Genomic DNA, 57,671 nt, shown 5'->3' with positions numbered 1-57,671 from the left:
GCCCTGCAGGGCCCGCGGGAGAACCCGCCGATCCCCAAGAACAGCGACATGAAGCTGTCCGACATGAAGGGCAAGCTGAAGCTGACGGCGCCGGGAGAGGTGACGCTGACGCCGGACGCGTACAACATCAACGTCAACAAGCCGATCTCCACGGACACCAAGTGCGCGCCCAAGGAGGCCGTGAAGCAGGCGGCGACGATCAAGGTGACGGACGGGGGCGGGAACTCGGGCGGTACGACGGGAGGTCTGCCGACGGTGATCCCGACGCTGCCGACGAGCGTGCCGACCGGCCTGCCCACCGGGTCCTCCAGCCCGTCGCCGACTGAGAGCGAGACGGGCGGAGACGACGGCGGCACCGGCACCGGGGGCGGTGGCGGCCAGACCGACTTCACGGGCAAGGAGGTCCAGGTCCCCTACGAGTGCAAGACGCCGATCGGCGACAAGAACGCGACCTCGCCGGTGCAGATCGACGCCAGGAAGAGTGGCGAGAACTTCGACCTGACGGTGCAGTTCAAGAAGTCGGTGATGGACAGCCCCGCCGACATCCCCAAGGACTCCGTCAAGCCGTCGATGGAGGTCGCGCTGGGCGGCGCCGACAAGGGCACGGTCCATGTCGAGGGCCCGACCAACTCCGAGGCCATCAAGTCGGGCGAGCCGATCGAGATCCCCGACCTGACCGGCACCTACAAGCCCGGCGCGAGCGGTGAGTCGACCCTCTCCCCGGGCGTCCTGACGATCGAGGCCCTGGGCACGACGACGACCTGCACACCCGCCAGGTCGGAGGTCTCCCTGACCCTGGACACGACCGAGCAGGCGAGCGGCGCGTCCGGCGGCGGCTCGGCGGGCGGTTCGGGCGGAGGCTCCGCCGGCGGCTCGTCGACGAGCGGCGGCCTCGCGGCGACGGGCGCGGAGGACCACGACGCCTTGAAGGCGCTGGGCCTGGTGGCGGGGACGGCACTGCTGCTGGGCGGGGCGGTGTTCACGTTCATGCCGAGGCGCAGGACGCGCTGATTCCCTCAGGGGCGCGGGGAACCGCGCACAGTGCCAAAACCGACGGGGCCGTCACACCTACGTAGGTGCAACGGCCCCGTCCGGCTCAAGCAGCGCGCTAGCGCACGTCGCCCATCAGCGCCTTGACCTTCTTGCGGTACATCCACACCGCCACACCGGCGACGACGGCGAGCGTCGCCTCCAGGGCCACGATGTTGGTCTTGTTCAGGTCGACACCGGCGATGGAGAGCAGACCGGTCGTGGCGTCACCGGCGGTGACGGCCAGGAACCAGACGCCCATCATCTGCGAGGCGTACTTCGCGGGCGCCATCTTCGTCGTCACCGACAGACCCACCGGGGACAGCAGCAGCTCACCGACGGTCTGGACGAAGTAGATCGCCACCAGCCACATCGCGGCCGCCTTGTGACCGCCCTCGGCGATCGACAGCGGAGCGAGGAACAGGAAGAACGACGCACCGACCAGGACCAGACCCGAGCCGAACTTCACGATCGTGCTCGGCTCCTTGCCGCGCCGGTTCAGCGCCAGCCAGAACCAGGCGAAGACCGGGGCCAGCGCCATGATCAGGACCGGGTTGACCGACTGGTACCAGGAGACCGGGAAGTTCCAGCCGAACACGCTGTTCTCGGCGGAGCCCTCGGCGAAGATCGACAGGGTCGAGCCGCCCTGGTCGTAGATCATCCAGAAGACGGCGGCGGCCACGAAGAACCAGATGTACGCGGACATCTTCGACTGCTCGCCCCGGTCCAGGTCCTTGTCGCGCTTGATGCGCACCAGGACCATCGTCGGGATGATCACGCCGAGCAGGGTCAGCGGGACCAGGATCCAGTTCAGGGTGTAGTTGCCGGAGAAGCCGACGATCGCGTAGAAGACGACCGCGATACCGGCCCAGATCGCCGCCTTGCGCAGGGTGGAGGACTTCTCTGCGGCGGACAGCGGCGTCGGGACGACGCTGGAGCGCTCCGCCAGGTGGCGCGAGCCGATCAGGAACTGGGCGAGACCCAGCGCCATGCCGAGCGCGGCGAGCGCGAAGCCCAGGTGCCAGTTGACGTTCTCACCGATGGTGCCGATGATCAGCGGCGCCGCGAAGGCACCGAGGTTGATGCCCATGTAGAAGACGGTGAAGCCACCGTCGCGGCGCGGGTCGGACGGACCGTCGTAGAGGTGGCCGACCATCGTGGAGATGTTGGCCTTCAGCAGACCCGAACCGATCGCCACCAGGCCGAGGCCGGCGTAGAACGTGCCGGAGGACGGCAGGGCCAGCGTGAGGTGGCCGAGCATGATGACGCCACCGGCCACGGCGACGGTCTTGCGCGGGCCCCAGACCCGGTCGCCGAACCATCCGCCGGGCATGGCGAGCAGGTACACCATCGACACGTAGACCGAGTAGATCGCGGTCGCCGTCGCCGCGTCGAGGTTCAGGCCGCCCGGAGCGACCAGGTACAGCGGGAGCAGAGCCCTCATGCCGTAGTAGGAGAAACGCTCCCACATCTCGGTCATGAAGAGAGTGGCCAGTCCGCGGGGGTGGCCGAAGAAGGTCTTCTCGGAGCCGGGGGTGCCCGGGCGGGCCGAGTCCTTCGTCAGGCTGGACGCCATGGTCGATCCTTGCTGGTCGGGACGCGCACTGACGTACGACACGTTCACGCGCCCGGTGGGGGGCGGCCGGCACCGGCGGACACGGCCGTCCGCCCCACGCCCAGGGGCAGTCCGCTCCGGGTCACGGAGGGGATGACGGCGACCGTCGGGATCCACGCCCCCACCTTCGGGGGCCCGGCCACAGGTCATTCCATTCGGGACCGGAGAACACCGGTCCCGCACACAAAAGAGACCCTCAGCGTCAAGTGCGCCGAAGGTCCCCGCAGTGCTACGGGCGTAGAGTCACCATACGTCAGGACACTGCCTGAAATGGAAGGACTTGAGACAGGGATCACAGGTGTCGAGAGCAACCGAGGACACCGTTTCCCAGGTCCTTTCCAGGATCGCATCCCGGCGGCATAGGTCTGTACCACAGCGGCCGAAGGTAAGAGACACGCCCGCGGCCGGTGAGAATCGGGCCGGTCGATCACCCTCCAGCTCTTGTCATGGGCGGACTACCATCACCTCATGACCCGAGTACTGCTCGCCGAGGACGACGCGTCCATTTCAGAGCCGCTGGCCCGCGCACTGCGCCGGGAGGGGTACGAGGTCGAGGTGCGTGAGGACGGCCCCACCGCGCTCGACGCTGGAATGCAGGGCGGTATCGATCTGGTCGTGCTGGACCTCGGCCTGCCCGGTATGGACGGCCTGGAGGTGGCCCGGCGACTGCGTGCCGAGGGCCACACCGTGCCGGTCCTCATCCTCACCGCGCGCGCCGACGAGGTGGACACCGTCGTCGGGCTCGACGCGGGCGCCGACGACTACGTCACCAAGCCCTTCCGGCTGGCCGAGCTGCTCGCCCGGGTCCGGGCCCTGCTGCGGCGCGGCGCCGCCGAGCCGCAGCAGCCGCCGGCCACTCACGGCGTACGGATCGACGTCGAGTCGCACCGGGCGTGGATGGGCGACGAGGAGCTCCAGCTCACGGCGAAGGAGTTCGACCTGCTGCGGGTGCTGGTGCGTGACGCCGGCCGGGTGGTGACCCGGGACCAGCTGATGCGCGAGGTCTGGGACACGACGTGGTGGTCGTCGACGAAGACGCTCGACATGCACATCTCCTGGCTGCGCAAGAAGCTGGGCGACGACGCGGCCAATCCCCGCTACATCGCGACCGTGCGCGGCGTGGGCTTCCGTTTCGAGAAGAGCTGATTCCGGTCCCGGGGCCGAGGCCGTACGGGCGAGCACGCCGTACCGGTGTCCAGGCCGTACAGATGAGTAGCAGGGCATGCGCCGTCGACTGATCCAGTCCACCCTCGCCGTCGTTCTCGTCGTGATCGCCGTGTTCGGTGTGTCGCTGGTGATCGTCGAGACGCGGACGATCACCAGCACCGCGCAGGAGCGGGTGGACACCGAGGCGGTACGGCTCGCCAGCATCGTGGACAGCCGGCTGCTCGGGGACGAGACCGTGGACGCCAAGGTGCTGCGGGAGCAGGTCCAGGGGGACCGCTACGCCGAGATCCGGATCCCGCGGAAGCGGGTGATCACGGTCGGCACCAAGCCGACCGGCGACGTCATCAGCGCCACCGAGACCGGCGAGGAGGGCGAGACGGTCACCGTGCAGGAGCCGCGCTCCTCGGTGACCCGGGAAGTCGGCCGTACGCTGCTGATCATCGGGGCCGTCGCCCTGCTCGCGGTGATCGCGGCCGTGCTGCTCGCGGTACGCCAGGCGAACCGGCTCGCCTCGCCGCTCACCGACCTCGCGGAGACGGCGGAACGCCTCGGCTCGGGAGACCCCCGGCCCCGGCACAAGCGGTACGGCGTGCCCGAGCTGGACCGGGTGGCGGACGTGCTGGACTCCTCCGCCGAGCGCATCGCCCGCATGCTGACGGCTGAGCGGCGCCTGGCCGCCGACGCCTCGCACCAGCTGCGCACCCCGCTCACCGCGCTCTCCATGCGCCTGGAGGAGATCACCCTCACCGACGATCCCGACACGGTGAAGGACGAGGCGACGATCGCCCTGACGCAGGTGGAGCGCCTGACGGACGTCGTCCAGCGGCTGCTGACGAACTCCCGCGACCCGCGCACCGGCTCCGCCGTCACCTTCGACCTCGACGAGGTCATCCAGCAGCAGCTCGCGGAGTGGCGGCCCGCCTACCGCAGCGCGGGCCGGGCCATCGTCAGCTCCGGCAAGCGCCACCTCCAGGCGGTCGGCACGCCGGGCGCGGTGGCGCAGGTGCTCGCGGCCCTGATCGAGAACTCGCTGATGCACGGCGGCGGCACGGTGGCGCTGCGCACCCGGGTGACCGGCAACCAGGCGGTGATCGAGGTCACCGACGAGGGGCCCGGCGTCCCCGCCGACCTCGGCGCCCGCATCTTCGAGCGCGCCATCAGCGGCCGCAACTCCACGGGCATCGGCCTCGCGGTCGCCCGGGACCTGGCGGAGGCGGACGGCGGCCGGCTGGAGATGCTCCAGGCGAAACCCCCGGTGATCGCCCTGTTCCTGTCCCGCACGCAGCCTCCGAAGAAGCCGCAGGACTCGGGGCCGACGGTCCGGTAGCCGCCGTTCAGCCCACGCGCTGGCCGACCCGGCTCTCCCGCGCGGAAGGCCCGCGCGGAGGCTCCAGGAACGATTCGGCGGACGGCGCCGGCTCCTGCACCGGCAGCGCACGGAACACCCACGTGCGGTACGACCAGAAGCGGAAGAGGGTCGCCACGCCGATGCCGAGGAACTTGAAGATGTTGCTCTGCAGCGGGCTGTCCCAGCCGAAGCCGTAGGTCGCCGCGTACAGCACGCCGTTCTCGATCACCAGGCCGACGGCGCTGAACAGCAGGAACAGGCTCAGTTCCTTGGTGCGGCGGCTCTTGTCGCGATCCCGGTATGTGAAGTACCGGAAGCCGATGTAGTTGAAGATGATCGCGACGACGGTCGCGATGACGCTCGCCCGCACCACCTGGAGGTCGGTGACATGCCGCACCAGGTTGAACACGAGGAGATTGACGAGGAGCCCGGCTCCCCCCACCGCACCGAACTTCGCCACCTCGCGCACCAGCCGGTCGAAGCGCTGCCGTACGGATTTCCCGGACACCGGAGGCGACGACTGAAGCCCCGAGGAACCACGTCCCATGGTCTTGAAGGCTCCCTGTCGGTCGGTTTCGTCGACGTCGGTCGGTTTCGTCAACTCAGCCATGCTAACCACCCCCCTTCACGAATGCCCGCGGGTGCGCTCATAGACCGGGGAAGAGACCCGGAAAAGTCCGGTAAGAGGGTCGCCCTCGAGCGGCCGATACCCTAGGGGCGTGACGTTCCCGGTAGTCGGCATGGTCGGCGGGGGCCAGCTCGCGCGTATGACACACGAGGCAGGCATCCCGCTCGGCATCAGGTTCAAGCTCCTCAGTGACACCCCGCAGGATTCCGCGGCGCAAGTCGTCGGCGATGTCGTCATCGGCGACTATCGCGACCTCGACACGCTGCGCGAGTTCGCCCGTGGGTGCGATGTGATCACCTTCGATCACGAACATGTACCCACCGAGCACCTACGGGCGCTGGAGGCGGACGGCATCCCCGTCCGCCCGGGCCCCGACGCGCTCGTGCACGCCCAGGACAAGGGAGTGATGCGCGCGCGGCTCGATGCGATCGGTGTGCCGTGCCCCCGGCACCGCATCGTGAGCGACCCGCAGGACGTCGCCGCGTTCGCGGCCGAGGGCGACGGCTTCCCGGTCGTCCTCAAGACGGTCCGCGGCGGCTACGACGGCAAGGGCGTCTGGGTCGTGGACGACGTGGCCGAGGCGGAGGACCCCTTCCGCGCCGGCGTCCCCGTCCTCGCCGAGGAGAAGGTGGACTACGTCCGCGAGCTCGCCGCCAACGTCGTACGGTCGCCGCACGGCCAGGCCGTCGCGTACCCGGTGGTCGAGTCCCAGCAGGTGAACGGCGTCTGCGACACCGTCATCGCGCCCGCCCCCGACCTCGACGAGGCCCTCGCGCTGAAGGCCGAGGAGATGGCCCTGACCATCGCCAAGGAACTCGGCGTCGTCGGTCACCTCGCGGTCGAGCTGTTCCAGACCCGCGACGGCCGCATCCTCGTCAACGAGCTCGCGATGCGCCCGCACAACTCGGGCCACTGGAGCCAGGACGGCGCCATCACCTCGCAGTTCGCCAACCACGTCCGGGCCGTCCTCGACCTGCCCCTCGGCGACCCGCGCCCGCGCGCGAAGTGGACGGTCATGGTCAACGTCCTCGGCGGCGACTACCCCGACATGTACTCCGCGTACCTGCACTGCATGGCCCGCGACCCCCAGCTGAAGATCCACATGTACGGCAAGGACGTGAAGCCCGGCCGCAAGGTCGGTCATGTCAACACCTACGGCGACGACCTGGACGACGTGCTGGAGCGCGCCCGTCACGCTGCCGGCTACCTGAGAGGCACGATCACCGAATGAGCCCCGTTGTAGGCATCGTCATGGGGTCGGACTCCGACTGGCCCGTCATGGAGGCCGCCGCCCAGGCCCTCGACGAGTTCGAGATCGACTACGAGGTCGACGTCGTCTCCGCGCACCGCATGCCGCGCGAGATGGTCACCTACGGCGAGCGGGCGGCCGAGCGCGGGCTGAAGGTGATCATCGCCGGTGCCGGGGGCGCCGCCCACCTGCCCGGCATGCTCGCCTCGGTGACTCCGCTGCCGGTGATCGGCGTGCCCGTTCCGCTGAAGTACCTCGACGGCATGGACTCGCTGCTCTCCATCGTGCAGATGCCGGCCGGCGTGCCCGTGGCCACCGTCTCGGTCGCCGGCGCGCGCAACGCCGGGCTGCTCGCCGCCCGCATCCTCGCGGCCCACGACGAGGACCTGCTCCAGCGGATGCGCGAGTTCCAGCAGGACCTGAACGACCAGGCCACCGAGAAGGGCAAGCGCCTGCGCGCCAAGGTCGAGGGAGCGGGCGGGTTCGGCTTCGGCGCGGGGAAGTGACGCCGATGACCTCCCTGGAGGCAGCCCGGGAACTCCTGCGCGAGTTCCCCGTCGTCGACGGTCACAACGACCTCCCCTGGGCGCTGCGCGAACAGGTCCGCTACGACCTCGACGCCCGCGACATCGCCGGTGACCAGGCCGCCCATCTGCACACCGACATCCCCCGCCTGCGCGAGGGCGGCGTCGGCGCGCAGTTCTGGTCGGTGTACGTCCGCTCGGACTACGCCGGCGACAAGGCGGTCAGCGCCACCCTCGAACAGATCGACTGCGTACGGCAGTTGCTGGCCCGGTATCCGCAGGCCCTGCGCCCGGCGCTGACGGCGGCGGACATGGAGGCGGCCCGCGCGGAGGGCCGTATCGCCTCCCTGATGGGTGCCGAGGGCGGCCACTCGATCGCGAACTCCCTGGCCACGCTGCGCGCGCTGTACGCGCTCGGCGTCCGCTACATGACCCTCACGCACAACGACAACATCGCGTGGGCGGACTCGGCGACCGACGAGCCCGGCGTGGGCGGCCTGTCGGCCTTCGGCCGCGAGGTCGTGCGGGAGATGAACCGCGAGGGCATGCTGGTCGACCTCTCGCACGTGGCGGCCTCCACCATGCGCGACGCGCTCGACACCTCCACCGCCCCGGTGATCTTCTCCCACTCGTCCTCGCGCGCGGTGTGCGACCACCCGCGCAACATCCCGGACGACGTGCTGGAGCGCCTGCCGGGCAACGGCGGCATCGCGATGGTGACGTTCGTACCGAAGTTCGTGCTGCAGGCGGCGGTCGACTGGACGGTCGCGGCCGACGAGAACATGCGTGCCCACGGCTTCCACCACCTCGACACCACCGCCGAGGCGATGAAGGTGCACCGCGCCTTCGAGGAGACCATCCCGCGTCCGGTCGCCACGGTGTCCACGGTCGCCGACCATCTCGACCACATGCGCGAGGTCGTCGGCGTCGACCACCTCGGCATCGGCGGCGACTACGACGGCACGGCCTTCACCCCGGACGGCCTCAGCGACGTCTCCGGCTACCCCAACCTGATCGCCGAGCTGCTGGACCGCGGCTGGTCCAAGCCCGACCTGGCCAAGCTGACCTGGCAGAACGCGGTCCGGGTGCTGGGCGCGGCCGAGGACGTGGCCCGCGACCTGCGCACGACGCGGGGTCCGTCCAACGCGACGATCGAGGCACTGGACGGCTGATCGCCGAGGGCGGGGCGGCCGGCGCGAACCGGTCGCCCCGCCCCGGTGTCCCCGGGCGTCGGCGTACCCCCGAACGCCCCGTCCACCAGGAAGGACACGCGGGTCCGTGCGACCGTGAACCGTACTGCTGATCAGTGCGTCGATCACGTACGGAGACCGCCATGGCAGACCTCAAGTACGACGCGGACGCCGCCCCCGAGGTCGGTGAGATAGGCGAGCTGCCCGATCCGCCGGCCGGGAGCCCGTCCGAGGCCGTCGGCGGCCCGGACGACGACCCGGACTCCGGCACCGATCTCCTGGCCCGCGCCCACCGCCTGCTGGCCGCGCATCCCGTCGCCGACGGCTACAGCGGACTGCCCTGGGCGCTGCGCCGGCTGCCCTGGTTCGACCTGGAACTCGGCGAGAGCGCCGTCGACACCGATGTGCCGCGGATGCGCGAGGGCCACGTCGGCGCGCTGTTCTGGGCCCTGCACCTGCCCGAGGCGCTGGACGGCGACCGGGCCGTCGGCGCCACGCTGGAGCAGCTCGACCTGGTGAAGACCGTCGTACGGGCCCACCCCGAGGGACTGCGGCTCGCCGACGCCCCCGGCCCGATCACCGACGCCCGCCACAGCGGCCGCGTCGCGGTGCTGCCGGGACCGGCGGGGGCCGCCGCGCTCGGCGACTCGCTCGGCATCCTGCGCTCCCTGCACGGTCTCGGGCTGCGCGCGCTGACCCTGTCCGGTGTCTCCTGGGCGAGCGAGTCGGGGCTGACCCGGTTCGGCGAGGAGGTGCTGCGCGAGATGAACCGGCTCGGTGTGCTGGCCGACCTCTCCGGCGCCTCGGCGGACACCGTGCGCAGGGCGTGCGCGGTCTCCAAGGCGCCGGTCCTGTGCGCCCGCTCGGCCGCCCGCGCCCTGCGCCCGCACCCCGCCAACGTCCCCGACGAACTGCTGGCCGAGCTGAGTGCCGTCAGGGGCCTGTGCATGGTGCCGCTCACCGCCGAGCAGACCGGCCCGTCCGTGCGGGACGTCGCCGACCACCTCGACCACGTCCGTGCGGTGGCCGGCCCCGAATGCGTCGGACTCTCCGGCACCTACGACGCCGGGGCCGCCCACCCGCAGGACCTCAGCGACGCCTCCTGCTACCCGCACCTCGTGGCCGAACTGCTGCGCCGCGGCTGGCCGGAGGCCGAGATCGCCTTGCTGACCTGGGGGAACGTCCAGCGCGTGCTGCGCGAGGCCGACTTCACGGCCCGGGAGGCACAGCGGCGCCGGGAGCCGTCGACGATGAAGATCGCCGAACTGGACGGCTGACCGGCAGGCGGAGCGGTGACCGGTCGCGCATGTCAGGCCCGGCAGAGGCAGAACGGGTGACCCGCCGGATCCGCGTAGACCCGGAAGCCGCGTGAGTGGTCCTCGGCGTCGAGCGGCGTGGCGCCGAGCGTCAGGATCTGCGCCTCGGCCGCGTCCAGGTCCTCGACGGTCAGATCCAGGTGGAACTGCTGGGAGTGGTCGGGCGCGGGCCACTTCGGCGGTACGAATCCGGGGGCGGCCTGAAACGCCAGCGCCCGCCCGCCCGGCACCGTCAGGTCCACCCAGTCCCCCTCGCCCTCGACGCTTCCGCCGAGCACGCGCGCGTAGAAGCCGGCGAGTGAGCTGGGGTCGGGACAGTCCAGGACGACGGCGCCCAGTTCGGCGATGGCCATGACTTCCTCCTTGAGTAAGGGGACGTGGTTACCGCTACAGCGTGTCTATAGGTAACGCTGTTACCTGATGTTCCCGTATTGGAGGTAACCTCGCAAGGGGTGGGGAGAACTGAGGGATAGCGTGCAGCCATGAGTGAGAGATCGCCCGCGCCCGGGGGCCTGGAGCTGGTCCAGGCGCTGGTCAACACGCTGGATCTGGAGTCGGGCGCGGACTCGCTGGACACCGAGCAGGGCCGGGCGCGCTTCGGGCTCGGCGAGGGGGACGTGGCGGGGGCGCGGGAGCTACGCGAGTCCCTGCGCGTGGTCCTGCTCGCCCACGCGGGCCACCCGCCGCACCGCGAGGTGCCCCCGCTCGGCGCTCTGCTGGCGGCCAGCCCGCTGCTGGTCGCGGTCGACGCCGCCGACGGCTCGGCCGCCCTCGCCCCCGCCGACGAGGGGCCGCTGCGCTCCAGGGTGGCGGCGGCCATCGCGCAGGCCCTGGTCGAGGGCACCTGGATCCGGCTGAAGTCCTGCGAGGCGGTCGACTGCCACTGGGCGTACTACGACCGCAGCCCGGCGGGGCGCGGCCGCTGGTGCTCGATGCAGGTGTGCGGGGCGCGCGCGAAGATGCGGCGCTACCGCGCCAAGTGAGCCATTTCGAAAGGTCGTTGAAGATTCATTCGGCGTGATACGCCCGGGTGCGGCAGAATGCGAAGGACGCCGTTTCGGCCGACTGAGCCTCGGCCGAAACGGCGTCACCCGTGTCGGGCGCCGGCGGTGGCGTGCCGCAGGCAACGCCCTGAAGGGGCGCGGGGGAACTGCGCGACCGGCCACGACGGCGCCGCAGACGAACGACGGCGCACGTCGCGGCACCTCCCGCGGAGCGCTACGCGGTCGGGCGGCCCATCGCCCGGTAGCTCCAGCCGGCCTTGCGCCACAGCTCGGGGTCGAGGGCGTTGCGGCCGTCCAGGATGACCCGGGCCGCCGCGGCCTCGCCGAGCGCCTTCGGGTCCAGCTCGCGGAACTCCCGCCACTCCGTCAGATGCAGGACGACATCGGCGCCGCGCACCGCCTCGATCGCGCTGTCGGCATAGCCGAGCGTCGGGAAGAGGCGGCGGGCGTTGCCCATGCCCTTCGGGTCGTAGACCGTGACCTGGCCGCCCTGGAGGTGGATCTGTCCGGCGACGTTCAGCGCGGGCGAGTCCCGTACGTCGTCCGAGTCGGGCTTGAAGGTGGCGCCGAGCACCGCGACCCGCTTGCCGAGGAACGATCCGCCGCCCAGCGCCTGCCGGGCGAGCTCCACCATCTGCCCGCGCTGGCGCATGTTGATCGAGTCGATCTCACGCAGGAACGTCAGCGCCTGGTCGGCGCCCAGTTCACCGGCGCGGGCCATGAAGGCACGGATGTCCTTGGGCAGGCAGCCGCCGCCGAAGCCGATGCCGGCGCGCAGGAACTTCTTTCCGATCCGGTCGTCGTGCCCGATGGCCTCCGCGAGCCTCGCGACGTCGCCGCCGGCGGCCTCGCAGACCTCCGCCATCGCGTTGATGAAGGAGATCTTGGTGGCCAGGAAGGAGTTCGCGGAGGTCTTCACCAGCTCGGCGGTGGGGAAGTCGGTGACGACGAAGGGGGAGCCGTCGGCGATCGGCGTCGCGTACACCTCGCGCAGCAGCTCCTCGGCGCGCTCGCTGCGCACACCGACCACGATCCGGTCCGGGTGCAGGGTGTCGTCGACGGCGAAGCCCTCGCGCAGGAACTCCGGGTTCCAGGCCAGCTCCACCTCGCCGCCGCCCGGCGCGAGCTCCAGGATGCGGGCCGCGAGCCGGTCCGCGCTGCCCACCGGCACGGTCGACTTGCCGACGACCAGGTTCGGGCCCCGCAGGTGCTTGGCGAGGGACTCGACGGCGGAGTCGACGTAGCTCATGTCGCAGGCGTACTCGCCGTGCTTCTGCGGGGTGTTCACGCAGACGAAGTGCACGTCGCCGAACTCGGCGACCTCCGCCCAGTCCATCGTGAAGCGCAGCCGGCCCGTGGAGCCCTCGATGCCGGCGACGTGCTTGCGCAGCAGATCCTCAAGGCCGGGCTCGAACATCGGGACCTGCCCCCGGCCGAGCATCTCGATCTTCTCGGGCACGACATCGAGCCCCAGCACCTCGAACCCGAGCTCGGCCATGGCCGCGGCGTGGGTGGCGCCGAGATAGCCGGTTCCGATCACAGTGATCTTGAGGGCCATGGGGGACTCCATAAGGGGGAGGGGGCGTGCGGGCCCGAGCATAGTCGGAGGGTCTGACCGGCAACTTCCCCGCTGTCGCCAAGCTCACGTATCCCTCCCGTGAGCCGCCCCCTAAAATTTGAGTTACTTAACGGTAATTAGCGTCAGCATCACACTTGCCACCCAGCGTCCTTGGAGCGTGAGAGACCTTGGCCGGATCGGCTGATTTCGACCTGTACCGCCCGTCCGAGGAGCACGACATGCTCCGTGACGCCATCCGCTCCCTGGCCGAGGCGAAGATCGCGCCGCACGCCGCCGCGGTCGACGAGGACGCCCGCTTCCCGCAGGAGGCGCTGGACGCCCTGGTCGCGGGCGACCTGCACGCGGTGCACGTGCCCGAGGAGTACGGCGGCGCGGGCGCCGACGCGCTCGCCACCGTGATCGTGATCGAGGAGGTGTCCCGCGTCTGCGCGTCCTCCTCGCTGATCCCGGCGGTGAACAAGCTGGGCTCGCTCCCGGTGATCCTCTCCGGCTCCGAGGACCTGAAGAAGCGGTACATGACCCCGCTCGCCAAGGGCGAGGGCATGTTCTCCTACTGCCTGTCCGAGCCGGACGCCGGCTCCGACGCGGCCGGCATGAAGACGAAGGCCGTCCGTGACGGAGACCACTACATCCTCAACGGCGTGAAGCGCTGGATCACCAACGCCGGCGTCTCCGAGTACTACACGGTGATGGCGGTCACGGACCCGACGAAGCGCTCCAAGGGCATCTCGGCGTTCGTCGTGGAGAAGTCCGACGAGGGCGTCTCCTTCGGCGCCCCGGAGAAGAAGCTCGGCATCAAGGGCTCGCCGACCCGCGAGGTCTACCTGGACAACGTCCGCATCCCGGCGGACCGCATGATCGGCGAGGAGGGCACCGGCTTCGCCACCGCGATGAAGACGCTGGACCACACCCGCATCACCATCGCCGCCCAGGCCCTCGGCATCGCCCAGGGCGCCCTCGACTACGCCAAGGGCTACGTCCAGGAGCGCAAGCAGTTCGGCAAGCCGATCGCCGACTTCCAGGGCATCCAGTTCATGCTCGCCGACATGGCCATGAAGATCTCGGCCGCCCGCGCCCTGACCTACCAGGCCGCCGCCGCCTCCGAGCGCGGCGACGCCGACCTCACCTACCTGGGCGCCGCCGCCAAGTGCTTCGCCTCGGACGTGGCGATGGAGGTCACCACGGACGCCGTGCAGCTGCTCGGCGGCTACGGCTACACCCGTGACTACCCGGTCGAGCGCATGATGCGCGACGCCAAGATCACGCAGATCTACGAGGGCACCAACCAGGTCCAGCGCATCGTCATGGCGCGCAACCTGCCGTAGCCCCGCGGGATTTGACGACGAAGGGTGTCCGGGTCTCCCGGGCACCCTTCACCCGTTCGGGCCCGCGGCACCGCCTCCGGCGGAAATGCGGGGGTGCGTGCCCTGTGCGACTTCTGGTGTGAATTGTTCGCGCCCGCCCGATGGCGCCCCGCCGTGGGCGGGCGTAGGACGGAAGAGCACGGGGCCCGCCCCGGGCTCCCGCGTCCCCCAGGAGGAGCCATGACCCAGCCCGGAACCATGCCGATGAGCAAGGAGATGCAGGACTGCGTCGACGCGTGCATGAGCTGCCACAGCATCTGCGAGGAGACCATGAGCTCCTGCATGCAGATGGGCGGCCAGGCACAGATGCAGATCATGCGCGCGCTCATGGACTGCGCCGAGACGACCCGGATGTGCGCGGACATGATGATGCGCCGCTCACCCATGTCGGCCGAGATGTGCGCGATGTGCGCCAAGGCCTGTGAGATGTGCGCCGAGGCGTGTATGTCCATGCCGGACGATCCGCAGATGATGCGCTGCGCGGAGGCGTGTCGCCGCTGCGCCGCGACCTGTCACGCGATGGCCGGCGCCACGATGTGACCGCCGCCTGACAGCAGTCGAGGGCACCCGGTACGGGTGCCCTCGATCAGTGTGGCCGCGCCTACTTGTCCGAGACGGTCACCGTCTCGTCGTTCTTCAGCTGCTCCACCAGCTTCTTCACCTTGGCGGTGTCCCACTGGAGGTTGCCGTTCGCGGAGTTGCCCGAGATCGGCATGTTCATCGACTTGCCCTCGCCGCCGCTGACACCCTTCATCGCCCAGAACATGGACGCCAGGTCCCACAGGCTCATGTCCTTGTCGACGGTCAGGGAGTCCAGGCCCGCACCCATGGTCGGGTACAGCTTGAAGGGGTTCAGGACCGTGCCCGGGGTCGCGACCTGGTTGGCCAGGGCCGAGAGGAACTTCTGCTGGTTCCTCGTCCGGTCCAGGTCGGAGCCGGGCAGCGCGTACCGGGTACGGACGAAGGCCAGCGCCTCCTCGCCGTTCAGGGTCTGCTTGCCCTCCTTGAAGTCGGCCCCGGACTTGGAGTCCTTGATGCCGCCCTTCGGGATGTCTATCTCGACGCCGCCGACGGAGTCCACGATGTTCGCGAAGCCGGCGAAGCCGATCTCGACGTAGTGGTCGATGTGCAGACCGGTGTTGGCCTCGACGGTGCGGACCAGCAGCTCGGGGCCGTCCTCCGCGTACGCCGCGTTCAGCTTCGTCTGCCGGCCGGTGGCCTCGTAGAGCTTGCCGGAGTCGGAGCCCTTGTAGGACGGGATCGTGACGTTCGAGTCACGCGGCAGCGAGACCAGGGTGTCGCCGTTGCTCCCGACGTGCAGGATCATCATCGAGTCCGTGCGCTTGCCCTCGGCGGAGCCGGTGTGCAGTGCCTTCTTCTGCTCGTCGGTCATGCCCGCGCGGCTGTCGGAGCCGACGATCAGGTAGTTGGTGCCCTCGCCCGCCTCCGGCCGGTCGATGACCTTGGACAGGTCGACGTCACGGTTGAGCTTGGAGTCGGCCCAGAAGTAGGTGGCGACACTCGTGACCACCAGCAGCGTCACGAGCGTGATCGCCGTCAGCTTGATGCGGCGGCGCCAGTTCGGCGCGGGCCGCGGCTCGTATCTGCCGTCGTCACCGGGGCCGCCGGGACCACCGCGGCCGTAGACCTGACCCGTGTTGTAGCCGCTGTCGTACCCGTCGTCGTAGCCGTCGTCGGCGTAGCCGCCGTGCCCCTGGCCGTTCACGTACGACGGCTGCTGCGGCACGCTGCCGTAGCCCTGGCCGGGCGAGGCCGCCGGACCGCGGCGGACCTGTCGCATCACGCGCGCGCCCTCGGGCTGTGCGCCTGCGCTGCCGCGTCCGTAACGGCTGCCGCGGTTGTCGTCGGACCATGCCTGGGGCCAGTCATTCATGCGCCCCAGTGTGCAGGGCCCGGCCAGGGGTCTTACAAGGTTCGGCGGAAAATAGAGGCACGGCTGTTGCGAACCCAACACAAAGTCCGCGAATGTCAGCTCGGCATAAGGTGGACGTCATGACAGACCAGGTCACCGCAACGGAGTCGGGCAATCCGGAGATCCCGGGCAAGCCGACATCCGCCTCCCGCACCACTCTCAGCCACATCATGACCCATAACGACACCAACCTTCTGGGGACGGTGCACGGCGGTGTGATCATGAAGCTCGTCGACGACGCCGCGGGAGCCGTGGCCGGCCGGCACTCCGGCGGCCCCGCCGTCACCGCGTCCATGGACGAGATGGTGTTCCTGGAGCCGGTCCGCGTCGGCGACCTGGTCCATGTGAAAGCGCAGGTCAACTGGACCGGCCGGACCTCGATGGAGGTCGGCGTGCGGGTCCTGGCCGAGCGCTGGAACGAGTCGACGCCGCCCACGCAGGTGGGCTCGGCGTACCTGGTGTTCGCGGCGGTGGACGCGGACGGCAAGCCGCGCCGGGTGCCTCCGGTGATGCCGGAGACCGAGCGCGACAACCGCCGCTACCAGGAGGCCCAGATCCGCCGCACCCACCGCCTGGCCCGCCGCCGCGCCATCAAGGAACTGCGCGAGAAGCGGGCGGCGGAGGGGTTCGAGGACTGAGCCGTCCGTCACAGCGCCGGCGGAACGCGGTCGAGACGGTATGGCCGGATCCCGACCCTGTCGCGGAGCCACGAGCCCGTTACGAGCACCCCGTCTCGTCGCCCCGCACCACCGCCGAGTGACTCTGCAGCGGGTCCTGCGCCCGCACCTTGCGGACCTGCTCGAAGTCCGTGCCCACGATCACCTTCAGCGTCGGCCCGAGCCCCTTCACCGCCCGCAGCTCGCTCCCGGGCAGCGCCGCCGCCAGGGACTTCGCCGAGCGGTCCCAGCCGGGATCGTGGGCGACGACCGTCCGCTTCAGCGAGCGTTCCGCGGCGGCCACCGGGCTTCCCGTCGTACGGAACCCGATCCCCGCCAGCGCCGCGTCGGCGCGCTTGCCGAGGCCCTCCCGCGCGGTGCCGTTCTCCACCTGGACACGGATCTGCTGGGGGGCGACCTCCACCGGGACGGCCCGGTGCCTCGGGCGCTGCCCGGCCAGCGGCTCGTCCTCGCGCAGGGCCCGGAAGAGACGCTCGGCGCGCTCGTTGTCCCACTTCACCGTGGACCCGAGGCCCTTGACCGTGTACCCCAGCTGCCCGATCGGCACGGTCGTGAACTCCGACGACGACGGTGAGAAGTTCCGCATCGCCCGCCCGAGGTCCAGCAGTTCGCCCGTGCCGAACTCCTTGTCGGCCCGTACCGACCCCAGCACCGCCCGCGTGACGTCCCGGAACCGCATCGGGTTCAGCAGGATCCCCGACGATGTCGCCCGCTCCACCAGCGCCGCCATGAACCGCTGCTGACGCTGCACCCGCCCCAGGTCGGAGTCGCTGTCGATGTGCCGGGCGCGCACGAACTGCAACGCCTCGCCGCCCATCAGCCGATGGGAGCCGGCCGGCAGGTCCAGCCCGGTGTAGGAGTCCTTCAGCGGCTCGGCGGTGCAGATCCGCACCCCGCCGAGCACGTCCACCGTCTTCATGAAGCTGGTGAAGTCGACCTCCAGATAGTGGTCGATCTTGACGTGGGTCATGTGCTCGACGGTGCGCACCGTGAGGTTCGGACCGCCCTCCGCGTACGCCGCGTTGATCTTGATCGGGTGCGCCTCGCGTCCCTCGCCGGCCGGCACCTCGGCGTAGGAGTCGCGCGGCAGGCTCACCACGCTCGCGCGCTCCCGATCCGCCGAGATGTGCACGATCATGATCGTGTCGGTGCAGTGGCAGGGCGCGCCGCCCAGCTTGTACTTGCGCCGCTCCTTGTCGCTGATGCGGTCGCGGCCGTCGGTGCCGACGAGCAGGACGTTCATCCCGTGCCCGGTCGGCGGCCGGTTCTTCATGTCCTTGAACGGGTCCACGCGCGCGATCTTCGCGTCCAGGCTGGTCACCACCGCGTGCCCGATGCCGGCGGAGGCGAGCACCACGACGGACAGCGTCGTCACCGCTCGCATGGCCCAGCGTGGCCGCCTGCGCCGCGCTGGAGCGACCGGCCGCTCGCCGCCGCGGGACGGCTGCGGGCGTCGCTGCGCGGGGGCGGGGGAGCGGCGGGGCGGCGTGGGCATGAAGCGATACCTCCGCTGGGGCTTGCCCTGGGGGCCGAACGTGGGATCCGTGAGCACCGTAGGGCCATACGATCTGCTGCCCGGAGCACCGGCACCGGCGGGGCGCACCGGTGTCCCCCGTTCGCGGTAACGTGAGCCCCCTATGAACGCCAATCCCGACGTGCAGCTCCCCGCCGTGTCCGTCATCATGCCCGTCCTCAACGAGGAGCGGCATCTGCGCGGAGCCGTCCAAGCGATCCTCGCGCAGGAGTACGCCGGCGAGATGGAGGTCGTGATCGCCCTCGGTCCGTCCACGGACCGCACGGACGAGATCGCCGCCGAGCTCGTACGGGACGACTCCCGTGTGCACACCGTCCCGAACCCCACCGGCCGCACCCCCGCCGCCCTCAACGCCGCGATCAAGGCGTCCCGCCACCCGATCGTCGTCCGCGTCGACGGCCACGGCATCCTCTCGCCGAACTACATCGCCACCGCCGTACGCCTCCTGGCGGAGACCGGCGCGCAGAACGTCGGCGGCATCATGCACGCCGAGGGCGAGAACGACTGGGAGCACGCCGTCGCCGCCGCGATGACCTCGAAGATCGGCGTCGGCAACGCGGCCTTCCACACGGGCGGCGCCGCCCAGGCCGCCGAGACCGTGTACCTGGGTGTGTTCCGCCGCGAGGCGCTGGAGCAGCAGGGCGGCTACAACGAGGAGTTCATCCGCGCGCAGGACTGGGAGCTCAACTTCCGCATCCGCGAGGCGGGCGGCCTGATCTGGTTCTCGCCGGAGCTGAAGGTGTCCTACCGCCCGCGGCCGTCGGTGAAGGCCCTCGCCAAGCAGTACAAGGACTACGGCCGCTGGCGTCACGTCGTCGCCCGCTACCACGCCGGTTCCATCAACCTGCGCTATCTCGCCCCGCCGACGGCGGTCTGCGCGATCGCGGCGGGCCTGGTGCTGGGCGCCCTGGTCACCCCGTGGGCCCTGGTGGTCCCCGGCGGCTACCTCGCGGCGATCGCCGCGGGCTCGGTCCCGGCGGGCAGGGGCCTGTCGCTGAAGGCGCGCCTGCAGATCCCCGTCGCGCTCGCGACGATGCACATGTCCTGGGGCTACGGCTTCCTGACCAGCCCGCGTTCGCTGGCCCGGAAGGTCATCGCCTCCCGCCGCCCCGCGGTCCTCAGCGCCGGCTGAGGCCCACGTCCGGCGGCGCCGAGCGCCACATGAGGCCCGCGCCCCGCGGTGCTCGGCGTCGACCGAGCCGGCCGCCGGGCGCGGTGCCCGTCACCAGGTGAATCCGTCGTTCACCTTCATGCACGCCTTGGTGTCGGAGGCGTTCAGCGCCTCCGCCGTGTCGGGAGTCCTGTCGTCCTGCTTCGGGGCCTTGTACGCCGTGCCCTCCCGCCAGTCGGCGCCGACGACCAGGGTGACGCCGGAGACGTCCGTGGACTTCTCCACGGCACTCGTCGGGATGCCGAGGGCCTTGGCGAGCCGCTGGGCGTCGCCCTGCAGTTCGGCGCTCGGGTAGCGCACGACGGTCGTGTCCGCGGTCGGCGTCGTCGAGGAGTCCGCGACGGCCCGCCCGAAGCCCTTGTCGACGAGCAGCCCGGCGACGGTGGTCGCCCGCCCTGAGACCGGGGCGAGGACATCGGTGCGGGTGCCGTTCTGCACCTGCACGGCGATCTCGCCGTCCGCGGCGGCCGGGTCGGTGGGCGCCGTCTCCTCGGTGGTCTTCTTCTTGCCCTTGCCGTCGAGCGAGATGTCCTCACGCACCAGCCGGAACAGCTTCGTCGCGTCCTCGGTGGGCTCCACGCGCGAACCGACGTACCGGTTGGGCATCGTCGTCATGGTGATGCGCGACGTCGGCACCTTCTTGAGCTCGCCCGCCAGGTCGTAGAGCTTGGCGACGGTGCCCAGACCCTCGTCGACGGTGAGCGCGTTCGTGGCGGCCTCGGCGAGCTTGCGGAGCTTGTTCGGGTTGCTCAGCTTGGCGTTCTTGCGCAGCTCGCGCACCATCGAGTTCATGTACTGGTGCTGCGCCTTGGCGCGGGCCAGATCGCTGCCGTCCTCGAAGCCGTACCGCGTGCGCAGCCACTGCAGGGCCTGCTCGCCCTTGACGTACGTCGTGCCCTTCTCCAGCTTCAGCCCGGAGCCGTGGCCCTCGCTGTCCTTGGAGTGGATGTTCTTGTCGACACAGACCGGGACGCCGCCGATCGCGTCCGCCATCGACACCACACCCGAGAAGTCGATCATCATGAAGTGGTCGATGTGGATGTCGGTGAGCTTCTCCCACGTGGCCACCGTGCACCCCGGACCGCCGCGGCCCAGCGACTGGTTCGTCATCGCGCGCTGACGGGCGTCGTAGACGTCCCCGCTGTCGGGGTCGGTGCACTTGGGTATGTCCACGAGCGTGTCGCGGGGCATGCTGACGACCGACATGTTGGTGCGGTCGGCGGAGACGTGCAGCAGCATCTGGACGTCGGCGAGCGGTGTGCCGCCGAACGTCTCCTTGGCGCCGCCGAGTTTCTGGTTCTCCTCGGTGTCGCGGGCGTCCGAGCCGATCAGCAGGATGTTCAGCGGCGTCTGCCCGGCCGCGTTCGCCTCGGACTCGGCGGCGCGGTCCTTGGCGTCGCCGATGTTGAGGTCGTCCTTCTTCAGATTGCCGTTGAGGTGCTGGTAGTAGAGATAACCGGCACCCGCGGTGCCCAGTATCACCACCGCCAGTACCGTCGCCGACCAGCGCAGCACGCGCCGTCTGCGGGGTCTGCCGTCGGTTCCCCGGCCGCCTTCGGAACCCCCGCCACCGTGCCGGCCGCTCAGGGCGGCCGGCGTGTCCTGGTCGGCCCGCGGGGTGAGCGACATGGTGTCGTCCACCGCGGGGGCCTCCCCTCGCACACTGCTCTGCGCCAACTCTCCGCCCTTCCCCACCCTTTGCCCGGCACGGCCGTGCTCCGCGTCGGACCTCCCTGTCCGGTGCGGAGCGAACCATGCCAGGCCACCCTGTCCGACACCGGTTCGCCACCTGTCAGACCTCTGTGGGTCCGAGCCGGGTTGGCCACGCGCCGGCAAAATCCGCGCCGGCCCGGCCGCGTGGCGCGCCCGGCCAACGCCGGCCGACACACCGGTGTCGTGTGTCAGACCAACGAGCGACGGAGACAGTTGCGTTCCGCGCCGCAGTTTCCCTACGACGGTCCTCGCGCGGCGATCCCCCTACGTGGACCGGGTTGCCCCGGGCACCACGCGGGCGCGGGCCCGTCCCGCCCGAGAGGCGGGCGGGACGGGCCCGGCGGGCCGCCAACGGCGGGCTACTTGGCGCACTCGACCTTGTCGGCCGTGGACTTCTCCACGTCCGGCGCCTTCGTCGGCGCGGTCATCGACACGCCCGCGCCCTTGAAGTCCTTGCCCAGCGTCAGCGTCATCGTGGGCAGCCCCTGCGAGTTGGTGACGCTCTTGCCCGGCTTCATCGCCGACCCGGAGAGCCCCATGATGTCGGCGAGCCGGCGCGCCTGGTCCGCCTGGTCCGGCCCGTACTCCAGCGTCGTCCTCGCCAGCGCCGCCGGGGCGTTGCCCGCGTTCTCGGACTTCGTCACGCCCTCCTCGTTCTGCAGCCAGGTGAGCGTCGCCGAGGCGCTGCCGTCCTTCGCCCCGCCGTTGAGGATCTGCACCCGCACCTCGGAGGCGTCGGCCTTGGTGCCCTTGAGACGGGCGGCCACGGCGGCGGCCTCCTTCTGCTTCTGCTCCTTGACCGCCGTGAAGGAGACGTCGTTCTGGATCGCCTCGAAGACCTCGGGCGCCGTCGACTCGTTCAGCACGACGGTCGTCTTCACCTGCTCCGCCGGGTTGTCGATCACCGGAACCGTCGTGAAGGTCAGGTTCTTGGTGTTGAGCTTGCCCAGCTCCAGGCCCAGGTCCTTCAGCTTGTCGATGGAGTCGAGCTGGGAGTCGACGGTCAGCGCCTTCGTGCCCGCCTCGGCCAGCTTGATCATCTTGGTCGGGCTGCTGAGCGTGTCGTTCGACTTCAGCTTGCGCATCAGCGCGCTGAGGAACTGCTGCTGGAGCCCGATCCGGCTCAGGTCACCGCCGAAGCCGACCGAGTGCCGGGTGCGCACGAAGGCCAGCGCGTCCTCGCCCTCGATCGTGTGCTTGCCCTTGGTGAGGTTCAGCTTGGAGTCGCGGTCATTGATGTCCTTGGCCAGGCACACCTCGACACCGCCGACCGCCGTCGTCAGCGTCTTGACCGCGTTGAAGTCGGCCACCATGAAGTTGTCCGGCTTGATCCCGGTCAGCTCGGTGACGGTACGCGCGGTGCAACTGGGCGTGCGGTCCTCCTGGCCCAGGCTGGTGTTGAAGCGGACACCGGTCTCGCCCGGGATGACCTTCTCGGAGCCGTCCTCCTGCGTGGTCGGACAGTCCGGGATGTCGACGATGAGGTCGCGCGGGATGCTCAGCGCGGTCGCGTTCGAGCGGTCCTTGGAGACGTGCAGCAGGATCGTGGTGTCGGCGTGACCCGCACTGCCCGAGTCGCCGTACTTCTCGTTGCCCGCGCCCGTGCGCTTGTCCGTGCCGATGAGCAGGATGTTGATGGCCTTGTCCTTGCTGAAGCCACCGGTGCTCGCGCCGTCGTCGTTCACGGACTGGATGTTGTCGTTGAGGTGCTCGATGTAGAGGTAGGCACCGGCCGCGGCGGCGACCACCACGAACGCCATCACGCCGCCGGTCCAGAGCGCGGCCTTCTTCGCCTTGCCCTTCTTCTTCACCGGCCGGCGACTGCGCCGCCCCGGCAGAGGCTCCTCCGGCGCCCCCCTGCGCCTGCGCTGTGGCGGGACCTCACGGCCCGGCGCCTGGCGGGACTCACGTCCCGGCGCGGCGGTCCTGTTCCGTACGGTGCCCCCCGCGTCGCCCGCGGCGCGGGCACCCCCCGCGCCCTTGGCGGCCGTACCGCCCGAACGTGCGGCGGCTCCTGCGCGGGAAGCGGCTCTGCGGGGTCCCGGAACCGGTGACTGCGGAGAGGAAGGACCCAGTCGCAGTTCGTATTCACCGGTGTTCGGATTGAGCACCCACTGGTCTGCGGGATCGATGTCGTCCGCCCGCCCACGGCCTTGCGCGTCCACGGTTGTCTGAATCCTCCGTCGGGGCCACGCGGCGCCTACCCCCTCCAAGGCGCTCGGGTCTCGGTCAAACAGTGCGCAAGCCTAACTACGGCAGGGAGCACCGGATCGCTCACACTATCCGCCCAGTTCAGCGTGGAGCGACGACGGTGACAAATTCCACGTCCCTACAACTGGGCAATCCGTCGCATTTCTTTGAATCGGGGTTCGTGGACTTGGTGAGCGCTTTACCCGCAGGGGTTCTCGGCGGCCGTACTGCCGCGGAATGTGGGTGCCGGAGAGATGGCTCCGCCAGGCTCGTCGGACCGCTCGGCACCCGACTTTCCCCCGCCGTCGCGGGAACGCTTGTGCGAAGAATCGCGGAGCGGGCCCTGGGACTTTTCGGTCGAATTCACGACTTCCACCGGCGCGTCGACCCGCAGCCGTTCGAAGAGACGCTCGGCCTCGGGTTCCACGAGCTGATCGCGATTGGCGTTGTAGACGTACGACTCCCTCGGAACCGTGAGGAATTGCACGCGTTCGGTGGGGATGTCGCGCACCCCCCGCGCGAGTTCGTACAAACCACGCAAGCTGGCCAGCGCCGGGTCCGTGGTCAGGGACGACGTGGCGGCGTCCAGGACCGGATAGAGCCTGACCGGGTTCAGCAGGACGTCATTGCTCTGCGCCTTGTGCACGAGCGCGGCGAGGAAGCGCTGCTGGCGGTCCATGCGGTCGGTGTCGCTGCCGTTGCCGAGGGACTTCCGGGCCCGGACGTACCCGAGGGCCTGCTCGCCGTCGAGCGTCACCTTGCCTGCCGGGAGCCTGAGCTTGGCGGCCTTGTCGTTGATGGGTTTCGCGAGGCAGATCTCGACGCCGTCGAGGGCGTCGACCATCTCCTTGAAGCCGTGGAAGTCGATGACCATGTGGTGGTCCATGCGGATGTTCGTCAGCCGTTCCACGGTGCGCACGGTGCAGGCCGAACCGCCGACCTGGAAGGCGTAGTTGAACATCGCGAACATCGGCTCGCTGCGGCGGCCGTCGGGGCGGCGGCAGCCGGGGACGTCGACCATGAGGTCACGGGGTATCGAGACGGCCGTGGCGCTGCGGCGGCCGGAGGACAGGTGCAGCAGGATCGTGGTGTCGGAGCGCTCCGTGCCGGAGTCCTTGCCGTAGCGGCGGTTGCCGGAGCCGGCGCGCGAGTCGGAGCCGATCACGAGGATGTTCTGGGCGCCGCGCACGAGCGAGGTGGGGCGCTCCTTCTCGTACCGGGCGAGCTCCGCCGCGGCGGCCTCGTCCGGAGTGATGTTGGAGTCGAGCTTGGCGTACACGCCCCAGGCGACTCCACCCGCGACGACGACCACGAGCCCGACCCCGATCGCCCCCCGCCGGACCCAGCGCCGCACGAGCCCCTTCCGGCTGGCCGACGCCCCCCGGTGCGCGTCTGCGGTGTCGGTCACGGCTGTGTCCACCCCTCATTGCGTACAGCGGCGTGTGGTGTGGGCTGCTGTTACGACCATGGCCCGGATGCGGGGTGGGGGGTGGGTGGTGGTGGGCCGAACGGGTGAGGTTGCCTGCGGCGCTCGGGCCGGGCTTGCGGTGTTCGGGGTGGGGCGCCGGTGTCGGACCGTTGTGCGGTGTTCGGGGTGGGACGCCGGTGTCGGGCCGTTGTGCGGTGTTCTTGGCGCCGGTCCGCACCTTCAGCCCGTCCGGCGTTTGAGGACGAGGCCCGTTCAGGGCCGAAGCGGGGGTCTGGGGGCGGCAGCCCCCAGGAGCGCCGATGCTGACGCCGGGTGTCGCAGGGGGGACGGTGCCCGTACCTACCTCGCCGTCGCCGTCACCCGCTCCGCCTCGATCCGCTTGGCCAGGGACTCCTCGCTCAGCGAGTCGAGGTGCCGGCACAGGACCACCGAGCCGCCGGTCGCCAGCGCCGCGTACAGGCCGGCGTTCAGGCCCTCCCAGGTGTCGTACGGCAGGGCCGACAGGATCCGTGAGCCCGGACCGGTGAGACCGAGGGCCGGAGCCTCCGCGCGGGCGCGCTCGACCAGTTCCGCCGCGCTGAACTCCCGGCCCGCGACGATCAGCGCGGGGTCCTCGGGGTCGACGGGGGCGTACGGCGCGAAACGGTCGCCCTGGCTCGGCACCTCGACCGCGTAATCCGCGAAGCCGGCCGGCGGCTGCGGGAAACGGCCGCCGAGCGGGCGCAGCGCAAGGGCGACCCGCTCACCGCGGCATGCCCGCGCGGCCTCCAGGTCCTCCGGCCCGCTCACCACCACGTCGGCCGTCGCCGGGTCCCCGCCCACGTCCGCGACCGTGCCCACCGAGGAACACGCCAGCAGCCACACCGCCGTCTGCCAGTGCGTCGGCAGCAACACCGTCACCCGGTCGCCCGGCCCGGCGCCGAGGTCGCCCTGGAGCAGGTTCGCGGTCTTGGCCACCCAATTGGCGAAGGTGGCCACGGACAATTCCACGCGTTCTCCCGTGGCGTCGTCGTAGAAGGTCACCAGAGGGCGTCCGGGGTCCGCGGCGAGCGCGGAACGCAGCAGGTCGGCGGGGGTGCGATCGGTGGCATTCACCCGCGCAAGGGTACGCGCAGACGCGGTCGCGCACCCCGCTGCGGGCCGTGCGGCCACCACCGGTTCGGCCGAGCCGGAGGCCGACGTACCGTCAATTCCGCGATGGACAGGTTTGTATGACTATGTCCAACATCAGGAGCATGCGTGGATTCCTTGCTTCCTCGATCGGTGTCACGTGCGCGGCCGCTCTCGCTCTTCCGCTCACTCCACCCGCCGCGGCGTCCGTGCGCCCGGCGCTCGGAGCGGAAGCCGCCAAGAGCGGGGCGACGGCCGCCGTCGGATCAGCGGTGCGGCGTGCGGACGCCGAGCCCTACGTCCCCGGCAGCACCCAGTCGCTGCCCCTCGTCCCCCTCACCCGTGACCGTTCCGCCGGCGCGCCCGTCGAACAGGGGCTGCCCCAGCGGGACGTACGTCACTTCTCCCTGGTCGGCGTCGTCTGGGACGACCCGGCCACCGAACTGCACGGCCGCGTCCAGGTCCGTACCCGCGAGGCCGGGACCGGCACCTGGTCCGGCTGGCAGGACGTCGAGACCCACAACGCCGAACACGGGGCCGACCCGGACACCGCCGAGAGCACCTCCGGAGGGGTGCGCGGTGCGACGGCGCCCCTGTGGGTCGGCGACTCGGACGGCGTGCAGGTGCGCGTGACGCCGGAGGGCGCGGATCCCACGCCCGAGACGGCGGGGACGAAGCCGAAGTCCGAGGCGGAGAAGCCGAAGCCCGACGCCGAGGCCACCGCGCCCAAGCCGAAGCCCGACGCCGAGGCCGCGGCTCCCAAGCCGAAGCCCAAGCCCAAGTCCGAGGCGGAGAAGCCGGAGCCGGAGCCCGAGGCGGAAGAGGGCGAGCTGGACGGTGACGACGCGGCGGTCGACGCCACGGCGGCCGTGACCCCGCTGCCCGCCGGCCTCCACCTCGAACTCGTCGACCCCGGCGACCCCGCTCCGGCGCAGGGCGAGCCCGGGCCCGTGCAGGGGGAGCTCGGACCCCGGCCCGGCTCGCTGAACCCCGAGACCCTCGGCACCGCCGAGAACCTCGCCGCCTCCGCGGCCAACGCCGAACTCGCGCCCCTCGGCGCCGCCGAGATCCCCCCGCTCGAACGCGCCGAGACGGAGCGGGAACTGCTCGCGCTGCGCGGCAGCGAGCTCACCCAGGAGCAGCGGGCGAAGCCCTACATCGGCCCGCGCCCGCGCATCGTCACCCGGCGCGGCTGGGGAGCCAACGAGAAGTGGCGTGAGCGGCAGTTCGCCTACACCAAGAAGGTGAAGGCGGTCTTCGTGCACCACACCGCGTCCGGCGGCAAGTACTGGTGCACCCAGGCTCCCTCGCTCATTCGCGGTATCTACCGCTACCACGTCCTGAGCATGGGCTGGCGCGACCTCGGCTACAACTTCCTCGTCGACAAGTGCGGAAACATCTACGAGGGACGCGCCGGAGGCGTGGCGAAGCCGGTCCTGGGCGCGCACACCCGCGGTTTCAACTCCAACAGCATGGGGATCGCCGTCCTCGGCAGCTACGGCTCCACCAAGCCGACCGTGGCCGCCGTGAACGCCATCGCCCGTCTCACCGCCTGGAAGCTGGGGCTCTACGCCGCCAATCCTCGCGGAAAGACATACCTGACGTCCGGTGGTGGCAATCTGTTCCGCAAGGGCAGGAACGTACGACTGAATGTGATCTCCGGCCATCGGGACGGCTTCTCCACGGAGTGCCCCGGCCGGCTGCTCTACTCCAAGCTCGGCACGGCCCGCGCCTCGGCGGCCCGCTTGCAGGGGCGCTGAGGCGGGGAGGGCCGTTCACGGGGAAGCGCGGGAAGTACGGCCTGGCACGGGGGAACACGGGCCGGCACGGGGGAGCACGGGCCGGGATGGGCCGGCACGGGGACTGAGGCGGATCACATTCACCGCCGTCGGGGGAGGAGAGGCGGATGTGTCGTCATACCGCACTGCCGTCGAGGGCGCCGCACAACGGTCTGCATACACTGGCCGGCCGAAAGACAGTTCGGCCGGTCCCGGCAGGAAGCAGAGACGACAGGTGACAGAAGCGATCCTCCTGGTCGGCGGCAAGGGCACACGGCTGCGTCCGCTCACCGTGCACACACCGAAGCCCATGGTTCCGGCGGCCGGGGTGCCGTTCCTCACGCACCAGTTGGCGAGAGCGAGAGCGGCGGGCGTCGAGCACATCGTGCTGGCCACGTCGTATCTGGCCGAGGTCTTCGAGCCGTACTTCGGCGACGGCTCGGCGCTGGGGCTGCATCTGGAGTACGTGACGGAGGAGGAGCCCCTCGGCACGGGCGGCGCGATCCGGAACGTGGCGTCGCGGCTGCACTCGGGGCCCGAGGACCCGATCCTGATCTTCAACGGGGACATCCTGACGGGGCTGGACATCCGGGCCCTGATCCGCACGCACGAGACGACGGGGGCGGACGTCTCCCTCCACCTCACGAAGGTGACGGACCCGCGGGCGTACGGGCTCGTGCCCACGGACGACACGGGGCGGGTGACGGCGTTCCTGGAGAAGCCGCAGACGCCCGAGGAGATCGTCACCGACCAGATCAACGCGGGGGCGTACGTGTTCCGCCGCTCCGTCATCGACACGATCCCGGCGGGGCGGCCGGTGTCGGTGGAACGTGAGACCTTCCCGGACCTGCTGTCGGCCGGGGCGCATCTGCAGGGCATGGTCGACTCGACGTACTGGCTCGACCTCGGCACGCCGGCGGCCTTCGTCCGCGGCTCGGCGGACCTGGTCCTGGGGCGGGCTCCGTCGCCCGCGGTCCCCGGCCGCTGCGGTGACCGCCTGGTCCTGCCGACGGCCCGGGTGGCGCCCGACGCCAAGCTGACGGGTGGGACGGTGGTGGGCGAGGGCGCGTTCGTGGCCGAGGGCGCGCGCGTCTTCGGCAGCACGATCATGCCGGGTGCCGTCATCGAGCCCGGCGCCATCATCACCGACTCCCTCATCGGCACCCGCGCCCGCGTCGGCGAACGCTCGGTCCTCACCGGCACGGTCATCGGCGACGGCGCGGTCATCGGCGCCGACAACGAACTGCGGGACGGCGCCCGGGTGTGGTGCGACGCGCGCATACCGGCGGGCGCGGTGAGATTCTCACCGGATCTGTAGGGACGCCTGCGGCGGCCCGTGCCGGTTCGAGGGGGTGCGCGTAGCGCCTCGTGCCGGTGGGTGCGGCCTGTGCGGCGGGGGTGGGGGTGCGCGTAGCGCCTTGTGCCGGTGGGTGGGTCGGGGCCGTGCCGGGGGGTGTCCGTCCTCGGTCCGGCGGTTGCTGTGCCTTGGAAGGGTTCTGTTTCTTGACGCCGGCCGCTGCGGGCGGACACCCCCCGGCACGGCCCCTTACGCCGTCGGCGGGTGCGGGCGCGTACACATGCCAGGTTCAGGGCCGACGCGCATCCGGCTGTCCGGCGGCTGGGCCCGGCGGTCGCCAACCCTCATTCCGCCCAGCCGCTTGGGCCCCACTTGTCGGCGCGGGTCCGCACCCTTCAGCCCGTCCGGCGTTTGAGGACGAGGCCGTTCAGGCCGATGCGGGGTCTGGGGCGGCAGCCCCAGGGGTGGCGGGGTTGAAGGGGCGGTGCCCCTGGAGGACGGGACGGGTAGGGGCGGCGGGGGCGAAGGACATGGGGTCGGCACAGCGTGGCCGGCCTGTCACAGCAGCCCGATGTCCCCGCGCGGCATCCGCGGAGCCCTCCGCGCCGGCACCCGCCCGCTCAACAGGATCAACCGAGCCGCCCGATGCCGCTGCCCCGCATACGGCTCCAGCAACTCCAGCATCACGGAGTCATCCGCATCCCGGTCCCCGGCCAGCGCGAACCCCACGATCCCCGGCAGATGCAGATCCCCCACGGTCACGGCATCCGCCGCCCCATGACTGCGCTGCACAACCTCCGCGGACGTCCACGGCCCGATCCCCGGCACGACCTCCAACCGAGCCTGCGCCTGCGCCGCAGGCATCCGCACGGCCTCCTCCATCCGCGCGGCGACCCGCACGGCCCGCAGAATCGTGGACGCCCGCTTGTTGTCGACACCGGCCCGATGCCACTCCCAGGACGGGATGAGCGCCCACGTCCGCGCGTCCGGCATCACACACATCCGCGCGGGCGCGGGCCCGGGCGCCGGCTCGCCGTACTTCCGCACCAGCAACCGCCACGCCCGATAAGCCTCATCGGTCGTGACCTTCTGCTCGAGCACCGACGGAATCAACGACTCCATCACCAGCCCGGTCCGCGTCAGCCTGAGCCCCGGCCGCCGATGCCGGGCCATCGCCACCACCCGGTGCCGCGGCACGAAGACGGAGGGATCGTCGGCGGCACCCAGCAGCTCCGGCAAACCGTCCAGCAGCCACTCGGCCCCCGGCCCCCACGCCTCGCCCCGCACCTCGGTCCCGCGCGCGGCGACCCGAAGCGTCCCGGGTCCGGCGGGCGTGAGGGTGGCCCGCCACACGGATCCGTCCGGCATCGCCCGGAACGTCGGATCCCCCGGCCCCCGCCGCAAGGGCCCGAGCACCAGCCCGAGATCGAGCGGCCCCTCCGGCACCCAGGTGCGCACCCGTCCGGCGGCCGCGGCCTGACGCGGTATCCCCCCGGGCACGGCGACATGCCCACCGCGCACGGTCGTACGCGTGGGCCGCGGAGAGAAACGTCCTGCCACGGATGAGGTCCTAGGTGAGGGAGGGAGGAAGTGCGGTCGCTACGAGCGTATGCGCCGTGCGCGCCCGCTCATCGCACCTCGACGAAAGCCGCCGCATCCCGCTCCGGCCTCGGCCGCGGGTCCTCCGCCGGGTGGCCGACCGCCACCGCCCCCATCGGATCCCAGTCCTCGGGCAGTCCGAGCACCTCGCGCACCACGTCCCGGCAGAACATCGTCGAGGACACCCACGCCGACCCCAGCCGCTCCCCGGCGAGCGCGACCAGGAAGTTCTGCACCCCGGCCCCGGTGGCGACGACGAACATCTCCCGCTCGGCGCCGTCGCGCCGCAGGTCGCCGTAGGTGTGCGAACCGTCCATGACCAGGCACGGCACCACGAGGTACGGCGCGTTGCGCAGCACGTCCCCGCGTCGCACCCGCTTGGCGATCGACTCCTCGCTCTTGCCGTCACGCCGCAGGTCGGCGATCCAGGCGTCGCGCATCGCGTCGAGCAGCCGCGTCCGCGACTCCGGCGACTCCAGCAGCACGAACCGCCACGGAGTGGTGTGGTGCGGCGCCGGTGCCGTGACCGCCGCGGCGACGGCTCGTCGTACGGCCCCGGGGTCGACGGGCTCGTCCGTGAACGCCCGTACCGTACGGCGCTGGGTCACCGCCTCCCGTACCGCCTCCGAGGTCCCCAGCCGGAACATGTCGTCGCGCGCGTCGCGGACCATGGCCCGCGCGCCGAATCCGTGGTCCTCGGTCACGGTGTGCGCCAGCCCGCGCACGACGGCGACGGGCAGCCCGGCGGCCTTGCCCTTGACCAGATCACCGGCGGCGGCGAGTTCGTCGGCGGTCGCCACGACGGTCGCGCTGAGCGGGTTGCCGTGCGCGTCCGTGCCGCCGCGCAGGTCGTCGAGCACGCGGATGCCGGCGGCGCCGATCGCGACGTCGGTGAGCCCGGCGCGCCAGGGGCGTCCGAAGGTGTCGGTGACGAGGACACCGACGTCGACGCCGAGGGCGTCGCGCAGCCCGTCGCGGATCGCTCGCGCGGACGCGTCCGGGTCCTCGGGCAGCAACAGCACGGTCCCGACGGGGGTGTTGGAGGCGTCGACCCCGGCGGCGGCCATCACCAGGCCCTGCCGGTTCTCGACGATGCGCAGGGGGCCGCGGCGCGCCACGACCCGTACCGTCTCCGCGTCGATCGCGGACTCCCGGTCGTGCGCCTGCACGATCCTGCCCTCGGCCTTGGACACGATCTTCGAGGTGACCAGCAGTACGTCCCCGTCGACGAGACCGGGCTCGGCGGCCGCGATCAGCTTGGCCAGGTCGTCGCCCTCGACGACCTCGGGGATGCCTGCGACGGCCCACACCCGGTAGCCCGGGGTGCCGTCGGGCCGCGCTTCCTGCTGCTCGCCGCTCAAATGCTCCGCACCTCCTCCGCCAGCTCCAGCGCCTCACGGGCCATCTGCGCGGTGGCGTTCAGGTCGGTCATCATCAGCGGTACGGCCCGGCAGCGGATCCCGGCCGTCTCGACCCGCTCCACGGTGCCGGCGTCCACGGTGTCCACGAGCCAGCCGTCGAGCAGTCCGGAGCCGTAGTGCTCGGCGACCGCCGCGGCCGTGGACTCCACGCCCACCGCCGCGAGCACCTTGTCGGCCATCCCGCGCACGGGCGCGTCCCCGACGATCGGGGAGAGGCCGACGACCGGTACGCCCGCGTCGGCGATCGCCTCGCGGATGCCGGGCACGGCGAGGATCGTGCCGACCGAGACGACCGGGTTGGACGGCGGGAAGAGGATGACGTCGGCCTGGGCGATGGCCTCCAGGACCCCGGGCGCGGGCTTGGCCTGCTCGGCACCGACCGGCACGATCGCCTCGGCGGGCACCGAGGCCCGCAGCCGTACCCAGTACTCCTGGAAGTGGACGGCCTTGCGCTCGCCCTCCTCCACGACGGCGACATGCGTCTCGACGCGGTCGTCGGTCATGGGGAGGAGACGCACGCCCGGCTTCCAGCGGTCGCAGAGGGCCTCCGTCACCGCGCTCAGCGGATATCCGGCGCCGATCATCTGCGTCCGCACGATGTGCGTGGCGAAGTCGCGGTCGCCGAGCCCGAACCACTCCGGGCCCACGCCGTACGCCGCGAGCTCCTCCTTGAGATGGAAGGTCTCGTCGGCCCGGCCCCAGCCCTGTTCCTCGTTGATGCCGCCGCCGAGCGTGTACATCACCGTGTCGAGGTCCGGGCAGACCTTCAGCCCGAAGAGGTGGATGTCGTCCCCGGTGTTGCCGATGACCGTGATGTCCGCGTCCGGCACGGCCCGCTTCAGACCACGCAGGAACCGGGCACCACCGATGCCGCCTGCCAGAACCACAATGCGCATGGGCCCAAGTCTTGCAGGCGGGTACGACAACGCGTCAGGCAGTCACCGGACGCGCCTCGGCGTGCGGCTCGCAGGCCGTGGTCGTGTACATCGGCATCTCGGTCAGGCCCGGGTAGTACACGTGCAGGCTCACCGCCGGCTCCAGCGCGTCGTTGACCACGTCGTGCGCGTATCCCGGGGCGAACACCCGCTGGGCGCCGGCCGCGAGCACGCGCGTGCCGCGTTCCGTGCGCTCGGTCAGCGTGCCGTCCAGGACGGTCAGCACGCCGGAGGAGCGGCCGTGGTCGTGCAGGCCGGAGCCCTGCCCCGGGACCCAGGACAGCAGCCACACCTCGTAGCCGGGGCCGGTGCGCAGCCGGTGGTACCAGCGTGTGGTGGCGTCGTACCGGACGAGGTGCTCCCACTGCGCGCGGTCGGCGGCGATGGAGCGGGCCAGTCCGACGAACTCGGCGACGGTGGCCGGGTGCTCGCGCGGTGGCTGCAGGAGGTGCGGGACTTCGAGGATGTCGCCGGCGATCTGGAGGTCGCTGTCGCTGTTCATGAGGTGCGTGGGTTCCTTGGCGGAAGAAGTGGGGGGTGGCTGGGTGTCGATCGCTGTCCGCCCGGGTCGCGGGGGACGCAGTGGCCCTGGTCGGGGCGTGGGAACAAGCAGCCGAGTCGCGGTGGACTCAGAAGCAGCCGGAGCGTTCGGAGAGGCTCAACAGCTGGAACAGCAACAACAGCTACAGCGAGCGCGGGCAGCACCGTGGGACCCGGCGGTGCGGGTCGAGGTGAGTGCCGAGTTCGCGAGCATGCCCACAAGGACACCGGTTCGCACCCTTGAGTGTCAACTCGGCGCCCGCCCTGTGGGACAAGGTTCACCTCATCCGGTTCATCTCAATGGCGAAAGGTTTGTGCACGAGGTGGACGGGACACATGGCGCACAATCGGGCGCACGGGCGTCGTTGTGATCCTGTGATCCGACTGTGATCCGGTTCGCTTCCGCGCGTGTGTGCAACGAGATCGAACTTCTGGGCGTCCTTTTCCGTACAGGCTCTGCGGAGGGCGGGGGGCCCTCCCGGGTCTCGTCCGCGTGTCAAGGTTTATGCCGATTTGAACACTTTCCGCTAGGCCTTGGTTCCGCAGAGTGAATAAGGGGCTCAATAGCAGATCTCGGCTTGACTCGCCCGGAGCAGCACACTTGTAATTTCACTCGTGTCGTTCAGCCGGAATCGGTAACGGCTACATCACGGGGACGCGAAAGACGGACGAGGGGCGCACATGACCGAGCTGGTGCAGCAACTGCTGGTCGACGACGCGGACGAGGAACTCGGCTGGCAGGAGCGCGCGCTGTGCGCCCAGACCGACCCCGAGTCCTTCTTCCCCGAGAAGGGCGGCTCCACCCGCGAGGCCAAGAAGGTCTGCCTCGCCTGTGAGGTCCGTTCCGAGTGCCTTGAATACGCCCTCGCCAACGACGAGCGCTTCGGGATCTGGGGCGGCCTGTCCGAACGGGAGCGTCGACGACTGAAGAAGGCGGCCATCTGAGCCGGACGCCGGCCGTCCGGCCGTCGCGGGCCGGATCGCACGACCGAGCGGCACGGCCGAACCGCGCGAATCCGTACATACACATCCGCTGCATCCGCACGCACATACGTCTCGAACAGGTCTCGAACGGCCCGTCGCAGGTGGGTTATCCACAGGCGGCGGGCCGCTGTGATGCCCAGCCGATAGTGTGGTCGCTCGTCCGAGACGCCCCGGTGTCCCCTCGGGGCACGGGCGTCCACCGCAGTCCATCGAACCGGGGCCCGTACCTCGATGTCCGTGCACAGCCACACGGCAGCCCAGCACGACTCCGCTGCCACACCTGAGTTCCCGCGTCATGTGGTGACGGCGGTGCTCGTCTCCCACGACGGCGCCCGCTGGCTGCCCGACGTGCTCGCCGGGCTGCTCGGCCAGGAGCGTCCCGTCCAGTTCGCCGTCGGGGCCGACACCGGCAGCGCGGACCAGTCCGCGCAGCTCGTCACCGACGCCCTCGGCGCCGACCGCGTCCTGCACCTCGCGCGGCGCACCGGCTTCGGCCAGGCCGTCGAGGAGGCCAACCGCACCGCCCCCCTCCTCACCCCGGACGAGCTGACGTATCTGAAACGGCCCAGCGGCTGGGACCCCGTCACGCGCACCTGGCGCGACGACGCCTACGACATGCCCGAACTCCCCCACGGGGAACCGGTCCAGTGGCTGTGGCTCCTGCACGACGACTGCGCGCCCGAACCCGACGCCCTGGCCCAGCTGCTGCGCGTCGTGGAGAACGAGCACGAGCTGGGCCGGGACGACGTCGCCGTCGTCGGCCCGAAGCTGCGCGGCTGGTACGACCGCCGCCAGCTCCTGGAGGTCGGCGTCACCATCGCCAACTCCGGCCGCCGCTGGACCGGCCTGGACCGCCGCGAGCAGGACCAGGGCCAGCACGACCACGTGCGCTCGGTGCTGTCGGTCTCCACCGCCGGCATGCTCATCCGGCGCGACGTCTTCGAGGAGCTCGGCGGCTTCGACCGGCGACTGCCCCTGATGCGGGACGACGTCGACCTGTGCTGGCGCGCCACGGCCGCCGGGCACCGCGTCCTCATCGCCCCCGAGGCGGTCGTACGGCACGCCGAGGCCTCCTCCCGCGAGCGCCGCACCGTCGACTGCGTGGGCCGCACCGCCGCCTCCCCGCACAAGGTCGACAAGGCCGGCGCCGTCTACACCCTGCTCGTCAACACCCGCACCGCCGTGCTGCCCTGGGTGCTGCTGCGCCTGGTCCTCGGCACCGTGGTGCGCACCCTCGCCTACCTCGTCGGCAAGGTCCCCGGACAGGCCCTCGACGAGATCCGCGGGCTCGTCGGCACTCTGCTGCGCCCCGAGCGGATCATCGCCGGCCGGCGCAGGCGCGGACGGCCCGTCATCGACAAGACCGAGATGCGGGCCCTGTTCCCGCCGCCCGGCGCGACCGTGCGCGCCACCGTCGAACAGGCCGCGGGCAGCCTCGTCGGCCGCTCCGACCCCGAAGTGACCTCGGGCGCGGGACGGCACGGCAGCGCCGTCGAGTCCGGCCCCGGCGGCGACGACGCGGACTTCCTGGAGATAGAACAGTTCGCGCGCCTCAAGCGGGTCGCGCGCAAGCCCGGCCCGGTGCTCTTCCTGGTGCTGCTGTTCGTCTCGCTGATCGCGTGCCGCGAACTCCTCGGCGGCGGCGCGCTCGCGGGCGGCGCCCTGCTGCCCGCCCCGGCCGAATCCGGCGAGCTGTGGGCGCGTTACCTGGACGCCTGGCATCCGGTGGGCGCCGGCGGCACCCCGTCCGCGCCGCCCTACCTCGCGCTCGTGGCGATGCTCGCCTCCACCCTGCTGGGCTCGACCGGGCTCGCGGTCACCGTGCTGCTGGTCTGCTCGGTGCCGCTGGCCGGCTTCACGGCCTACTTCGCCTCCCGCCCGCTCGTCGAGTCGCGTCTGCTGCGCGCCTGGGCGGCCGTCGTCTACGCCTTCCTGCCCGCCGCCACCGGCGCCCTCGCCGGCGGCCGCATCGGCACCGCCGTACTCGCCGTCCTGCTGCCGCTCATCGCTCGCGCGGGCATCGCGGCCAGCGGCCTGGCGAACAGCGCCGGCGCGCGCGGCAGTTGGCGCGCCACCTGGGCCTACGCGCTGCTGCTGACGATCGCCACGGCCTTCACGCCGATCATCTGGCCCATCGCGCTGCTCCTCGGGATCGGGCTGCTGGCGGTCCGGCGCACCGACATCACCGCGTACGGCCTGCGCTTCCTGGCCCAGTTCGGGGTGCCGCTGCTGGTCCTCGCGCCCTGGTCGCTGTCGTTGCTGCCGTTCGGCTTCTTCCGCGAGGCGGGCCTGGAGTACGGCGCCTCGACGGCGTCGGCCCTCGACCTGCTCGGCGCCAGCCCCGGCGGGCCCGGCACCGTCAGCGGCCTGATGCTCATCGGCGTCGTGCTGGCGGCGCTGGCCGCCCTGCTGCGCTCCGAGCGTCAGCTGGGCATCCGTACCGCCTGGGCGGTTGCCCTGCTGGGCTTCGTCTTCGCGGTGCTGTCCAACAGCTCCACCTGGGCCGGCCCCGCGACCCTCGTCTACGGCATCGCCCTGCTGGCCGCCGCGCTGCTCGGCGCCGACGGGGCACGCTCGCGCGTGGCCGAGCAGAGCTTCGGCTGGCGTCAGCCGGTCGCCGCGCTGATCGCCTTCACCGCGGCGGCGGGCCCGCTGCTCGTCGCCGCCGGCTGGATGATCCGCGGCGCCGACGGACCGCTGGAGCGGCGTGATCCCGTGCAGGTGCCCGCGTTCGTCGCCGAGGAGAGCGGCACCCGCGACCAGGCCCGCACCCTCGTCCTCGACAGCGACTCCTCGGCCCACGTCGGCTACATGCTCGTCCGCGGCTCCGGCGCCCGCCTCGGCGACGCCGAACTGGCCGTGGCCGACGGGGAGAACGCCAAGCTCGACAAGATCGTGGCCAACCTCGTCGCCGGCTCCGGCGCCGACCAGGCGGACGAGCTGGGCGCGTTCGCCGTGCGCTACGTCCTCGTCCACAAGGGCGCGCCGCGCGACGTCACGCGCGTGCTGGACGCCACGCCGGGAATGTCGCGGCTGAGCGAGCAGAACGGCAGCGCGCTGTGGCGGATCGACCGCCAGGTGTCGCGGGCGGCCATCGTTGCGGGCTCCGGCTCGGGCGCCCCCGCCGCCGAGCCCCAGCCGGTCGCCGCCGGGCCCGTGGAGATCCACACCACGATCCCGGCCGGCTCCGACGGTCGGGTGCTGCGGCTCGCCGACAGCGTCGACGACGGGTGGACGGCCACGCTCGACGGCAAGGAGCTCACCCGGACCACGGTCGACGGCTGGGCCCAGGGCTTCGAGCTGCCCGCCGAGGGCGGCAGGCTGGACCTCACCTACGACGACGCGATCGGCCACACCGCCTGGCTGTGGGTCCAGGGCTTCCTCGCCCTCGTGCTCGTCGTGATGGCGCTGCCCGGACGCCGCCGCGACATCGACGACGACCTGCCCGAGGAGGCCCCGGTGCCGGCCGAGGCCATGGCGGGCGAGGGACGTCGGGCCCGCAGGCTGCGCGCTCAGGCCGAGGCCGAAGAGGGCGACCAGGGCGGGGAGTTCCCGCCGCCGCCCACGCAGGCGCCCTCCGCGCCCGTCCCGCAGCAGGCGCCCTACGGAGAGTGGGACACGCCGAGCTACGCGGGCGCCGAGTACGGCAACTACGGCGGCGAGCAGTACCAGGGCGGTCAGGCCGGCCAGCAGTATCCGGCGGGCGGCACCTACGACCAGGGGTACCAGGCGGACCCGTACCAGGGCGGCCAGTACGACCCGTACGCGTACGGCGGCCAGGCACCGGACGGGTCGTACGACCCCGCGTACGACCAGACCTACCAGCAGGGTTACGACGCCACGTACGACCCGGCGCAGCAGCAGCACCAGCACGGCAGCGAGCGTTCCGACGGGAGCCAGCAGTGAACCGCACCACCCTGTCCTTCATCGCCGGCGTCGGCGCCCTCGCCGCCGTCACCGGGTTCGCGGCGCTGACCTCGCCGGACGCGTCGGGCGCGAGCCCCGCCAAGGCCGCGGCGGAGCTGCCGGTGGAGCGCACGAGTCTGGTGTGCCCGGCGCCGAGCAGCTCGGACCTCGCCGAGACGACGTACACCTCGTTCACCCCCGTCACCAAGGGGACGGCCGGCGACGGCAAGGCGGAACTGCTGTCCGCGGGCGAGGAGTCGGGAGCCGCGGCGGGCGACAAGGGCGCCAAGGACGAGAAGGGTGAGAAGGACGAGAAGGCGGGCAAGGGCGGCAAGACCGGGGCGGCCGGCAAGCCCGTCCTGACGGCCGAGGAGCCGGGGAAGCCGGTGAGCGAGGACGCCTCCGGAGGCGACTCGCCGGCGCTCGTCGGGACCGCCGACGGCAAGTTCGCGCCCGGGTGGACCGTGCAGCAGACCACGGAGGTCGCGGCGGGCACGGGGCGCGGGCTGCAGGGCGTCAACTGCACCGCGCCGGACACCGAGTTCTGGTTCCCCGGCGCCAGCACCGCCCCCGACCGCACGGACTACGTGCATCTGACGAACCCCGACGACTCCGCCGCCGTCGTCGACATCGAGCTGTTCGGCAAGGACGGGGCCCTGGAGACCACGGTGGGGGAGGGGATCACGGTGCAGCCGCACTCCGGCGAGCCGATACTCCTGTCCACGCTCACCAGTGAGAAGCAGGACAACGTCACCGTGCACGTGAGCGTGCGCAGCGGCCGCGTGGGCGCCTCGGTGCAGGCTCTGGACGACAAGCTCGGCGGGGACTGGCTCGCGGCGTCCGTCGATCCCACCGGGAGCCTGGTGCTGCCCGGCATTCCCAAGGACGCCACGGCGGTGCGGCTGGTCGCGTTCGCGCCGGGTGAGGCGGACGCGGACCTGAAGGTGCGGCTCGCCTCGCCGTCCGGGCCGATCACCCCCGCCGGGAACGAGACGCTGCACGTCAAGGCGGGGATGACCGCCGCGGTGGACCTCGGTGACGTGATGCGGGGCGAGCCGGGCTCGCTCGTGCTGACGCCTTCGGATCACTCCGTGCCGGTCGTCGCGGCGCTGCGGGTGGTGCGCGGGAAGGGTGCCAAGCAGGAGACGGCGTTCATCCCGGCCAGCCGTGCCATCGGTCAGCGCGCGACGGTGGCCGACAACAGCGAGAAGGGCACGACGCTGTCCGTGACGGCGCCGTCCGGAGCGGCGGAGATCAAGGTCACCGCCTCGGCGGGGAGCGAGGGCGGTGCGGCCGTCTCGAAGACGTACACGGTCAAGTCCGGTACCACCCAGGAGGTGGAGGCGCCGGTCCCGAGCGGTCTGAAGGGCACGTACGCCCTCACGGTCGAGACGGTCTCGGGCGGGCCGGTGTACGCCTCGCGCACGCTGACGTCGTCGGAGAACGGGGTGTCCGGCTTCACCGTGCAGACACTGCCGGACGACCGGGGCATGGTGGCCGTGCCCGAGGCGGACGAGGACCTGTCGGTCCTGCAGAAGTAGCAGAAGCAGGGGTGGGAGGGCGCCCCGGCCCTCCCCCTGCCGGGTGCTCCCGGCCCGCGGCCGTCAGTCCTCGCCGTAGCGCGGATCGACCGTCTCCGGTGTGAGGCCGAGCAGCTCCGCCACCTGCTCCACGACCACCTCGTGGACGAGGGCAGCCCGCTCGTCCCGGCCCTTGGTGCGGATCTCCACGGGGCGGCGGTAGATGACCACGCGCGCGGGGCGTCCCTCGCGGGCGGGGATAGTGCCGCCCAGGGGGACCGCCTCGTCGTTCCAGGTCCGGCCGTCCAGGCGGGGAACCTCGAGGACCAGGAAATCGATGTCGGTCAGCTGTGGCCAGCGGCGTTCGAGGCGCTCGACCGAGTCCTGGACCAGGTCCGCGAAGACATCGGCGCGGCTGGCGGCGAGGGGAACCTGGGGTGGTGCGATCGGGCCGCGCATGCCCCGCCCGTGGCGATCACGGCGGCGGGGCCCGGGGCCGGCGGCACGGGGCGGTACAGGGGTGTCCATCACTGATGAAGGGTAGTCCTCACGGCAGGTACGTGTCCGATCGCGGTGGGGTGGCGGGAGCGGCGGGCCCCGTCCGTACGGCATGTCGGCAGATGACCATTCCGGCCAAGCTTGGGCTCGATTCCGCATCTCTCCGAGACCGTCGACGTCGAGGTAAATGATGGGTTTTGTGGTGAGTGGTGACCGGTTCTGTCGGCGGCCGGTATTCCGCAACGTGGCTTTTGGGCTGGTCAGGAAGGTGGGGCAAGAGGGGCGCACGGGATGCCGCACAACACGACACGGTGGGGTGACCTGGGGGAGAGTCGTCGCGGCCCGCTCAAGAGTGCGGTACCGTCCAACGTCGTGAGCCCTGTACGTCGCTGTTCGCGCACCGCTTGCGGCCGTCCTGCCGTCGCGACGCTGACGTACGTCTACGCCGACTCGACCGCGGTCCTCGGCCCGCTCGCCACCTACGCCGAACCCCACTGCTACGACCTGTGCGCCGAGCATTCCGAGCGCCTGACCGCCCCTCGTGGGTGGGAGGTCGTGCGCCTGCTGGACGCTTCCGCTCCGGCCCGTCCGAGCGGGGACGATCTGGAAGCGCTTGCCAACGCCGTGCGTGAGGCGGCCCGTCCGCAGGAGCGGGCGGCCCAGGCCGGCGGGGGCGGTGGCCGTGGTGCCGACCCGATGGAGGTCGCGCGCCGGGGGCATCTCAGGGTGCTGCGCTCACCCGACAACTGACGGTCGGTTCCCTTCGCCCGGCTTCGTCTCCCTCCTTGGTTGTGCCCTTGCTGTGCCTTCGTTTGGTTGAGTGCTGCACAAGCATTGACGGGCTGTTGTCGCGGACACGACCATTCCGTATGCCGAAACGAGAAATCGCTTTCCGCATGACGGAATCCCGGAGGTGCCCGTGTACATCCAGGAACTGGAGCCCGTAGCAGGCTCACTGGGGCTGTCCGCCCTCGTGGCGGCCCTGCCCCTGGTGATCGTGCTGGTCCTGCTGGGCGGGGTCCGGATGAAGGCGCATCTCGCGGGGCTCACCGGGCTTCTGGCGGCCGTACTGGTCGCCTGGCTCGCGTACGGCATGCCGCTCGACCAGACGCTCTCCAGCGGCGTCCAGGGAGCCGTCTTCGGGCTCTTCCCCATCCTGTGGATCGTCGTCAACGCCCTCTGGGTGTACCGGATGACGGTCCGGACGCGGCACTTCGACATCCTCCGGCGGTCGTTCGGACGGCTGTCGGACGACCCGCGCATCCAGGCGCTCGTCGTCGCCTTCTGCTTCGGCGCCCTGCTGGAGGCCCTCGCCGGCTTCGGGGCACCCGTCGCGATCTGCTCGGTCATGCTGGTGGCGCTCGGGTTCGAGCCGGTACGCGCGGCCGTCGTCGCGCTGGTCGCCAACACGGCACCCGTCGCCTTCGGCGCGATGGGCACGCCCGTGGTCACCCTCGCCCAGGTCACCGGGCTGCCGCTGGACGACGTGGCCTCCGTGGTCGGCCGGCAGACGCCCCTGCTCGCGCTGGTGGTGCCGCTCGTGCTGGTCGGACTCGTGGACGGCCGGCGCGGACTGCGGGAGACCTGGGTGCCCGCCCTGGTGTGCGGAGTCGCCTTCGCCGTCGCCCAGTTCGCCGCCTCGAACTATGTCTCCGCACAACTCGCCGACATCGGGGCCGCCTTGGCCGGCGCGGGCGCCCTGGTCGCCGTACCGCACGCGCGTGTGCCCGCCACCGAGGCCGTACGCGCGTCCGTGCTGACCGGGTCGCGCAGCGAGGAACTGGACGAGGACGACCCACGCCGGGAGGTCGTGCGGGCCTACGCGCCGTACGCCCTGATCGTCGTGATCTTCTCCATCGCGCAGATCCCCGTGGTCAAGGACTGGCTGGCCGGGGCGACCCAGACGTACGACTGGCCCTTCCTGAACGTCGCGAACCCGGACGGCGAGGCGGTCAGCGGCAATGTCTTCAGCTGGCCGATCGTCTCCACCGGCGGCACGCTCGTGCTGGTCGCCGGGCTGCTCACGGCGGTCGTGCTGGGCGTGCACGCACGCGTGGCCGTCAAGGAGTGGGCCGCCACCGTGCACGAGCTGCGGTTCGCCATCCTGACCGTGACGTCCGTGCTCGCGCTCGCCTACGTCATGAACCTGTCCGGGCAGGCCGCCACCATCGGCTACTTCGTGGCGGCGGCCGGTGCCGGGCTCGCCTTCCTGTCGCCGGTCCTCGGCTGGTTCGGGGTGGCGGTCTCCGGGTCGGACACCTCGGCCAACGCGCTGTTCGGGGCGTTGCAGGTGACGGCCGCGCGGGAGTCCGGGCTGTCGCCGGAACTCCTGGCCGCCGCCAACAGTTCAGGAGGTGTGCTCGGCAAGATGATCTCGCCGCAGAACCTCACCATCGCGTGCGCGGCCGTGGGCCTCGCGGGCAAGGAGGGCGACCTGCTGCGGCGGGTGCTGCCCTGGAGCCTGGGGCTGCTGCTGGTGATGTGCCTGATCGTGGTCGGCCAGAGCTCACCGGTCCTGGGCTGGATGCTCCCCTGACGCCCGCGCTGACCTTGAGGTCACGGCTCGGGGTCCACTCAGCGGGCGCCCGGCGCACTGTCGGTCCGGGCGGGTAGTTTGTGGTGACCGACAGGACTTTCAGAAGGGTTGGCCGTGGCTGCTGATCTGTCACAGCTCGTGAAGGCGTACGACGTGCGCGGGGTCGTACCGGATCAGTGGGACGAGTCGCTGGCCGAGCTCTTCGGCGCCGCCTTCGTCCAGGTGACGGACGCGCGCGCGATCGTGATCGGCCACGACATGCGCCCCTCGTCGCCCGGCCTGTCCCGCGCCTTCGCACGCGGCGCCGCGGCGCAGGGCGTCGACGTCACCGAGATCGGCCTGTGCTCCACGGACCAGCTCTACTACGCCTCCGGCGCGCTGAACCTGCCGGGCGCCATGTTCACGGCCTCGCACAACCCGGCCCAGTACAACGGCATCAAGCTGTGCCGCGCCGGCGCCGCCCCGGTCGGCCAGGACACCGGCCTCGCCGAGATCCGCGAACTGGCGGAGAACTGGCTGGAGTCGGGCGCCCCGGCCCCGGCCGAGCGCACGGGCACGATCACCCGGCGCGACACGTTGGAGGACTACGCGGCCCACCTCCGCTCCCTCGTCGACCTGACCTCGATCCGCCCCCTGAAGGTCGTCGTCGACGCGGGCAACGGCATGGGCGGCCACACCGTGCCGACCGTGTTCGGCGGCCTCCCGCTGGACGTCGTCCCGATGTACTTCGAGCTGGACGGCACCTTCCCGAACCACGAGGCGAACCCGCTGGACCCGGCGAACATCGTGGACCTTCAGGAACGAGTCCGTGCCGAGTCCGCCGACCTCGGCATCGCCTTCGACGGCGACGCCGACCGCTGCTTCGTCGTCGACGAGCGCGGCGAGCCCGTCTCGCCGTCCGCGATCACCGCCCTGGTCGCCTCGCGCGAGCTCGCCAAGAACGGCGGCAAGGGCACGATCATCCACAACCTGATCACGTCCTGGTCGGTCCCGGAGGTCGTCCGGGAGAACGGCGGCACCCCGGTCCGCACCCGCGTCGGACACTCCTTCATCAAGGCCGAGATGGCGAAGTCCGGCGCGATCTTCGGCGGCGAGCACTCCGCCCACTACTACTTCAAGGACTTCTGGAACGCCGACACCGGCATGCTGGCCGCCCTCCACGTCCTCGCCGCCCTCGGCGGCCAGGAGGGCCCCCTCTCCGGCCTCGTCGCCCAGTACGACCGCTACGCCGGCTCCGGCGAGATCAACTCCACCGTCACCGACCAGGCGGACCGGCTCGCCGCGATCAAGGCCGCGTACGAGGGCCGCGACGACATCCGACTCGACCATCTCGACGGCCTGACGGTCACCTCCACCGACTGGTGGTTCAACGTCCGCCCGTCCAACACCGAACCCCTGCTCCGCCTCAACGCGGAGGCCCGCGACGAGGCGACGATGAGGAAGGTACGGGACGAGGCATTGGCGATCATCAGAGCTTGAGCCGCGGGGCCGGATAGGGGTGGACACCGAGGTGCCGGTCGGGCGTCGGACGCCGGTCCGCATCCCTTTCAGCTCGTCCGGCGTTCGAGGACGAGGCCGTTCAGGCCGAAGCGGGGTCTGGGGCGGCAGCCCCAGGACACCGGGGTCGAAGGGGCAGCGCCCCTGGAGGACGGGACGGGTAGGGGCGGCGGGGGCGAAAACCTCCAGCGCCCGCCCAACGCCGCCCAACCCCGACCCCGTACAACGCCGCCCAACCCCGGCACCCGCACAACGCCGCCACCCCCGACCCGTGCAACGCCGCCCAACCCCGGCACCCCGCCCCCACCGGCGGTACCCTGACCAGGCACATCCGCACACCCGCTCGTACCACCGACACCCACCCCAGAAGGGACCCGCCATGCCGCTGGAAGCCGGCCTCCTGGAGATCCTCGCCTGCCCGGCCTGCCACGCCTCCCTCAAGGAGCAGGAAGCCGAGCTGATCTGCACCGGCCAGGACTGCGGCCTGGCATACCCGGTCCGCGACGGCATCCCCGTCCTCCTGGTCGACGAGGCCCGCCGCCCCGCGTAACCGAGCCGCACCGGGCCAAGCCGCCGAACGGGACGCCACGGTCACGGGACCCGACACCACGGGACCCGACACCACGACCACGGCCACACCCGCGACCACGGCCACAGCCACGAGCCGGCCACAGCCGCGCCTCGGCCACACCCACGACCAGCCACGGCCGCGGCCCGCCCCGGCCAGCCGTACAAAAACGGCCCGCCCAAGCCAGCCGTACAAAAACGGCCCGCCCAAGCCAGCCGTACAAAAACGGCCCGCCCAAGCCAAACCCCCGGCATCCCAGCCCCCGGCACAGAGCCCCGCAAACCCAGCGCAGCCCCCACACCCAGACCAGCCCCGCCCCGCACACCGCGCCCAAGCCCGCACACCCGGCTCAGCCCCGCACACCCGGCTCAGCCCGCTCCCCCACCCCCAGACCCCAAAGAACCCCCCGGCGATCGGAGGCCGTCGCCCATGCTCGACGAATCGCTGCTCGACACGCCGGACGCGCTCGCCGAAGCCGACCGCCGTGCCCTGCTCCGCGGCGCGGCCGAAGCCGGAGCCCGCGTCCGCACCGCCGCCCGGCACGCCATCGAAGCCGGAGTGAACGACCTCAAACCGGACGGCCGCCCCCGAGCCATCCTCATCGCGGGCCCCGGCGCCGCCGCCATCTGCGTGGCCGACCTCCTCGGCACCCTCGCCGGCGCCACCAGCCCGGTCACCCGACTGGCCCCGGCCGGCGTGGCCCCCGCCGCGGGCGCCCTGCGCTGGGAGCTCCCGGGCTGGGCCGGCTCCGTGGACCTCCTGCTGATCGCCACCCCCGACGGCACCGAGCCCGGCCTGTCCCTGCTCGCCGAACAGGCTTACCGCCGCGGCTGCACGGTCGTCGCCGTGGCCCCCGCCGGCACCCCGCTCACCGAGTCGATGCACGGAAACCACGGCCTGTTCGTGCCGATGGCGACCGCCCCGTACGAGCAGGACGAGCCCCTCGCCGCCTCGGCCCCCGGCGCCCTGTGGGCCCTGCTCACCCCGCTGCTGGCGCTCCTCGACCGCACCGGTCTGCTCACCGCCCCGCCCGAGGCCGTCGATAAGGTCGCCGACCGTCTCGACCACATCGCCGAGCGCTGTGGCCCCGCCATCGCGACGTACAGCAACCCGGCCAAGACACTCGCCGCCGAACTCGCCGACGCGCTCCCGCTGATCTGGACCGAGGGGGTCTCCGCCGGTCCGGCCGGCCGCCGCTTCGCCGCCGCGCTCGCCGAGCTCTCCGGCCACCCCGCCGTCGTCGCCGAACTGCCCGAGGCACTCGCCTCGCACAGTGCCCTGCTCGCGGGCCGCCTCGCGGCCAGCGCGAACCCCGACGACTTCTTCCGCGACCGCGTGGAGGAGACACCGGCCCTGCACGCGCGCGTGGTCCTGCTGCGCGACCGTCCGATCGGCGGCCTGACCGCCGCGCCCGCGGCCCGGGACCTCGCCCTCAGCCACGACACACCGATCAGTGAGCTGGAACCGGAGCCCGGCGGTGAGCTGGAGACCCTCGCCGAACTGATCGCCATCACGGATTTCGCCGCCGTTTACCTGGCGCTCGCCTCGGGGGCCTGATCTGTCCCTGGACGCCCTGACAGCCGTACGCCCGCGGAACCGGCAGTCGTACACCAGGCGAACCGGCGTCCTCCCCGAAGAGAACCCGCCTACCCGCAGAGAGCAGGCAGACAACCGTATGGACCGCCTCGACAACACCGTCCGCCCCTACGCCTGGGGTTCCACCACCGCGATCCCGAAGCTCCTCGGCGTCGAGCCGACCGGTGAACCGCAGGCGGAGATGTGGATGGGCGCGCACCCGGGCGCGCCCTCGCGCACCGAGCGCGGCACGCTCGTCGAGGTGATCGAGGCCGGCCCGGAGCGCGAACTGGGCGCCGAGGCGGTCGCGAAGTTCGGGCCGCGCCTGCCGTTCCTGCTCAAGATCCTCGCCGCCGGCGCCCCCCTGTCCCTCCAGGTGCATCCCAACCTGGAGCAGGCGAAGGCGGGTTACGCGGACGAGGAGGCCCGCGGCATCCCCGTCGACGCCGGCCACCGCAACTACAAGGACGCCAACCACAAGCCCGAACTGATCTGCGCGCTCACGGAGTTCGACGGTCTGTGCGGCTTCCGCGACCCGCTGCGCACCGCCGACCTGCTGGACGGCCTGGGCATCGACTCCCTCAAGCCGTACGTCGACCTGCTGCACGCGCACCCCGAGGAAGCGGCCCTGCGCGAGGTGCTCACCGCGATCCTCAGCGCCGACCCGGACGAGATGGCCCACACCGTCGCGGAGACCGCGGTCGCCTGCTCCCGCCTCGGCGGCGACTACGCCCCCTACGCGGACATCGCGCACCACTACCCGGGCGACCCCGGCGTCATCGCCGCGATGCTCCTCAACCACGTACGCCTCCAGCCCGGTGAGGCCCTGTTCCTCGGCGCCGGCATCCCGCACGCCTATCTGAACGGCCTCGGCGTCGAGATCATGGCCAACTCCGACAACGTCCTGCGCTGCGGCCTGACCCCCAAGCACGTCGACGTCCCCGAACTCCTGCGCATCGTGCGCTTCGAGGCGGGCGACGCGGGAGTGCTGCGCCCCGAGGCCGCCCCGGACGGCGAGGAGGTCTACGAGACCCCCATCGACGAGTTCCGGCTGTCCCGGTACGTCCTCCCGGAGGGCACCACCGCCCACGACCTCACCCGCGCGACCCCGCAGATCCTGCTCTGCACGGCCGGTGCCGTCCGCGCCGGCGAGCACGAGCTGACGCCGGGCCACTCCGTGTTCGTACCGGCGGGCGAAAAGGCCGAAGTGTCCGGGGCCGGTACGGTCTTCCGGGCCACGGTCGTCGCCTGACCGAGGGCATCCGACGACCCGGCGCGCTTCAGACGGACCGGGCTGCAACAATGGCCCACCGGCAAAGGACGGGCAAAGCCGATCGGGGGCGAGGCTCCCCTCGGCGACGCCCCGCACGGCGTACGTGAGAAGCCATCAGGGCCGTCAGGTCACGAGGGCCGCGTGCACCACGAAGGCTACGAAGGCGAAGGGACAACGCGACACATGAGCGCGTCAGGCGGTACCAGGGCGATCGTGGCGGCACTTGCCGCCAACCTCGCGATCGCGGCATCGAAGTTCGTGGCGTTCGCGTTCAGCGGTTCGTCGTCGATGCTCGCCGAGGGCGTGCACTCGCTCGCGGACTCCGGCAACCAGGCCCTGCTGCTGGTCGGCGGAAAGAAGGCCCAGCGCGAGGCGACCCCGCAGCACCCCTTCGGGTACGGCCGTGAGCGCTACATCTACGCCTTCCTCGTCTCGATCATCCTCTTCTCCGTCGGTGGCATGTTCGCCCTCTACGAGGGCTACGAGAAGATCAAGCACCCGCACGAGATCGAGCACTGGTACTGGCCGGTCGGCGTCCTCGTCTTCGCGATCATCGCCGAGACCTTCTCCTTCCGTACCGCCATCAAGGAGTCCAACGTCCTGCGGGGCAGGAAGTCCTGGAAGGAGTTCGTCCGGCACGCCAAGGCCCCCGAGCTGCCCGTCGTCCTCCTGGAGGACCTCGGCGCGCTGGTCGGCCTGGTCCTCGCCCTGGGCGGCGTCGGCCTGGCGCTGCTCACCGGCGACGGCGTCTGGGACGGCATCGGCACGGTCTGCATCGGCATCCTGCTCGTCCTGATCGCGGTCGTCCTGGCCATCGAGACCAAGTCGCTGCTGCTCGGTGAGGCAGCGGGCGCCGAGCAGGTCGAGAAGATCGAGGCCGCCGTCGTCGACGGCGACGTGGTCACCCGCATCATCCACATGCGCACGCTGCACCTCGGCCCCGAGGAGCTCCTGGTCGCCGCCAAGATCGCGGTGAAGCACGACGACACGGCCGCCGAGGTCGCCTCCGCCATCGACGCCGCCGAGGCCCGCATCCGCGAGGCCGTCCCGATCGCGCGCGTGATCTACCTGGAGCCCGACATCTACAGCGAGGCCGAAGCGGCCAAGGGCGCCGACCGCGAGGCCACACCCGGGGGTCCGGCCCAGCACGGCACCGATCACTGACCCGTACGGCAACGGGGCCCGCCGAGTCGATCGGCGGGCCCCGTTGTCATTGCCGTGATGCCGTTGGCGCCGTGCAGGTTCGGGCGTCAGGCCGGCAGATGCCAGTCAGGGGCGACCGGAACCGGAGCGCGCCCACGCCGCCGTACGACCCGGGCGGCGATCCCCAGCCCGCCCGCGACCAGCGTCAGCACCACCCCGAGCATGATCGCCGTACCGATGAGGGCGGGCACGACGTAGCTGTCGCTCGCGCGCCCGCGGATCTCGGACTCGGCGAAGGTGCCGCCCCGGTCGTCGAGAAAGGCCCGCGAATCAAGGGCGTTCCCCCGGTTGTCACCCAGCAGGAACAGCCGCCCCTCGGGAACCCGGACGTCGTAGGCCGGAATCCCGGACCCGCCGCTCGCCTCCCCGCCCTTCAGATACGGCTCCTCGATCGGCTTCCCGTTCACGGTGACGCGCGCGGCCGTCCCCGTCCCGCTGCAGCAGGCCACCCGGTCGCCGCCCACGCCGATGACCCGCTTGACCACGAGGGCGTCGAAGCCGTACCGGTCCGGCGCCGAGAGCAGCACCACGTCACCGCGCCGCACCTCGCTCCCGTCGGTCCGCTCGTAAAAGATCCGGTCACCCGGCCCGTACGTCGGCCTCATGCTCTCGCTCGACACCACGGCGCCACCGAGACCGACCCGCGCATACGCGAGCCCGCCCAGCCCCAACACCAGCCCCAGGACCCCCACTACGACGGCCGCGACCCCAAGTCTTCGCCCTGCCCCGGACATTGCACCCCTCCCCATACGACCTCTCCTCACAGGGCCCGTCACCTTGCGACCCCTCTGCGGGCGGGAGCGTAGCTGGCCTCCGTGACCTGGCAGTGCGGGCCCGCGCCCAACTCCTGGACGCGGACCCGCTCGACGCGGCTAACCGACCTCGCGCAGCACCGCGAGCACGGCCGGCTCGTCCGGCGCCGCCAGCAGCCGCTCCCGGAACTCCGCGTCCATCAACTTCCGCGACAGCAGCGCCAGAATCCGCAGATGCTCGTCCCCGGCGGCCGCCTCCGGTACGGCGATCATGAACACGAGCCTCGCCTTCGTACCGTCCGGCGAGCCCCACTCGACGCCCTCCGCGGACCGCGCGAAACCGACGACCGGCGCACTCACCGCATCCGTCTTGGCGTGCGGAATCGCGATCTCCTCGCCGAGCCCGGTCGTCCCCTGCGCCTCCCGACGCAGCGCCGTCGCGACCAGCTCCTCCGGATCCACGACCTTCCCGGTCCGCCCCAGCAACTCCGCCATCTCACGGATCGCGGACTCCTTGTCGGCGGCACCGAGCCGAACCTTCACGGTCTGCTCGGTGAGATAGCCGGAGAGGACATTGCTCGAGTCGTCGTCGACTTCGGCCTCGTCAGCCGGTTCGACCGCCTTGGCTGTGTCAGCCCCTTCGGCATGGTCGCCCGGCACAGCGGCGTCGGCGGACTCAGCCGGGCGGCCGGCCTGCTTCGGCACGCCCCCGACGACTGTGGCACCGGTCGCGCCCAGCCCAGCACCAGCACCCGTCGCCCCGACCTCGGCCCCCACCAGCACAGCCTCACGCGCACCCGCGCCCATCGCGACGCCCGCTTCCCCGCGCCGCCTGCGCTCACCCAGGTCGACGAGGGCGACCGTCGTCAACGCGGTGACGACCGAACCGATCACCACGGCCACGAAGAACATCGGCACCCCGCTCACCGCACCCAGCACGGCCACGATCGGCCCTCCGTGCGGCACCGCGTCCTCGACACCGGCCACTCCGGCGACCGCACCGGCGACCGCGCCGCCCAGCATGTTGGCGGGGATGACCTGCGCGGGCCGCGCCGCCGCGAACGGGATCGCGCCCTCCGAGATGCCGAAGCAGCCCATGAACAGCGAGGCGAGCCCGGTCTCCCGCTCCTGCTCCGTGTACAGCCGCTTGCGTAGCAGCGTGGCCAGACCCTGGCCGAGCGGCATGACCGGGATCGCGGCAGCGCACATGCCCATGACCGTCTGGTTGCCGGTCGCGATGAGCCCGGCGCCGAACAGGAACGCCGTCTTGTTGACCGGTCCGCCCATGTCGAACGCGATCATGAGCCCGAGAATCGCCCCGAGCAGGATCGCGCTCGTGCCCGTCATCCCGCTCAGCCAGTCGGTCAGGTTCTCGAACACCCACGAGATCGGCTTGCCGATGACGTAGATGAAGAACATGCCGAGCGCCGTCGTCGCCACGATCGGGATCACGATGATCGGCATGATCGGCCGCGCGAACTTCGGGACCTCGATCTTCTTGATCCACACCACCAGATACCCGGCGAGGAACCCGGTCACGATCGCGCCGATGAACCCGGCGCCGGCCTTGGAGTCGTACAGCTCACCGGTGTTGGCGATCCAGCCACCGACCATGCCGGGCACGAGGGCGGGCCGGTCGCCGATGGCGTACGCGATGTAACCGGACAGGATCGGCACCATCAGCGTGAAGCCGATGACACCGATGTTGTTCACGTCCATCCAGAAGGAGTCCTTCGGGATGACCAGACCGCCCGAGGGGTCCGTGTGCCCGCCGAGCGACAGCGAGATCGCGATCAGCAGCCCGCCGACCACGACGAACGGGATCATGTAACTGACCCCGTTCATCAGCGCCTTGTACCCGACGCTCCGTTCCTTGCCGCCACCGGACGCGGGGGCCGTGGGGGCACCCCCTGGCGTGTGCACCGGTGCCGACATCACACGCTCGATCAGTTCCTCGGGGTGACGGATGCCCTCGGCCACGCCCACGGTCAGCACCCGCTTGCCCGCGAAACGGCTCAGGTCCACGTCCTTGTCCGCGGCGACGATGATGCCGTCAGCGTGCTTGACATCGTTGTCATCGAGGACGTTTTCAGCCCCGATGGATCCCTGGGTCTCCACCTTCATGTCGATGCCGCGACTCTCGGCGGCCTGGGCGAGCTTTTCAGCCGCCATGTACGTGTGGGCGATGCCGGTCGGGCATGCGGTCACCGCGAGCAGCCTCAACCGCTGCTGCTCACCACCGCCGCTGCCCGTGGGGGGAGGGCCGGCCGGACTGGTCACGTCGATCTCCTAACGCCATTGTCGTGCGGAAACGCCGTCCCGGGCGTCCCACAAGATCGATCAGATGTTCCGATCTGCAGGGCATCCTGCCCCACCTGCCCGCAAGCTCAAAGGGGCGGAGTACCCGGAACATCCCGGTCTGCCGCCACCTGTGAACCGTTCGTTGGTGTCCTGTTATCGCTCCCGCACCCGACCGTCACCTGACCTGCCGGCCCCGCCGGAACGGCCCCTCTTCCTCCCCGGCCCGGTGCCCCTCGATGGCTCGATCTCTTCGGAGGTGGACTGGGGACGGCCGGGCGTCCCGGTGTAGCTTGGGTCAGAGCCAGACGTCGCTGCTGATGGCGGTCGGGCGGTCCCGACAGGACCGACCGAGGGAGAGAGGGCCTCCGACGGACTGCGCTGCGCGTACGCGGGCATGCCTGTGTCCTCTTCGGGCACCCCGGTGTCCGCCGCCGCGCAGACCAGCCGTACCCACCCTCGACCCAGACCCCGAGGAGCAGCTCGTAATGACGACTGTCGAGAACCGACAGGACTTCAAGGTCGCCGACCTCTCCCTGGCCGCGTTCGGCCGCAAGGAGATCACCCTCGCCGAGCACGAGATGCCCGGCCTGATGGCGATCCGCAAGGAGTACGCCGAGGCCCAGCCGCTGGCCGGCGCCCGCGTCACCGGCTCCCTGCACATGACCGTGCAGACCGCCGTCCTCATCGAGACCCTGGTCGCCCTGGGCGCCGAGGTCCGCTGGGCGTCCTGCAACATCTTCTCCACCCAGGACCACGCCGCCGCCGCGATCGCCGTCGGCCCCAACGGCACGCCCGAGAACCCGCAGGGCGTTCCGGTCTTCGCCTGGAAGGGCGAGACCCTGGAGGAGTACTGGTGGTGCACGGAGCAGGCGCTGACCTGGCCGAACACCCCCACCGGCGGCCCGAACATGATCCTGGACGACGGTGGTGACGCCACCCTCCTCGTCCACAAGGGCGTCGAGTACGAGAAGGACGGCAAGGTCCCGGACGTCGACACCGCGGAGTCCGACGAGCACCGCGTCATCCTCGAACTCCTGCACCGCACCATCACGGACGGCTCGCAGAAGTGGACCCAGCTGGCGTCCGAGATCCGCGGCGTCACCGAGGAGACCACGACCGGCGTCCACCGCCTGTACGAGATGCAGCGGGACGGCGACCTCCTGTTCCCGGCGATCAACGTGAACGACGCCGTCACCAAGTCGAAGTTCGACAACAAGTACGGCTGCCGCCACTCGCTCATCGACGGCATCAACCGCGCCACCGACGTCCTGATCGGCGGCAAGACCGCGGTCGTCTGCGGCTACGGCGACGTCGGCAAGGGCTGCGCGGAGTCCCTGCGCGGCCAGGGCGCTCGCGTGATCATCACCGAGATCGACCCGATCTGCGCGCTCCAGGCGGCGATGGACGGCTACCAGGTCACGACCCTCGACGAGGTCGTCGACAAGGCCGACATCTTCATCACCACGACCGGCAACAAGGACATCATCATGGCCTCGGACATGGCCAAGATGAAGCACCAGGCGATCGTCGGCAACATCGGCCACTTCGACAACGAGATCGACATGGCCGGCCTCGCCAAGGTCCCGGGCATCGTCAAGGACGAGGTCAAGCCGCAGGTCCACACCTGGACCTTCCCCGAGGGCAAGGTGCTCATCGTCCTGTCCGAGGGCCGCCTGCTGAACCTGGGCAACGCCACCGGTCACCCGTCCTTCGTGATGTCCAACTCCTTCGCGGACCAGACCCTGGCCCAGATCGAGCTGTTCACGAAGCAGGACGAGTACCCGATCGGCGTGTACACGCTGCCCAAGCACCTGGACGAGAAGGTCGCCCGCCTCCACCTGGACTCGCTCGGCGTGAAGCTGACGACGCTCCGCCCGGAGCAGGCCGCCTACATCGGCGTCGAGGTCGAGGGCCCGTACAAGTCGGACCACTACCGCTACTGAGCCGAGCAAGTCGGACCACTACCGCTACTGAGCCGAGTCGGCCACGGAGCGCGGCACCGCGGAACGCGGTCCCGCGCGGAGCGGACCGCGGTCCCGCCCGACCGGACCGCTTGAGCCGGGTTGCCGTACGCCACCGCTCGTACGGCAACCACCGGTGAGAGCAATCCGGCCGGACGTCACGACCCCGCTTCGCAGCGGCAGCACCTCCGAGGCAGGCCCCCGCACCCCCGTGCCGGGGGCCTGCCTCTTCGGCCCCTATGGCCGGCCCACGTAGCCTCATCAGCCGAAGTGGCCGGGACCAGCCCGTCCGTCAAGCCCCAGGACCCCGATGCCCCGCGGCCGTTATTCGCTCCACGATCCGCACGATCACACCCCCCTCGCGGAAGAACACTTCCACTGCGCCCCCGGCCCCTCCGGCTGGCGCTACGTCGCCCAGGTGACCAGCCCCACCGGCGATCACAGCGGCTCCGTCGACCTCGCCCTGGACGAACTCGGCCGCCCCATCCGTCTCGAACTCCACGCCGGCGGCTGGCAGGTACGCGGCGCCGCCCTCGACGGCGTCACCTGGGTCCGCACCGACCCCACCGGAGACCACGCCACAGAAGGCAATGTGCGCGCCCACGCCTTCACCGGCACGTCCCCCGCGTTCCTCATCGCCACCACCCGTCTCCTGCGCCTCACCCCTTCCGCATCGGCAACCCGTGTCCGGCTCGTGGCCTTCACGGATCCGGTGCTCGCCCCACGCACCGTGGACCAGTCCTGGGCCCTGGTGGAAAGACAAACACACGCCACTGACAACGGCCCCCTGACCGTGGACGAATACCAGGTCACAGCCCTGGACACGGGGGAGCAGCACGCCGTCCACATCGCCGGCGACGTGGTCCTCGCGGCCCCCGGGATCGAGCTGGAGGACCTGGAGTCACCGCCGTCGATGCCGACATGAGCCGATCAAGCAGCAGGCGAATGCGCCGATGAGGCGGGAGGAGCGAACGTGCCGATCAGGCGGGAGAACGAACGTGCCGATCAGGCGGGAGAACGAACGTGCCGATCAGGCGGGAGAACGAACGTGCCGATCAGGCGGGAGGAGCGAAGCCCGTGGCCGGCGGGTCGTCCGAGGCGGACGCGCGCTGCGACGCAGGAGCGGTGGGCTGCCGTACGGCGTCCCGCTCGACGTCCCGCGTGACGGGTGACTGCCCAGCACCCGCCGGCGCCGCATAGGAACCGCCTGCCGGAGCAACACCTCCGCCGTATGCGGCAGGCCCGGGCGGAGGCGGCGCAGCCACAGCCGCCCCATGACCGAAGGCGCGCCGCGCCTCCCGGGCCTGGCGCTCCTGAAGCACCGCGGCCAGATAGGCGGCCGGGGGCACGCCCTGCGGCGCCGGAGCGCCCGTGCGCCCCGCCAGGTCCGCCGCGAGCCGCTCGCCCATGCTCCACGCGACTTGCGGATCAAGCTGCTGCATCCGCGTCAGGTACTGGCGGACGGCCAGCCACAGACCATCCGGAACGGCCGACAGGTCCAGCCCCGAGAACCGCCCCGCCAGCCACGGCGGAGGCGGCGGAACGAAGCCCGACCGCGCGAGAGGCACGCGCTCCCGGACGACGAGAGTCCCGGCGAACACATCACCGAGCCGCCGCCCGCGCGCGGACACCAGCGACGCGATGACCGCCACGACACCGAGCGTCATCAGAATCTCGATCACGCCGATGAGGCCCCGCACCAGCGAGTGCCGGAAACGGATCGGTCCGCCGTCGTCCCGCACCACCCGCAGCCCACAGGCAAGCTTCCCGAGCGAACGCCCATGGCTGAGCGTCTCGACCGCGATCGGCCCGCCGACCAGCACCAACACGAACATGGCGATGGACAGCGCGGTCTGCGCCGCCTCGTCCAGAGAAGCGGTGGCGATCACCACGCCGGTCGTCACCACGAGGTAGGCGATCAACGCCACGGCCAGATCGAGCAGCACGGCAAGCGCCCTGCTGGGCAGCTTCGCCGGGCGCAACTCCAGCGCCACCGCCTCGCCCGTCACCAGCTCACTCACGCCGACCGTCCTTCCCCTGACCTGCCCTCGGAATGGCCAGTCTGCCAAGCTGAGGGCGCATCGCGCCGCAGTACGACAAGCTGACGTCCAACGACGAGTCGCCGACGAACAGCCGGGGAGCAGGAAAGCAGATGGACCTCGACGTCTTCGTCACCGCCCACCGTGCCGAGTGGGACCGCCTCGACGCCCTGCTCGGACGCCAGCGCCGCCTCACCGGAGCCGAGGCGGACGAACTCGTCGCCCTGTACCAGCGCACCGCCACCCACTTGTCGCTGATCCAGTCCAGCGCGCCCGACCCCCAGCTGACCGGCCGGCTCAGCCAGCTCGTGGCACGCGCGCGTAGCGCGGTGACAGGCACACGACGCGCCTCCTGGCGCGACGTCACCCGCTTCCTCGCGTACGGCTTCCCGGCCGCGGTCTATCGAGCGCGCCACTGGTGGGTCCCCACGGCACTCCTGTCCACCCTCGTCGCGGCCCTCCTGGGCTGGTGGATAGGCACCCACCCCGAAGTGCAGGCCACCATCGCGGCCCCCGACGAACTGCGGGAGCTCACCCGCCCCGGCGGCCAGTACGAGACGTACTACTCCAGCCACCCCGCGGCCTCCTTCGCCGCCCAGGTCTGGACGAACAACGCCTGGGCAGCGGCCCTCTGCCTGATCCTGGGCGTCTTCCTGGGCCTCCCGGTCCTCTGGATCCTCTTCCAGAACATGCTCAACCTCGGAGTCGGCTTCGGCCTGATGTCCTCGGCAGGCCGCCTGGACACCTTCCTGGGCCTCGTCCTCCCGCACGGTCTGCTCGAACTGACGGCGGTCTTCGTGGCCGCCGGCACCGGACTGCGGCTCGGCTGGACCCTCATCGACCCGGGTCCCCGCACCCGCCGCTCAGCCCTCGCCGAGGAAGGCCGGGCCGCGATCGGCATGGCAATCGGCCTAGCCCTGGTCCTCTTCATATCCGGCGCCATCGAAGGCTTCGTCACCCCGTCGGGCCTGCCCACCTGGGCACGCATCACCATTGGCGTCGTCGCTGAACTGGCCTTCCTCGCCTACGTCTTTGTCCTCGGCGGTCGTGCCGCGCGCACCGGAGAGACAGGCGACCTCGAGACAGCCGAACGCAGCGCCACGGTTCCGACAGCCGCCTGATGTGCGGGCACGCCTCCTGAGCTGCTAGTCTCCTCTTCGCCCCACCGGAGCCGTTGACACGGAGCCGACGGGGAGGTAGATTCGAACAGTTGCCTGGAAGTGGATGAGAGTCCAGCCGGGCGAAGTGAGCATCTATCTGCTTCGGCGGAACATTGATTCCCGAGAAGCCTCTCCCGATGATTTCGGAAATGAGTGGCCGGTCAGTCCGGCCCGGAACTTCTGATAAAGTCGGAACCGCCGGAAAGGGAAACGCGAGAGCGGGAACCTGGAAAGCACCGAGGAAATCGGATCGGAAAGATCTGATAGAGTCGGAAACGCAAGACCGAAGGGAAAAGCCCGGAGGAAAGCCCGAGAGGGTGAGTACAAAGGAAGCGTCCGTTCCTTGAGAACTCAACAGCGTGCCAAAAATCAACGCCAGATATGTTGATACCCCGTCTCCAGCATCAGCTGGGGCGAGGTTCCTTTGAAAAAACACAGCGAGGACGCTGTGAACCGGGAGACTATTCCTCTCCTGGTTCCGCTCTCGTGGTGTTGCACCGGATGACCGGTAAACATTCACGGAGAGTTTGATCCTGGCTCAGGACGAACGCTGGCGGC

At 71.1% G+C, this 57,671-nt stretch carries 45 protein-coding genes (1 of these 45 running past the window's edge); 27 read left to right on the top strand and 18 right to left on the bottom strand.

Annotation, left to right across the window (positions count from 1 at the left end):
- Window positions 1-1,011: the 3' portion of a hypothetical protein gene (locus tag ACGFW6_RS24760; RefSeq protein ID WP_393514187.1), read on the top strand. It extends 294 nt beyond the left edge of the window; 1,011 of the gene's 1,305 nt are visible here — the last part of the coding sequence; its start codon lies beyond the left edge, outside the window; it ends in the stop codon at window positions 1,009-1,011.
- A 97-nt stretch (window positions 1,012-1,108) separates the two neighbouring features.
- Here ACGFW6_RS24760 and ACGFW6_RS24755 read toward each other — a convergent pair whose 3' ends face one another.
- Entirely contained in the window at window positions 1,109-2,605 is a 1,497-nt protein-coding gene (locus tag ACGFW6_RS24755; protein WP_393513764.1) for an oligopeptide:H+ symporter, read from the bottom strand.
- 507 nt (window positions 2,606-3,112) lie between these two features.
- Here ACGFW6_RS24755 and ACGFW6_RS24750 point away from each other — a divergent pair.
- Together ACGFW6_RS24750 and ACGFW6_RS24745 are read left to right on the top strand one after the other, a co-directional pair.
- Window positions 3,113-3,790: a response regulator transcription factor gene (locus ACGFW6_RS24750; RefSeq protein ID WP_107905766.1), complete on the top strand. Its 678-nt coding sequence runs from the start codon at window positions 3,113-3,115 to the stop codon at window positions 3,788-3,790.
- Window positions 3,791-3,866: 76 nt separating this feature from the next.
- A complete protein-coding gene (locus ACGFW6_RS24745; RefSeq protein WP_393513760.1) occupies window positions 3,867-5,138 on the top strand; it encodes an ATP-binding protein in 1,272 nt (423 codons plus the stop codon).
- Between the two features lie 7 nt (window positions 5,139-5,145).
- On the opposite strand, the gene ACGFW6_RS24740 is transcribed toward ACGFW6_RS24745, so the two are convergent.
- Window positions 5,146-5,706: a GtrA family protein gene (locus ACGFW6_RS24740; RefSeq protein ID WP_393514184.1), complete on the bottom strand. Its 561-nt coding sequence runs from the start codon at window positions 5,704-5,706 to the stop codon at window positions 5,146-5,148.
- Between the two features lie 172 nt (window positions 5,707-5,878).
- On the opposite strand from ACGFW6_RS24740, the gene ACGFW6_RS24735 reads away from it, so the two are divergent.
- The 4 genes from ACGFW6_RS24735 to ACGFW6_RS24720 all read left to right on the top strand — a co-directional run bounded on the left by ACGFW6_RS24735 (window position 5,879) and on the right by ACGFW6_RS24720 (window position 10,027).
- A complete protein-coding gene (locus tag ACGFW6_RS24735; protein WP_393513757.1) occupies window positions 5,879-7,018 on the top strand; it encodes a 5-(carboxyamino)imidazole ribonucleotide synthase in 1,140 nt (379 codons plus the stop codon).
- Entirely contained in the window at window positions 7,015-7,542 is a 528-nt protein-coding gene (gene purE, locus ACGFW6_RS24730) for a 5-(carboxyamino)imidazole ribonucleotide mutase (protein ID WP_393513754.1), read from the top strand. Before ACGFW6_RS24735 ends, purE begins: the two co-directional genes overlap by 4 nt.
- Window positions 7,543-7,547: 5 nt before the next feature.
- Complete coding sequence (locus ACGFW6_RS24725; protein ID WP_393513752.1) at window positions 7,548-8,732, top strand: dipeptidase; 1,185 nt, start codon at window positions 7,548-7,550, stop codon at window positions 8,730-8,732.
- A 161-nt stretch (window positions 8,733-8,893) separates the two neighbouring features.
- The gene (locus tag ACGFW6_RS24720) at window positions 8,894-10,027 is read left to right on the top strand and encodes a dipeptidase (protein WP_393513749.1); all 1,134 of its coding nucleotides are present in this window, start codon (window positions 8,894-8,896) and stop codon (window positions 10,025-10,027) included.
- Window positions 10,028-10,059: 32 nt separating this feature from the next.
- Here the strand turns inward: ACGFW6_RS24720 and ACGFW6_RS24715 are convergent, their stop codons facing one another.
- Window positions 10,060-10,419: a VOC family protein gene (locus ACGFW6_RS24715; protein ID WP_393513746.1), complete on the bottom strand. Its 360-nt coding sequence runs from the start codon at window positions 10,417-10,419 to the stop codon at window positions 10,060-10,062.
- Between the two features lie 129 nt (window positions 10,420-10,548).
- Between ACGFW6_RS24715 and ACGFW6_RS24710 the strand changes: the two genes are divergently transcribed.
- Window positions 10,549-11,049, top strand: coding sequence for a CGNR zinc finger domain-containing protein (locus ACGFW6_RS24710; RefSeq protein WP_393513743.1), 501 nt, complete (start codon window positions 10,549-10,551; stop codon window positions 11,047-11,049).
- Between the two features lie 235 nt (window positions 11,050-11,284).
- Here the strand turns inward: ACGFW6_RS24710 and ACGFW6_RS24705 are convergent, their stop codons facing one another.
- A complete protein-coding gene (locus ACGFW6_RS24705; protein WP_393513740.1) occupies window positions 11,285-12,628 on the bottom strand; it encodes a UDP-glucose dehydrogenase family protein in 1,344 nt (447 codons plus the stop codon).
- Window positions 12,629-12,816: 188 nt separating this feature from the next.
- On the opposite strand from ACGFW6_RS24705, the gene ACGFW6_RS24700 reads away from it, so the two are divergent.
- Window positions 12,817-13,974: an acyl-CoA dehydrogenase family protein gene (locus tag ACGFW6_RS24700; RefSeq protein WP_393513737.1), complete on the top strand. Its 1,158-nt coding sequence runs from the start codon at window positions 12,817-12,819 to the stop codon at window positions 13,972-13,974.
- 219 nt (window positions 13,975-14,193) lie between these two features.
- Complete coding sequence (locus tag ACGFW6_RS24695; protein ID WP_393513734.1) at window positions 14,194-14,553, top strand: four-helix bundle copper-binding protein; 360 nt, start codon at window positions 14,194-14,196, stop codon at window positions 14,551-14,553.
- Window positions 14,554-14,614: 61 nt separating this feature from the next.
- On the opposite strand, the gene ACGFW6_RS24690 is transcribed toward ACGFW6_RS24695, so the two are convergent.
- A complete protein-coding gene (locus ACGFW6_RS24690; RefSeq protein ID WP_393513731.1) occupies window positions 14,615-15,907 on the bottom strand; it encodes an LCP family protein in 1,293 nt (430 codons plus the stop codon).
- A gap of 119 nt (window positions 15,908-16,026) precedes the next feature.
- Here ACGFW6_RS24690 and ACGFW6_RS24685 point away from each other — a divergent pair, with 119 nt between their 5' ends.
- Entirely contained in the window at window positions 16,027-16,584 is a 558-nt protein-coding gene (locus ACGFW6_RS24685; RefSeq protein WP_393513728.1) for an acyl-CoA thioesterase, read from the top strand.
- 79 nt (window positions 16,585-16,663) lie between these two features.
- Here ACGFW6_RS24685 and ACGFW6_RS24680 read toward each other — a convergent pair whose 3' ends face one another.
- Complete coding sequence (locus tag ACGFW6_RS24680; RefSeq protein ID WP_393513725.1) at window positions 16,664-18,118, bottom strand: LCP family protein; 1,455 nt, start codon at window positions 18,116-18,118, stop codon at window positions 16,664-16,666.
- 142 nt (window positions 18,119-18,260) lie between these two features.
- Between ACGFW6_RS24680 and ACGFW6_RS24675 the strand changes: the two genes are divergently transcribed.
- On the top strand, window positions 18,261-19,289 hold the full coding sequence (locus ACGFW6_RS24675; protein ID WP_393513722.1) for a glycosyltransferase family 2 protein: 1,029 nt from the start codon (window positions 18,261-18,263) through the stop codon (window positions 19,287-19,289).
- A 90-nt stretch (window positions 19,290-19,379) separates the two neighbouring features.
- Here ACGFW6_RS24675 and ACGFW6_RS24670 read toward each other — a convergent pair whose 3' ends face one another.
- From ACGFW6_RS24670 to ACGFW6_RS24655, 4 genes are all read right to left on the bottom strand, one after another.
- A complete protein-coding gene (locus ACGFW6_RS24670; protein ID WP_393514181.1) occupies window positions 19,380-20,957 on the bottom strand; it encodes an LCP family protein in 1,578 nt (525 codons plus the stop codon).
- A 443-nt stretch (window positions 20,958-21,400) separates the two neighbouring features.
- Window positions 21,401-23,206, bottom strand: a complete 1,806-nt coding sequence (locus tag ACGFW6_RS24665) for an LCP family protein (RefSeq protein ID WP_393513719.1) — start codon at window positions 23,204-23,206, stop codon at window positions 21,401-21,403.
- 224 nt (window positions 23,207-23,430) lie between these two features.
- Complete coding sequence (locus tag ACGFW6_RS24660; protein ID WP_393514179.1) at window positions 23,431-24,585, bottom strand: LCP family protein; 1,155 nt, start codon at window positions 24,583-24,585, stop codon at window positions 23,431-23,433.
- A gap of 414 nt (window positions 24,586-24,999) precedes the next feature.
- Window positions 25,000-25,755 (bottom strand): TIGR03089 family protein, encoded by a 756-nt coding sequence (locus ACGFW6_RS24655; RefSeq protein WP_393513716.1) that lies wholly within the window; start codon window positions 25,753-25,755, stop codon window positions 25,000-25,002.
- Between the two features lie 140 nt (window positions 25,756-25,895).
- On the opposite strand from ACGFW6_RS24655, the gene ACGFW6_RS24650 reads away from it, so the two are divergent.
- Both ACGFW6_RS24650 and ACGFW6_RS24645 read left to right on the top strand, forming a co-directional pair.
- Complete coding sequence (locus tag ACGFW6_RS24650) at window positions 25,896-27,530, top strand: N-acetylmuramoyl-L-alanine amidase (protein ID WP_393513713.1); 1,635 nt, start codon at window positions 25,896-25,898, stop codon at window positions 27,528-27,530.
- A gap of 253 nt (window positions 27,531-27,783) precedes the next feature.
- Window positions 27,784-28,866, top strand: coding sequence for a sugar phosphate nucleotidyltransferase (locus tag ACGFW6_RS24645; protein ID WP_393513710.1), 1,083 nt, complete (start codon window positions 27,784-27,786; stop codon window positions 28,864-28,866).
- A 537-nt stretch (window positions 28,867-29,403) separates the two neighbouring features.
- Here the strand turns inward: ACGFW6_RS24645 and ACGFW6_RS24640 are convergent.
- From ACGFW6_RS24640 to ACGFW6_RS24625, 4 genes are all read right to left on the bottom strand, one after another.
- Entirely contained in the window at window positions 29,404-30,405 is a 1,002-nt protein-coding gene (locus ACGFW6_RS24640; protein ID WP_393513707.1) for a DNA-3-methyladenine glycosylase family protein, read from the bottom strand.
- Between the two features lie 68 nt (window positions 30,406-30,473).
- The gene (locus tag ACGFW6_RS24635) at window positions 30,474-31,805 is read right to left on the bottom strand and encodes a coenzyme F420-0:L-glutamate ligase (RefSeq protein ID WP_393513704.1); all 1,332 of its coding nucleotides are present in this window, start codon (window positions 31,803-31,805) and stop codon (window positions 30,474-30,476) included.
- Window positions 31,802-32,761, bottom strand: coding sequence for a 2-phospho-L-lactate transferase (cofD, locus tag ACGFW6_RS24630; protein WP_393513701.1), 960 nt, complete (start codon window positions 32,759-32,761; stop codon window positions 31,802-31,804). Before cofD ends, ACGFW6_RS24635 begins: the two co-directional genes overlap by 4 nt.
- A gap of 34 nt (window positions 32,762-32,795) precedes the next feature.
- Window positions 32,796-33,302: a cysteine dioxygenase gene (locus ACGFW6_RS24625; RefSeq protein ID WP_393513698.1), complete on the bottom strand. Its 507-nt coding sequence runs from the start codon at window positions 33,300-33,302 to the stop codon at window positions 32,796-32,798.
- Window positions 33,303-34,021: 719 nt separating this feature from the next.
- On the opposite strand from ACGFW6_RS24625, the gene ACGFW6_RS24620 reads away from it, so the two are divergent.
- The 3 genes from ACGFW6_RS24620 (at window position 34,022) to ACGFW6_RS24610 (ending at window position 39,771) form a co-directional block, all read left to right on the top strand.
- A complete protein-coding gene (locus ACGFW6_RS24620) occupies window positions 34,022-34,285 on the top strand; it encodes a WhiB family transcriptional regulator (protein WP_010986447.1) in 264 nt (87 codons plus the stop codon).
- Window positions 34,286-34,555: 270 nt separating this feature from the next.
- Window positions 34,556-38,230: a glycosyltransferase gene (locus tag ACGFW6_RS24615; RefSeq protein ID WP_393513695.1), complete on the top strand. Its 3,675-nt coding sequence runs from the start codon at window positions 34,556-34,558 to the stop codon at window positions 38,228-38,230.
- Complete coding sequence (locus ACGFW6_RS24610; protein WP_393513692.1) at window positions 38,227-39,771, top strand: DUF5719 family protein; 1,545 nt, start codon at window positions 38,227-38,229, stop codon at window positions 39,769-39,771. Before ACGFW6_RS24615 ends, ACGFW6_RS24610 begins: the two co-directional genes overlap by 4 nt.
- A 63-nt stretch (window positions 39,772-39,834) precedes the next feature.
- Here the strand turns inward: ACGFW6_RS24610 and ACGFW6_RS24605 are convergent, their stop codons facing one another.
- Window positions 39,835-40,278, bottom strand: coding sequence for a metallopeptidase family protein (locus ACGFW6_RS24605; RefSeq protein WP_093746253.1), 444 nt, complete (start codon window positions 40,276-40,278; stop codon window positions 39,835-39,837).
- A 261-nt stretch (window positions 40,279-40,539) separates the two neighbouring features.
- Between ACGFW6_RS24605 and ACGFW6_RS24600 the strand changes: the two genes are divergently transcribed.
- The 7 genes from ACGFW6_RS24600 (at window position 40,540) to ACGFW6_RS24570 (ending at window position 48,861) form a co-directional block, all read left to right on the top strand.
- Entirely contained in the window at window positions 40,540-40,998 is a 459-nt protein-coding gene (locus ACGFW6_RS24600; protein WP_393513689.1) for a DUF3499 domain-containing protein, read from the top strand.
- A gap of 169 nt (window positions 40,999-41,167) precedes the next feature.
- The gene (locus ACGFW6_RS24595) at window positions 41,168-42,784 is read left to right on the top strand and encodes an L-lactate permease (RefSeq protein WP_393514177.1); all 1,617 of its coding nucleotides are present in this window, start codon (window positions 41,168-41,170) and stop codon (window positions 42,782-42,784) included.
- Window positions 42,785-42,898: 114 nt separating this feature from the next.
- Window positions 42,899-44,263 carry a phosphomannomutase/phosphoglucomutase gene (locus ACGFW6_RS24590; protein ID WP_393513686.1) on the top strand — a complete coding sequence of 455 codons (1,365 nt, stop codon included), beginning with the start codon at window positions 42,899-42,901 and terminating at the stop codon, window positions 44,261-44,263.
- 397 nt (window positions 44,264-44,660) lie between these two features.
- The gene (locus tag ACGFW6_RS24585) at window positions 44,661-44,831 is read left to right on the top strand and encodes a Trm112 family protein (protein ID WP_093746251.1); all 171 of its coding nucleotides are present in this window, start codon (window positions 44,661-44,663) and stop codon (window positions 44,829-44,831) included.
- Window positions 44,832-45,278: 447 nt separating this feature from the next.
- Window positions 45,279-46,406, top strand: a complete 1,128-nt coding sequence (locus ACGFW6_RS24580; RefSeq protein ID WP_393513682.1) for an SIS domain-containing protein — start codon at window positions 45,279-45,281, stop codon at window positions 46,404-46,406.
- Window positions 46,407-46,524: 118 nt separating this feature from the next.
- On the top strand, window positions 46,525-47,676 hold the full coding sequence (manA, locus tag ACGFW6_RS24575) for a mannose-6-phosphate isomerase, class I (protein ID WP_393513679.1): 1,152 nt from the start codon (window positions 46,525-46,527) through the stop codon (window positions 47,674-47,676).
- A 204-nt stretch (window positions 47,677-47,880) separates the two neighbouring features.
- Window positions 47,881-48,861 carry a cation diffusion facilitator family transporter gene (locus tag ACGFW6_RS24570; RefSeq protein WP_393513676.1) on the top strand — a complete coding sequence of 327 codons (981 nt, stop codon included), beginning with the start codon at window positions 47,881-47,883 and terminating at the stop codon, window positions 48,859-48,861.
- Window positions 48,862-48,947: 86 nt separating this feature from the next.
- Here the strand turns inward: ACGFW6_RS24570 and lepB are convergent, their stop codons facing one another.
- Together lepB and ACGFW6_RS24560 are read right to left on the bottom strand one after the other, a co-directional pair.
- Window positions 48,948-49,634, bottom strand: a complete 687-nt coding sequence (lepB, locus tag ACGFW6_RS24565; protein WP_393513673.1) for a signal peptidase I — start codon at window positions 49,632-49,634, stop codon at window positions 48,948-48,950.
- Window positions 49,635-49,772: 138 nt separating this feature from the next.
- Window positions 49,773-51,932: a fructose-specific PTS transporter subunit EIIC gene (locus ACGFW6_RS24560; RefSeq protein WP_393513670.1), complete on the bottom strand. Its 2,160-nt coding sequence runs from the start codon at window positions 51,930-51,932 to the stop codon at window positions 49,773-49,775.
- Between the two features lie 506 nt (window positions 51,933-52,438).
- Between ACGFW6_RS24560 and ahcY the strand changes: the two genes are divergently transcribed.
- Together ahcY and ACGFW6_RS24550 are read left to right on the top strand one after the other, a co-directional pair.
- Entirely contained in the window at window positions 52,439-53,896 is a 1,458-nt protein-coding gene (gene ahcY / locus ACGFW6_RS24555) for an adenosylhomocysteinase (RefSeq protein ID WP_393513667.1), read from the top strand.
- Window positions 53,897-54,224: 328 nt separating this feature from the next.
- Window positions 54,225-54,839: a hypothetical protein gene (locus ACGFW6_RS24550; protein ID WP_393513664.1), complete on the top strand. Its 615-nt coding sequence runs from the start codon at window positions 54,225-54,227 to the stop codon at window positions 54,837-54,839.
- Between the two features lie 130 nt (window positions 54,840-54,969).
- Here the strand turns inward: ACGFW6_RS24550 and ACGFW6_RS24545 are convergent, their stop codons facing one another.
- Window positions 54,970-55,935, bottom strand: a complete 966-nt coding sequence (locus tag ACGFW6_RS24545; protein WP_393513661.1) for an RDD family protein — start codon at window positions 55,933-55,935, stop codon at window positions 54,970-54,972.
- A gap of 131 nt (window positions 55,936-56,066) precedes the next feature.
- Between ACGFW6_RS24545 and ACGFW6_RS24540 the strand changes: the two genes are divergently transcribed.
- The gene (locus ACGFW6_RS24540) at window positions 56,067-57,074 is read left to right on the top strand and encodes a stage II sporulation protein M (protein ID WP_393513658.1); all 1,008 of its coding nucleotides are present in this window, start codon (window positions 56,067-56,069) and stop codon (window positions 57,072-57,074) included.
- The last annotated feature ends 597 nt before the right edge of the window (window positions 57,075-57,671 follow it).

Origin of the sequence: Streptomyces sp. Y7, from assembly GCF_043195415.1 — a bacterium.
GTDB lineage: Bacteria > Actinomycetota > Actinomycetes > Streptomycetales > Streptomycetaceae > Streptomyces.
This window is presented reverse-complemented; position numbering and strand designations above follow the sequence as displayed.

Bases quoted from the DNA above. Each gene is read 5' to 3' on its own strand.
- ACGFW6_RS24755 (WP_393513764.1), bottom strand. From the start codon at position 2,605: ATGGCGTCCAGCCTGACGAAGGACTCGGCCCGCCCGGGCACCCCCGGC.
- ACGFW6_RS24750 (WP_107905766.1), top strand. From the start codon at position 3,113: ATGACCCGAGTACTGCTCGCCGAGGACGACGCGTCCATTTCAGAGCCG.
- ACGFW6_RS24745 (WP_393513760.1), top strand. From the start codon at position 3,867: ATGCGCCGTCGACTGATCCAGTCCACCCTCGCCGTCGTTCTCGTCGTG.
- ACGFW6_RS24740 (WP_393514184.1), bottom strand. From the start codon at position 5,706: ATGGGACGTGGTTCCTCGGGGCTTCAGTCGTCGCCTCCGGTGTCCGGG.
- purE (WP_393513754.1), top strand. From the start codon at position 7,015: ATGAGCCCCGTTGTAGGCATCGTCATGGGGTCGGACTCCGACTGGCCC.
- ACGFW6_RS24725 (WP_393513752.1), top strand. From the start codon at position 7,548: ATGACCTCCCTGGAGGCAGCCCGGGAACTCCTGCGCGAGTTCCCCGTC.
- ACGFW6_RS24720 (WP_393513749.1), top strand. From the start codon at position 8,894: ATGGCAGACCTCAAGTACGACGCGGACGCCGCCCCCGAGGTCGGTGAG.
- ACGFW6_RS24715 (WP_393513746.1), bottom strand. From the start codon at position 10,419: ATGGCCATCGCCGAACTGGGCGCCGTCGTCCTGGACTGTCCCGACCCC.
- ACGFW6_RS24710 (WP_393513743.1), top strand. From the start codon at position 10,549: ATGAGTGAGAGATCGCCCGCGCCCGGGGGCCTGGAGCTGGTCCAGGCG.
- ACGFW6_RS24705 (WP_393513740.1), bottom strand. From the start codon at position 12,628: ATGGCCCTCAAGATCACTGTGATCGGAACCGGCTATCTCGGCGCCACC.
- ACGFW6_RS24695 (WP_393513734.1), top strand. From the start codon at position 14,194: ATGACCCAGCCCGGAACCATGCCGATGAGCAAGGAGATGCAGGACTGC.
- ACGFW6_RS24690 (WP_393513731.1), bottom strand. From the start codon at position 15,907: ATGAATGACTGGCCCCAGGCATGGTCCGACGACAACCGCGGCAGCCGT.
- ACGFW6_RS24685 (WP_393513728.1), top strand. From the start codon at position 16,027: ATGACAGACCAGGTCACCGCAACGGAGTCGGGCAATCCGGAGATCCCG.
- ACGFW6_RS24680 (WP_393513725.1), bottom strand. From the start codon at position 18,118: ATGCCCACGCCGCCCCGCCGCTCCCCCGCCCCCGCGCAGCGACGCCCG.
- ACGFW6_RS24675 (WP_393513722.1), top strand. From the start codon at position 18,261: ATGAACGCCAATCCCGACGTGCAGCTCCCCGCCGTGTCCGTCATCATG.
- ACGFW6_RS24670 (WP_393514181.1), bottom strand. From the start codon at position 20,957: ATGTCGCTCACCCCGCGGGCCGACCAGGACACGCCGGCCGCCCTGAGC.
- ACGFW6_RS24650 (WP_393513713.1), top strand. From the start codon at position 25,896: ATGCGTGGATTCCTTGCTTCCTCGATCGGTGTCACGTGCGCGGCCGCT.
- cofD (WP_393513701.1), bottom strand. From the start codon at position 32,761: ATGCGCATTGTGGTTCTGGCAGGCGGCATCGGTGGTGCCCGGTTCCTG.
- ACGFW6_RS24625 (WP_393513698.1), bottom strand. From the start codon at position 33,302: ATGAACAGCGACAGCGACCTCCAGATCGCCGGCGACATCCTCGAAGTC.
- ACGFW6_RS24620 (WP_010986447.1), top strand. From the start codon at position 34,022: ATGACCGAGCTGGTGCAGCAACTGCTGGTCGACGACGCGGACGAGGAA.
- ACGFW6_RS24615 (WP_393513695.1), top strand. From the start codon at position 34,556: ATGTCCGTGCACAGCCACACGGCAGCCCAGCACGACTCCGCTGCCACA.
- ACGFW6_RS24605 (WP_093746253.1), bottom strand. From the start codon at position 40,278: ATGGACACCCCTGTACCGCCCCGTGCCGCCGGCCCCGGGCCCCGCCGC.
- ACGFW6_RS24600 (WP_393513689.1), top strand. From the start codon at position 40,540: ATGCCGCACAACACGACACGGTGGGGTGACCTGGGGGAGAGTCGTCGC.
- ACGFW6_RS24585 (WP_093746251.1), top strand. From the start codon at position 44,661: ATGCCGCTGGAAGCCGGCCTCCTGGAGATCCTCGCCTGCCCGGCCTGC.
- ACGFW6_RS24580 (WP_393513682.1), top strand. From the start codon at position 45,279: ATGCTCGACGAATCGCTGCTCGACACGCCGGACGCGCTCGCCGAAGCC.
- manA (WP_393513679.1), top strand. From the start codon at position 46,525: ATGGACCGCCTCGACAACACCGTCCGCCCCTACGCCTGGGGTTCCACC.
- ACGFW6_RS24570 (WP_393513676.1), top strand. From the start codon at position 47,881: ATGAGCGCGTCAGGCGGTACCAGGGCGATCGTGGCGGCACTTGCCGCC.
- lepB (WP_393513673.1), bottom strand. From the start codon at position 49,634: ATGTCCGGGGCAGGGCGAAGACTTGGGGTCGCGGCCGTCGTAGTGGGG.
- ahcY (WP_393513667.1), top strand. From the start codon at position 52,439: ATGACGACTGTCGAGAACCGACAGGACTTCAAGGTCGCCGACCTCTCC.
- ACGFW6_RS24550 (WP_393513664.1), top strand. From the start codon at position 54,225: ATGCCCCGCGGCCGTTATTCGCTCCACGATCCGCACGATCACACCCCC.
- ACGFW6_RS24540 (WP_393513658.1), top strand. From the start codon at position 56,067: ATGGACCTCGACGTCTTCGTCACCGCCCACCGTGCCGAGTGGGACCGC.